This is a genomic window from Domibacillus aminovorans (assembly GCF_001643235.1).
In the GTDB taxonomy this organism is placed as follows: domain Bacteria; phylum Bacillota; class Bacilli; order Bacillales; family Domibacillaceae; genus Domibacillus; species Domibacillus aminovorans.
The window spans coordinates 353,538-411,208 of the sequence record NZ_LQWY01000067.1; the positions used below are offsets into that span (position 1 = coordinate 353,538).

Sequence of the window (57,671 nt, forward strand, 5' to 3'; positions counted from 1 at the left end):
AGCAGGGCCGCAAGGACCTAAGGGGGCAGACGGAGCGGAAGGACTGCAAGGACCAGCGGGAGCCGATGGAGCAGCAGGGCCACAAGGACCAGCGGGGCCAATAGGACCGCAGGGAGCCGATGGAGCGGAGGGACCACAAGGACCACAAGGACCAAAGGGGCTAGAAGGTCCGCAGGGGCCTGTGGGTCCAGAAGGACCACAAGGACCTAAGGGGCCAGCAGGAGGACCGGAAGGTCCAGAAGGTCCGCAGGGACCAGTGGGTCCAGAAGGTCCGCAAGGACTTAGAGGTCCAGAAGGACCCCAGGGACCAGTGGGTCCAGAAGGTCCGCAGGGACTTGTGGGCCCAGAAGGACTTAGAGGTCCAGAAGGACCCCAGGGACCTGTAGGTCCAGAAGGTCCGCAGGGACTTGTGGGTCCAGAAGGTCCGCAGGGATCAGTGGGTCCAGAAGGACCACAAGGACCTAAAGGCGACCCGGGACCAGGGGGAGCGGCGAGTACGTTAGATGGGCTTGATTCTACTCAATTTCTGCGCTCGGACACATCAGGCACATTAAATGGTGAGTTAACAATTAGCCAAGATTTAACGGTAGATGGAACTTTTATTCGTTTACCATTAAGCACTGTGCCTCCTGTATCTCCTGCAACGGGCATGATTTTTTACAACACAAACACTGATAAACTGCAAATATTCACAGGTACGAGGTGGAAAACAATATTCACTACGTAAATCATTAGCAAATGACCGTGAAAAAATCTTTAAGCATTACAGAATTTCCAAATGGAAAGTTCCTCTTCTTGAGAAACACGATGAAAGTGAGGCCGAACTAGGCGTGTCTTCTAGCATGTTCATGGTTCGCCCTTTTTTTAAATGTGAAGAGCATAGCTTCCATATTAAGAAATAGTATACGAGAAGGGTCTAAAACGCTCAGGAAACAAAATAATCAATAAAATAAGGGGAAATGTGGTTTCCCCCTTATTGAATCTTGAATAGCTTATATGAAAAGGAGGAAGATGAATGAGTTATTATAAAAACCGCAGATGTGAAATATGTGGTCACGAGGAATGTTGTTGTGACTGCCCGCCAGGCCCACCAGGTCCACGGGGAAAACAAGGAGAAGACGGGGAGCGAGGAAGACAAGGACCGCCAGGGGCACCAGGAAGAGATGGAAGAGATGGAGCACCGGGAGCGCCGGGCACACCAGGAGCACCAGGAACACCAGGAACACCAGGAGCACCAGGAGCATCAGGATTACTGGCCGAATTTGAAGTATGTGAGAAATTTACAAATCCAAATAACGGCACGATTGAGTTAACTTTCCCTCCGGTCCCCGCTACTGGAGCGCCACTTTGTGAACTATCTACTGCAAATATGAATGCCATTACCATCAACAGCACAGGAAGCCGTGTATTCCTTACTGGAACGGTTGGATGGGAGTCGGATGCATCGACTCCAGTGGAATTTATTATTTACAAAGGAAGTATAGCGGCTGCTAATGTGATCTACAGAATAACAGATGACTCACAGGGAAATCAGCGGATAGCGACAGGTTTTACCTTTGTTGACTTGGGGCCGTTTACTGTCGGACAGACGGTTCAATACTTCCTTACGGCTACACAGAAAAAAGCTGGAAATTCCCCTCAAATCGTTGGACCAATTGTATTTACAGGATCGGAAATCTTACCGAACCCGTAATCATTCAAGCAGGCCTTTATGGAACGGGGCCTGCTTTTTTACTTCTGGAAAAATAAGAATCCCATTTTACTTACGATCAAACACGTTTTCAATTTGTTCACATAACATGATAGCATCCCTCAGAAAAGTTTGAGGAAATGTCAGTTTATTAAGAAGGAGGACGTATGAAGAAGCCTGCAATTGTTCTTTGTGATGATCCTTTTATCGCCTGTTATGAGCAAGTGGTGACGGAGATAGAGTGTCTCCAATTGAGGGAATTAGCGCGGAATCAGCTTAAACCTGCAACAATCATTGGGCCATCAGGACTGCAAGTTTCTAATTTCCGTATTTCAGATAGTACCTGGTTTTCTCATGATTCATATGAAATCGTTCGCCAAGTATCCGAACGAATGGCGTCCATCATTGGAAAACCGCTTCATCATGCTGAGAAGCTCCAAATAGCCAGATATAAAGTGGGCGGGAAATTCGGTGAGCATCTGGATTGTTATGATCCCCTCTCTAAAGCAGGAAAACATTATATCGATCAAAACGGACAACGTTTGTATACAGCCCTTCTTTATTTGAATACAGTGAAGGAAGGCGGAGAAACTTTTTTTTCGGAGCTTAATGTTCACGTTACCCCGTCTGAAGGTACTTTATTAATTTTTGAGAATTGCAAAAAGAACACAAACGAATCAAATCCCCTTTCGCGGCATGGGGCAAGGCCGGTGAATGAGGGAGAAAAATGGATCGCCACTTTATGGTTTTGTGAAAAACCTCAATATTGAAGTGAAATGACAACAACAAATGGGCTGTCATCGGGTTTTTTGTTATACGTATGAAAACCGATTATACACTTTAAAACATACAAATAGCTGGAAATAAAGGGTTCTTTCCCTTCATTTTCAGCTATTTTTCATGAAAATTAATTCTGATTATTTCTTCTTTTTTTATGCGAACGGTGGTATAATTCTTCAGATAAAGCGGCATATCCGCCTATAGTCAGCTAAGAATGCAAACAAGCAAGGAGTGGCAAATAAAATGATCGTATGTAAATTTGGTGGAACATCGGTTGCAAGCGCCGAACAAATTAAAAAAGTGGCTGCCATCGTTAAAGATGAACCGAAACGGAAAGCGGTTGTCGTATCGGCACCGGGTAAGCGCTTCGGTGATGATATAAAAGTAACAGATTTATTAATTGCCCTTGCTCATGCTTCATTGCGTGATCGAGATGCAGAAAACGAATTGAAGGCTGTTGTCGATCGGTATGCAGATATTGCGCAAGGTCTCGGTCTTGACGATACCATTGTAAACATTATTGAAACAGATTTACGTGGACGTCTGCAAGAAAATCGTGACAATCCGCCGCTATTTATGGATCAGTTCAAAGCGAGCGGTGAAGATAATAACGCGAAATTAATCGCAGCCTATTTCACAAGCATCGGACTTGAAGCTGAATATGTGAATCCGAAAGAAGCAGGACTTATTGTAAGCGATGAGCCGGGCCGTGCCCGCGCGCTTCCAGAAGCATATGAAAATTTAGCGAAGCTTCGTGAAAATAGCAAAATCGTTGTTTTCCCTGGCTTTTTTGGGTATACAGAAGAGGGTGTCATGATGACATTTGCCCGCGGGGGATCGGATATTACCGGCTCGATTCTAGCATCTGCGGTGAAAGCAGAGCTGTATGAAAACTTTACAGATGTGGATTCCGTATTCGCAGCAAATCCGAATGTCGTCGACAACCCGGCTGAAATTAAACGGATGACATACCGTGAAATGCGTGAATTGTCGTATGCAGGCTTCTCTGTTTTTCACGACGAAGCATTAATGCCAGCATTTCAGCATTCTGTTCCAGTTTGTATTAAAAATACGAACAATCCGTCTGCACCGGGCACAATGATTGTAGCAGAACGTGAATATACGAAAAGTCCGGTCATTGGCATTGCAGCGGATAAAGGCTTTTCAACACTCTATGTTAGTAAATATTTGATGAACCGTGAGCTCGGTTTCGGCCGTAAATTGCTGCAAATTTTGGAAGATGAAGAAGTGTCTTACGAGCACACACCATCAGGCATTGATGATTTGTCTATTATTGTGCGCAGCCATCAATTAACACCGGAAAAAGAAGAACGCATTTTAGAGCGTTGCCGTGAGGAATTACAAGTAGACAAAGCACACATTGAACATGGGTTTGCGATGATCGTTCTTGTTGGCGAAGGTATGCATAATACACTTGGTCTTTCTGCACGTGCAACAGCCGCCATTTCCCGTGTCGGTGCGAATATTGAAATGATCAATCAAGGCTCATCGGAAGTCAGTCTTGTGTTCGGCATTCAAGAAAAAGATACAGACAACGTATTGCGTGAATTATACGAAGAGTTCTTCAGCAAAAGCGCTGTTCTTCAATAAAAGGTGAATGGCCTCCGATGCAGATGCACGGAGGCCTCATTTTTTGCCGGGAAACGGACACAGCTTTAAAATAAAAAGCCTCTGATTTTCATCAGAGACCTGTCAAAATCATTTTAATTTTTCAAGAATACTTTTTCCAGACATGCGCGTTCTATGCGAATCACTATATGTCTTACGTAAGTTGCGTGTCCCCATGCGGTCTTTTACTTTCGGGTAAACGATTGGAGCGATAATAGCACCGTACTTGATTAATTTCTTCAAATTCATCTTTTGTCATCTCCGTTCTAAAAATGTTCATCTACATTAATGTACCCTTTTTAAGCCAGTTCAAACCTTATGTTTATTATAACATATATTTCTTTTTTTCTGTAAAGTTGAAACAAATTGTGGGTTATACATGGTAATATAAAGGAAGTATGAAATGAAACAGGGGGTATCCATTTGAAAAAGATCTTTTCGGTATTTTTAGCATCATTGCTTTTTATTGCAGCCTTTCTGACTCCGTCTGCGGGGGCAGCCACTGCAAAAGAGGATTATGTTGCACTTGGTGATTCGATTGCCGCAGGGCAAACGCCAAACAAAACAATTGGCACGGGCTATACGGATATGATTAAAGCCGGGCTTTCTGAACAAGATGCACTTGGCTCATACACGAAAGAATATGCAACGTCCGGTGATGTAAGCGGAACATTAGTTGAGAAGTTAAAGCGGGCAGATGTGAAAGCCGCTGTTCAGCAGGCTGAACTTGTTACAATTTCCATAGGTGCTAACGATCTTTTAAACCTTGTCAAATCTGGAAACTTAAATCTAGGAACTGCCTCAGCGACGTTGGATCAGATAAAAACAAACCTTGCCAGTAGTATTCGGACGATCCAATCATTGAATCCGAATGCGAAAGTATATGTTTTTGGATATTATTTTCCTTATCCGCATATGGAAGAAGGAGAGCAAAAGTCAAACTATCAGCTAGCCTTTTCCGTATTTAATGGGGGATTAAAAACAACGACTGAGTCCACAGGTGCTGTTTTTGTTGAAGTCGATTCTTATTTTAAACCAGAGTATCTGCCAAATAAAGCCGACGTTCATCCGGATGAAGCTGGTTACAAAGTATTTGCGGACCAATTTTTCAAAGTATGGAAGAATAGCACAATACCAGATCCAGAACAAGAAAAAGCCCCATTTACTGATATTAGTAAACTAGGGTCACAGGCGCGCATTGCGATTATGAAACTAGCAGAAGCAGGCGTCATTAACGGAAACATTGATGGTACATTTGCACCGAAAAGTAACATTACCCGCGCAGAAACAGCGATTATTTTATCGCGTGCGCTTGGTGAAACAGGCACAGCTCCGAATCCAGGATTCTCTGACGTCTCTTCAAAAATGAAGTCGTATGCAGCGATCGCTAAACTTACGGAAGCGGGTGTTTTTGCCAAAGCGCCGAAGTTTAATCCGGATAAGCCGTTAACCCGGGCTCAGATGGCTCGTGTCTTGACGCAGTCACTTAATCTTCAAGCAGGGGCGTCTTCAATTTTCAATGATGTACCAGTAAAACATTGGGCGAACGAAGAAATTAATGCTGTTTATTCTCACGGTATTATGAGCGGTGGAGCAAACGCTATGTTTTATCCTGAAAATAACATCACGCGTGAACAATTTGCCATAACGATGTACAACGTGTGGAGCCATTCTTTTATAGGCACTCCTTAATAATGAAATCCGCAAAGAGCACTCTTTGCGGATTTTTGTTCTGTACATTACAAACACAATATGTTAGTATTTTAAAAGTATAAAAACACAATATATAGTATGCAATGAAAAGCAGGTACCAGTAATGGTTTAAAAGGGAATCCGGTTAAATGCCGGAGCTGTCCCCGCAACTGTAAGTGCAGACGAATGCCAAGCCACTGTGAAAACGGGAAGGCGGCAGGAGGACGACGCACGAGCCAGGAGACCTGCCTGTTTTTCTGAAAGCGACACTTTCTTCGGGGGTTGAGAGGTGGAAGCGGCGGATTCCGTTTGTTTCCTCATTTTACCCATTCAGAGCGATAGCTCAGCCGAAGAGGCTGCATCTATCGCTCTTTTTATTTTTTGCAAAACAGGAGGAATAACATGACAATCACAATCATTCCAGAAATCGAACAGATGCTGAACCATTTAACAGACGAATTTGGCCAGGAAAAAATCGGTCCGCTTCTCCGAGTTAGCGAACGATGGACAGCCAAGCATCCGGGATATAGTGCTTCGGCCTGGTCAAAAGCAATGGTACTCGAATCACTCAGCTTTTTGGATGAAGAAGAGCCATACTGGACATTCGTTGCTGCACGCATCCATCTGGAGGAATCGTATCGCGAGCAAGCGGCCAAGCGTAAGACTTCGGCTGAAGGAGTTTACAAAGATTTCGCATCTCACGTTCAAATTCTAACGGAGAAAGGCTTATACGATCCCCGTTTAACGATCGTTTACACAACAAATGAACTTGAAAAAATAGGACAATTATTGCAGCCAAAACGCGATCAATTATTTACATATATCGGATTAAAAATGCTGATGGACCGCTATGTTGCACGTGATTTTGACAAAACGCCGGCCGAACTTCCGCAGGAGCGCTGGCTCATTATTGCAATGACACTTATGCAAAATGAAACTGAAAACCGTTTAGAAAAAATTGCTGAATCGTACTGGGCGATGAGCAACTTATATATGACAGTCGCAACACCGACATTATCTAATGCCGGTAAGCCGTACGGACAGCTGTCGAGCTGCTTTATCGATACAGTCGACGACAGTTTGCAAGGCATTTACGACAGCAATACGGATGTAGCAACATTATCGAAATACGGCGGCGGCATCGGTGTGTACATGGGTAAAGTACGGAGCCGCGGTTCTTCTATCCGTGGGTTTAAAGGCGCGTCAAGCGGCGTCATGCCTTGGATTAAACAGCTGAATAACACAGCGGTCAGCGTTGATCAGCTCGGCCAGCGCCAAGGAGCGGTTGCGGTCTATTTGGACGTTTGGCATAAAGATATTTTTCCGTTTTTGGATTTGAAATTAAACAATGGCGACGAACGTCTCCGTGCACATGATATTTTCACAGGCATCTGCCTGCCGAATGTGTTTATGGAACAAGTTGACGCACGTGGCGAGTGGCATTTATTTGACCCGCATGAAGTGCGTACGGTGATGGGCTTTTCACTGGAAGATTATTATGATGAAAAACGCGGCCAAGGTTCGTTCCGTACGAAGTATGAGCAATGCGTAAATGACGATCGATTATCACGTGAAACCGTTCAGGCGATTGATATTATGAAGCGTATTATGCGCTCACAGCTTGAAACAGGCGTCCCCTTCATGTTTTACCGCGATGAAGTAAATCGCCGCAATGCAAACAAACATGAAGGCATGATTTATTCAAGTAATTTGTGTACCGAAATCGCTCAGAATATGAGTGCGACGGAATTTGAATCGATTCAGCTTGAAGACGATGTCATTGTGACACGCAAAAAGCCCGGTGATTTCGTCGTCTGTAATTTGTCGTCGATTAACCTTGGCAGAGCAGTGCCTGCGGATGTTTTGGATCGTTTGATCAAAATACAAGTTCGGATGCTTGATAACGTAATTGACTTAAATATGATTCCGGTTCCACAGGCGGAGCGGACAAACAGTCGTTATCGCGGTATCGGGCTCGGTACGTTCGGATGGCATCATCTATTGGCACTGAAAGGCGTTCGCTGGGAAGCAAATGAAGCGGTTGAATACGCGGATTCACTCTATGAAAACATTGCCCGCCTGACGATTGAGGCATCGATGGAACTAGCGAAAGAAAAAGGGGCTTATCCGTTATTTGCCGGATCTGATTGGGAAACAGGCGCTTATTTTGATGCGCGGGGCTATGAAGGTTTAGAATGGAAGGAACTTCGCGCGAATGTGCGTGAACATGGGATGCGAAACGGCTATTTAATGGCTGTTGCACCGAACTCATCGACATCGATTATTGCGGGAAGCACGGCGAGTATCGATCCAATTTTCCAGAAGAGTTATTCCGAAGAAAAGAAAGATTACAAAATTCCGGTGACGGTTCCAGATTTGAATTCCGAGACGACATGGTACTACAAGTCTGCGTACTTTATCGATCAGCAGTGGACGCTCCGTCAAAATGCAGCGCGTCAGCGTCATATCGATCAAGGTGTGTCATTGAATTTGTATGTTCAAAATACGATTAAAGCGAAAGAATTGCTTGATTTGCATTTAGCGGCATGGAAAAACGGGTTGAAGACGACGTATTACGTTCGTTCGACGTCGGTTGAGCTGCTCGAATGTGAATCGTGCTCGAGTTAAGGAGGATTTTATCATGACGATGATTGAAAAGCGTAAATTAATGGATAAAGACGCACCGAACCGTTCGACAGCGATTGTGAATGGTCGGTCGTCAAATGTGTTGAACTGGGATGATGTGAAATTTGACTGGGCGTATCCAAAATATAAGCGGATGCTCGGAAATTTCTGGACTCCGTTTGAGATTAACATGGGGACGGATGTGAAGCAGTTTCCGGGTTTGACAGATTGTGAGCGGGAAGCATTTTTAAAAACGATTGGACTGCTTGCACTGCTTGATAGTATACAGACGGATTATGCGGGGAAAGTAGCGGATTATTTAACAGATTCGAGCTTGCAGGCATTGATGATTATTTTGGCGCAGCAAGAAGTGATTCATAATCATAGCTATTCGTATGTTTTGTCGAGCTTGGTGCCGAAATCGGAGCAAGATCGCGTGTTTGATTACTGGAGAAGTGAGCCTGTGCTTGAGAAGCGCAACGATTTTGTCATGAAAGGATACGAATCGTTCGTGGAACAGCCGACTGTGGAAAATATGCTTGAGTCGATTGTGTATGATGTGATTTTGGAAGGATTATTCTTTTATTCAGGCTTTGCGTTCTTTTATCATTTGGCACGCCACCAGAAAATGGTAGCGACGAGTACGATGATCAATTACATTAACCGCGACGAGCAGCTTCATGTTGATTTATTCGTGAAAATTTATCGTGAATTGCTGACGGAATATCCCGAGCTTGATACAGAGGAACGTGCAGCTGACGTGGAGGCGATTTTCCGAGAAGCAGCGGCGCTTGAAGTGGAATGGGCGCGCGAAGTGATCGGGGACAAGATTGATGGCCTCGATGTGGAAGATGTGGAGGCGTACATTTATTTTTACGCGAACGTGCGCTGTCAGCAGCTCGGATATGAAAAGCCATTCCCGGACTACCGGAAGAATCCATTAAAATGGATTAAAGCATACGAAGATGTAGACCTTGGCAAAACCGATTTCTTTGAACAGCGCTCACGTCAGTACGTAAAAGTTAATGTGCAGGATAATGGGTTTGACGAATTATAATAATTTTGACCGGTTTCCATTATGGAAGCCGTTTTTTTTGTGAGTAAACAGCGCATAATATCCCGATATAATCCTTAAATTTGACGTTGGAATAAGGATGAATTTAGCCGGAGTAAAAATAATTATTTTTTCTTTATTCATAAAAATTTTCCATATTATTCATGTTGGTTCGATATTTAATTCTTACACTGGCTAAAGATGCTATTTTAAAGGAGGAATTTTTATTTATGCGCAAGGAGCATTTTTATTTACTTATTTTAGCCAGCAGTTTATTTGTCTCTACCCTCGTTTCCCCCACTTCACCTGCTCTGACAGTAGAAACGCCAGTATCAGTAGAGTCTATGACCGCTTCGTCTATTATGATTACAGAAATTTTGCCGAAAAGCAAAAATGCGACCGGTACTTCAACTGATGCTTTTGAGTTCATTGAGCTTTACAACAACAGCAGTCAGCCGATTGAGTTGAAAAACTACAAATTAATTTACGGATATCCGAACGGGCGTACGACGGATTGGACATTTAAAGAAGAAAAGCAAATTGCACCGGGTAAAACAATGGTTGTCTGGGTAAAAAATGCTGCGAATCCTTCCTTGACATTGAATGAATTTAATACTGAATTCGGCACAACTCTTACGGAAAATCAATTTACATATATCGAATCAGATGGAATAGAGAACTCCGCTGAACACACGCTTTCTGTATCAGATTTATCCAATAATGTTTTTTCAACTGCTGCATATATCAAAGACAATGTATCCGAAAATAAAGGCATTCAATACAAGCCAGGTGATGACGGCGAGAAGATGGTTATTTTAACCGCAGCAGAACCAGCAACCCCTGGAAAAGTAATTAAAGGCCAGATTCCTTCTAAATACGTTGAGAAAGACGCAGTTGCCCCAATTATTACCCATACACCGGTTGAAAATACCTCCTCAGGAAACGATATTGTGATTCGAGCTGCGGTCAAGGATGAAACAAAGATTGACAATGTGAAAGTATTTTACAAAGGAACAGAAAGCAAAAACTGGCTGAAGAAAGAGATGACCAAAGGGGAAGGTGATCAATTTGAAGCTGTGATCGGAAAGGAAGAACTTTTATCTGAAGAAGTCAAGTACCGTGTGGAAGCGTTTGACGGTCAAAATACGGCAAAAACAAAAGAATATACAGTCACGGTGGAAGGAATGGATTATGATCCGCAGCAAGTGCCATCCCTTCTTGTAACCGAGCTGGTTCCGGATTCGGATGATGTAAACAGCCTCGATGGATATGAGTTTATTGAGGTGTACAATAACACGAACGAAAATGTGAATTTAAAGGATTATAAAATTCGTTATCGCTACCCTGCAGAAGGTTCGGAAGCGGATTTAATCTGGAAATCCGATAAAGAAGATGTTGTTTTACGGGCGGGTGAAACTATGGTGTACTGGATTATCAATGCGGGCAACCAAGATAAAACGGTTGAAGACTTTAATAAAGCATACGGCGTTAGTTTAACGGAAAATGTAAATATTGTGAAAGTACATTCGGACGGAATGGCGAACTCCAGCCACCGTGGCGTAGCCATTGTAATGAATACAGGGGAAGATATTTCGGCTGCATATTATTATGATGAACCAAATGTGGATGATACAGATGCAAACAAAGGAATTTTCTACACATTCCCTCGCATGGCGGGTGAAAAAGAAATGAAGAAATACAGCAGTGCAACCGAAGATGCTACACCGGGAACAGTCGCATACGTACAGGTACCGTCTGTGAAGAGATCAGGGGTGTTTGATTCGATGGGGCCAATCGTAGAAGACTTAACCGAGACAGCCCCTATTTCTGCACGCCAAAATGTCACAATAACATTTGATGTTACTGACGACCAGTCAGTCAAAACTGTCCGTCTTTTATACAAAACAGGAGAGGGAACTGAGTATACATCTGTTGATTTAACAAGAGATGAAGTAACCGGTTTGTTTTTTCATACGGTGTATTCACCTGATTTGCTTGGCAAAAAGAATCTGGACTATTATGTTCAAGTTTCCGACGGAACAAATGTGGTTGAAACGGATCCAACAGGCATCCCTATTTTAAATGACAATATAGAAAAAACTGGATTAAATGTGGAGGATGGCTCGGTTTTAAGTAAAACCGCAACGATTAAAGCATTTGGAACCGATTCGCAGCTTTCAATTGACAATAAAGATGTGACAAGTAAAACGGAGCCAGCATTGTCGGCGCAGGTATACTTTGCGTTCGATGTCAAGAAAGTCAATTTGTATTTTAAAAATGGCATTACAATCGGTGACGAAACATTGCACATTTTCGATGACACGATCAATCAATATAAGACGATGACCGTGCCGGTAGACACCAATCAGTTTTCAATGGGGGAAGAAACAAAAATTTCGATTCGTGCGGGCACGAAAGTATCACCATTTGATACAAACTCAGAGGAAAACCGGGACGATTTTTACGTAAAAAATGTTCGCCTTGTCCTTGAAGATGGAACGACTTTATATGATCCCACATACAGCAATGCTGCCCAGGAAATAAGCATTGGCGACAGCGGCAGTGCAAAGCCGGTGGTCGATTTTAGCTTTACATTGCCAGATCAATCATTTACGGCGAAAGCGTATAAATGGGATACCCTGCAGACTTCAGAAGGGAAGCATGTGATTAAAGCGGATGCTGTTGTTCATACGGAGGCCGATGTCATTGTCGATAACAGTGCGCCGGTCATTACATCGTCGGTTGAAGAAGGAAAGGAATATAAAGGGGACTTTACAATTCAAGCAGAAGTCAAAGACGCTCATTATGATGTTGAAAACGTCACCGCTTCATTGGATGGAAAGGAAATAATACTGCCGCTGGAAACCTCTTCGGCTAAAATGGCTGCCGGCGCCCATACCGTTGAGTTTACAGCAGTAGACCGTGCTGGAAATAAAGCGGGAAAATCCATTTCGTTTGCGGTTGTAGAAGAAAAGCCGTATGAACCTAAAATAACGTCACCGGCGAACGGATTGGAAAATGTTAATCCGAATAACGCAAAGCTTCAGGTAAAGGTAACCGATCCGACAAAAGACAGCCTGAATGTTGATTTTTACCGTGGTTTTGAGTACGGGGCAGCTGATGCAGAAGTCAATGTTTATGAAAATAGTGCCGACCGTGAGCCGCCAGCACAAATTTCGCCAGCAGATGAAACAGCCGTAACGGAAAAAGTGAAACTGGCAAAAGCAGATGGAGAATATATTGAAACCTCTTCAATGGAAAAATTTCCGTACCATCGCTTTGAAGTAGCCATTGATCAAAAAGTCGATGCGAATGATGAAATTAAAATGAATTGGGAAGGAAAATCACTCATCGGCCGGAGAGTATCGATGTATGTATGGAATTATATAACAGCGAAGTGGGAGAGGCAGGAATGGAAAATCGCAAAGGACAGTCAAAACTTTACCCTCTCCGGCAGCGTGAAGGGCACCGATTATGTAAAGGACGGAAAAGTGCAGGTAATGGTACAGGATGAAATTTCCTCAACAACCGAGTTTGATTACTCCTTTATCTGGATGTCCGACACACAGTATTATTCAGAAAGCTATCCCCATATTTTTGACCGAATGACAAAATGGGTAGCGGAAAAAAAAGAAACGATGAAATTAAAGTACGTATTCCATACAGGCGATCTTGTAGATGAAACAGATCAGCCGGTTCAATGGGAGCGTGCGGATACATTTATGCGGACGCTTGACAATGCATCGATCCCTTATGGCGTACTGGCGGGCAACCACGATGTAGGGCATAAAACAGGTGACTATAATGAATACAGCAAATATTTTGGCGAACACCGTTTTATGGGGAAAGAGTATTACGGAGAGTCGTATAAAAACAACCGCGGCCATTACGACTTAATTAGTTCAAATGGAAATGACTTTATCATGCTGTACATGGGCTGGGGTATAAACGATGAAGACATTGCTTGGCTGAATAAAGTGCTTGCTGAGCATCCAGACCGCAAAGCGATTCTCAACTTTCATGAATATTTGCTTGTTTCTGGGAACCGCAGCCCGATTGGCGACAAAGTATTCAATGAAGTCGTGAAGAAAAACTTAAATGTCATAGCTGTCTTGTCAGGGCATTACCATGACAGTGAAACGCTCGTTGATAAAATTGATGATAATCAGGATGGCACACCGGACCGAAAAGTGTATCAAATGCTTGCTGATTACCAGGGCGGGCCTGAAGGAGGACAAGGTTTCCTTCGTTTAATGAAAGTAAATCCGATTGAAAACAAAATTTACATACAGACGTATTCGCCGTATTTGGACCAATACAATTATTACAATCCCGTGGATTATCCGGGCAAGGATGAGTTTACGATTGAAACCGATTTAACGCCGAAGGAAAAAGTCGTGGCGACAGATCTGTTTAATGTGGAAGTGTTCACGGATGAAAAAATCGGTTCACAAGCGAACATAAAAGACGGAGGCACAGCGAAAGCAAAATGGAAAAACCTTGAGCGGTCCACGCAGCACGGCTGGTATGTAGAAGTGAAGGATTCTTATGGAGGCGAGGTACGTTCAGACGTCTGGTCCTTTAAAACCGGCTCTCAAGGAATCGGCGAAAGTAATAATGCTGGCAATGGGAATGGCAAAAGTGAAACGCCATCTCTTGTTGACAATGGTCCTGTTATTGATGGGACAGAAGACAGGATTAAAAAGGAGAAAATGCATGAACGGTGACGACGGGACAGGAGGGAAGCAGACAGTGGACGCTTCCCAAAACGCTTATCGACACGATGGCTGGGTCTGCTAAACCACTTGAATTGCAAACGTTTGAAGGGCATCGTGTTACGCTCCCTAAAGAAGTAATCGTGCAATTGCAGAAGGGAGGACAAGAGAGTGTCACTGTCAAGATGAATGTACTGGATAAGAAAGAAGCGTCTCTTTCACCGGGCCTGGTATACAGCGATATACTCGATGTCACGATGAAAGCAGACGCTTATGAAGAAAATGGGGGAATAAATAATAAAAACAGACCTAGGCGGAGCCTTCGTCTGTTTTTATCTTGATCTATATGCTTTTGCTGCTTTTCGTTTGTTCAAATATTTTTTAATGAACGGATAAATAATCGGTCCATATTTAACGCCCATTTTCACGAGGTTTTTCAATGATCCAGTTGAACGTGCCATACTGTTTCTCACCTTTCAGTTTATAGTGTTACTTCAAGTGTGCCCGACACGATGAATTGTTAAACATCACCGTGGGAAAGCTGATATAATGAAGAACAATGAGAACTTTTAGGAAGGGTGTGCATGTATGACGCTTGAAGCGGGAACAATGGTTACATTAACAGTGAAAAATGAACAGGAGTACGGCTGGTTCTTAATGGACGAAGAGGAAAATGCCGTTCTTTTACATCATAGTGAAGTGAGAGAGGGATTTGATCCAGACGAGCCGGTTGACGTGTTTCTTTATCAAGATCATAGTGGGCGCCTGGCGGCAACGATGGATAAACCGCTGATGACACTCGGCGAGTATGCGTGGACGGAAGTCGTTGGAGAGGAAGTCAATAACCTTGGTGTGTTCGTTTCAATCGGCATTTCAAAAGACGCGCTCGTGTCAGAAGATGATTTGCCATATAAATATGAAGTACGGCCGATCGAAGGCGACAAACTATATTGCACACTGAAGCTTGATAAAAATGGACGGCTGTTTGCGAAACCGGCGACAGAAGAAACGATTTGGGATATCGCCAAACGGGCAAACAAAACAGACTTAAATAAAGACTTTACCGGCATCGTGTATCGGACCGGAAAAGCAGGTTCGTGGATTATAACAGATGAACAACACCGAGCCTTTCTACATCCGACACAGCGTGAAGACGAGCCACGCGTTGGACAGGCGGTAGCAGGCCGTATTATTGATGTGCATGATGACGGTTCCATAAACGTATCACTGCTTGGCCGCCGTCACGAACGGCAACTGGACGATTCAGAGAAAGTGTACGAATACTTAATGAGCCGCAGTGGAAAAATGCCGTATTCCGATAAAAGTCTGCCGGAAGAAATTGAGAAGCGTTTCGGTTTGAGCAAAGGCGCATTTAAACGCGCGCTTGGCAAGCTGATGAAAGAAGGCAAGGCCTATCAGGAAGATGGCTGGACATACGAGGGAACGAGGCCGACAATCGAATCGTAGGCAAATAAAACAAAAAGTATCCGGATACTCCGGATACTTTTTGTTTTATTCATGATCGTTTGACAGCTTTAATTTATGAATGAGCGCAAAGAAAAGGCTCAATAAAATGGCAATAACTGTAGCGAGTGCCATACCTTTTAGCTGCAAGTATCCCCAAGTAAATGTTGCACCAGACAAACCGATTACAAGCACAATGGTTGTTAAAATCATATTTGTTGTTTTCGAATAATCGACTTTTGATTCAACGAGCATCCGTAAGCCAGAAACGGCGATAATGCCGAAAAGAAGTAATGAAATGCCACCCATCACGGCCGTTGGAATCGTTGAAATGAGTGCGGCTAGTTTGCCGAAAAACGATAAGAAAACCGCCATCACGGCTGCACCGCCGATGACCCACGTTGAATACACTTTCGTCAAAGCTAGAACACCGATATTTTCGCCGTATGTCGTATTCGGTGTTGACCCGACAAAACCGGATAACACGGTTGAAATACCATTCCCGAACAAAGAAACACCGAGACCTGGTTTTTTCATTAAATCACGATCGACAATGTTTTGTGTGACGACAAGATGTCCAATGTGTTCAGCGATGACGACGAGTGCAGCGGGCGCAATGATGACAATGCTCGTCCAGTCAAATTCAGGCTGGTAAAAGTCAGGTAAAGCGAACCACTTGGCATCTCGTACTGGCTGCAAGTCCACCATGCCAAATAATGCTGCAATCACATAACCAGAGATAATCCCAATTAAGATAGGGATGATTTTCAAAAATCCGCGGAACATAACGTTGCCAATAATCGTAATCGCAAGCGTCAGCATCGAGACAATAATCGTATTGCGGTCTGGTGACCAGTCTGCTGCGCCATCTGATGAGATGATACCGGCCATTCCCGCCGCAACCGGAACGAGCTCAAGCCCAATAACAGCTACGATTGCGCCCATTGCAGCGGGTGGAAAGACGACATCAATCCAGCCGCTGCCGGCCACTTTAATAATGCCAGCAACAACGATAAAGATGACTCCGACGATGATAAAACCGCCGAGCGCCTGATTGTAGCTTCCATTCGCCATGACTAAAAAGACCGGTGATAAAAAAGCAAAGCTGGAACCGAGGTACGCCGGAATTTGCCCCCTGCAAAGGAAAATGTAAATGAGCGTACCGATTCCGTTCATTAATAAAATTGTGGCAGGATTCACACCGAACAAAATCGGTACGAGAACTGTTGACCCAAACATCGCGAATAAATGCTGAAGACTGAGCGGGATCAATGCCGGGATCGACGGCCGTTCATCAATTTGATAAGTACGCAAAAAAATACCTCCTATAAATAACATATAAAACGTAGCCATTATACTTCAAAAAGTGATCATCTGACTATCGATTCCGGAAAAAGACAGAATGAAGTAGTGTCGTGTGACATCATCTTGCTTTCTACAATAAAATGCATTTTTGGTCAAAAAAAGTGGCTTATATTTAAAAAGCGAATGAATAAATGAAAAATTAACAAAATGTTCGTAAATAAAAACAGCGTTTGAAACAGGCAATGTAAGCGGAAACAACGATGGTTTCATTGAAAAGATAGATGAACTGCCCTTGATATGTGCGCCGTGTTATTTTATAATTCGGATATCAATAAAGTACAAAAAAGTACAAATTTTTTAAATTCCTAAAAATAACACGAATAAAGGAGAAAAACGATGACACGAGTGTATAATTTCTCAGCCGGCCCTTCTATGCTGCCTCTTGAAGTATTGGAAAAAGCGCAATCAGAACTTACAAATTACGCAGGTTCAGGTATGTCAGTTATGGAACTGAGCCACCGTTCAAAATGGTTTACAGATATCATTGAAACAGCGGAAGCGGTTCTTCGCAAGTTGATGAACATTCCGGATAACTACAAAGTGTTATTTCTTCAAGGTGGTGCGTCCCAGCAGTTCGCGATGATCCCAATGAATTTGTTTGCAGGCAGTAAAAAAGCAGATTACGTCAATACAGGATCATGGTCGGAAAAAGCGATTGAAGAAGCGCGAAAGTACGGGGAAGTTCGCGTCATTGCCTCTTCAAAAGACAAAAATTTCAGTTATATACCAGAAATTACAGCGGATATGATTGACGCAGAAGCAGATTATGTACATATTACGACGAATAACACAATTGAAGGAACAGTTTTCAATAATATTCCAGACACAGGAAATGTACCACTCGTAGCAGACATGTCATCAAATATTTTGTCAGAAGAAATTGATGTGTCGAAATTTGCTCTTATTTATGCCGGTGCGCAAAAAAATATCGGTCCTGCCGGTTTAACGCTCGTCATTATTCGTGAAGATTTAATCGGTAAAGCAGGAGAATCCGTTCCGGTTATGCTTGATTACAAAACGCATTCAGAAAGCGGATCACTTTACAACACACCGCCGACATTTGGTGTTTATGTGGCGAAGCTTGTTTTTGAATGGTTGGAAGAGCGCGGCGGTATTGCAGCGATGGAAAAAATCAATCGTGATAAAGCGGCTCTTTTATACGATTACTTAGAAACATCTACATTCTTTCGTTCACCTGTACAAAAAGAAGACCGTTCACTCATGAACATTCCATTCGTATCTCCGAGCGATGAACTCGATGCGTTATTTGTGAAAGAAGCAAAAGCGGCAGGTCTTGAAACATTAAAAGGGCACCGTTCTGTCGGTGGTATGCGTGCAAGTGTGTACAATGCGCTGCCAGTTGCTGGTGTAGAGACGCTCGTTGCATTTATGAAAGAATTCGAACAGACTCATTCAACAGAAGAAGGGAAGTAAAAACGTGTATACGATTAAAACATTGAACAATATTGCCGATGTCGGTCTAAACGTGTTTGAAAATGCGAACAACTTTCAAGTAAACGATGAAACGAACAGCCCAGATGGTATTTTGCTTCGCAGTGCGAACTTGCATGATACAGTGCTTGATCACAATGTAAAAGCAATTGCTCGTGCCGGTGCTGGTGTGAACAACATTCCGGTTCAAGAATATACAGAGCGAGGCATCGTCGTGTTCAATACGCCAGGTGCGAATGCAAATGCCGTGAAAGAATTAATTTTGACAACGATCATGGCTGTTTCTCGTAATTTATTTGACGGTGTAAACTGGACGAGAGAATTAAAAGGACAAGGCGATGAGATCCCGAAACTTGTGGAAGCAGGCAAAAAGCAATTCGTCGGCCGCGAAGTGAAAGGAAAAACACTCGGTGTTATCGGACTCGGTCATATCGGCGCACTCGTTGCGAACAATGCGCTTGACCTTGATATGGATGTGATTGGGTTTGATCCGTTCATTTCTGTTGATACAGCATGGAACTTATCACGCAAAGTACAGCGTGCTTTAACGATTGAGCAGCTATTTGCAGCGAGTGATTACATTACTGTTCACGTGCCACTTACAGACGATACACGCGGAATGTTCAATAAAGAAGCATGTAAAACAATGAAAAACGGCGCATGTATTTTGAATTTCTCACGCGGTGAACTCGTCAATGAGGAAGATTTGCGTGCAGCGCTTGAAAGCGGAAAAGTGGGCAAATACATTACAGACTTCCCGAATGAAAATGTATTGGGCATGAAGAATGTAATTCCTACACCGCATCTTGGTGCATCAACAGCTGAATCAGAAGAAAACTGTGCATTGATGGCTGCCCTTCAGATGAAAGATTATCTAGAAACCGGCAACATTAAAAACTCAGTCAACTTCGGTAACATTGAAATTCCGTTCACAGGAAACCGCCGTGTATCCGTTGCACACAAAAACGTGCCGAATATGGTTGGTCAAATTACAGGTGCATTGTCTGATTACAGCTTGAACATTGCGGACATGGTCAACCGCAGTAAAGGTAATTACGCGTATACATTGATTGATATCGATAATCAAGTAAACGGTGAAGTGATCCCGAGTTTAACGGAAAAATTATTAAGTATTCCAGATGTTGTTTTAGCCCGTATTATTTAATAAAACGAACGGTCCTGAATTCATTTTCAGGGCTGTTTTTTTATGCGTAAAATAAGAAGAAAAATATTGAAAATGTTGAAAAAAAGTGAAACCAATTTTCTTGTTTAGAGGTATGATAGAAAGAAGACTAAGAGAATGGGGGAGTCATCGTGAACAATTGGAAAAAGATGATGGCAGCAGCCGTCAGTGCCGCGCTCGTCATACCGGGGGCCGCACTTGCTGAAACACCGGCTGAACAAAAAGAGGCGCAGTATAAAGCGGCACAGCAAGATCAGAAAATGACTGATTCGCGGACACTTGTCATTAAATATTCAAAAGCGCTGCCAAAAAGTGTACATAAAAAAGCAGGTGTCGCAATTATCAAACGTCTGCCTTCCCTTGGGTATGATGTCGTTCAAATTCCGAAATCAAAGAAATTAAGTGACGTACTCAGCGTTTATAAAACGCGTTCCGAAATTGTCGCGATTACGCCTAGTGTGCAATATAAACGATTGGCTGCTATACCGGATCCGAAAAAAAGCAAAATGAATCACCTAGCACTTTTAAATATGGACAAGGCACTTCTATATGCCGGTAAAAATGATGTAACGATAGCCGTTGTGGATGGTGGCGTTGATTATAAGCACCCTGATTTAAAAGCAAATTTACTTGCGCCATACAATGCGGCCGAGCCAGCTCGAAACCCGGTTCGTGATTTGCATGGGACGCACGTTGCCGGCATTATTGCGTCTGTAAAAGATAACGGGATCGGAGGCTATGGTGTATTCCCGAATGCGAAAATCTTGCCAGTTGATGTCTTCAATGGCAGTATGGGTGCATATGATTACACGATTGCAGAGGGCATCGTCTACTCTGTTGATAAAGGAGCCGACGTCATTAATTTAAGTCTTGGCGGCTTTATGCCATCACCGCTCATCGAGGAAGCGGTTCAATATGCGGTTGATTCGGGTGCCGTTGTCGTTGCAGCAGCGGGGAATGAATCAACAGATGAATACGCGTATCCGGCAGCATATCCTGGCGTGATCAGCGTCGGCAATGTTGATGGAGGCAAAAAGCTGTCTGACAGTTCCAACTACGGCGCATCGGTTGATGTGGTGGCACCAGGTGAAAATATTTACAGCACAGCTTATGGCTCAGAATCAGGGTCTAAATTTGCCCGGTTGACGGGTACGTCAATGGCTTCACCAGTTGTAGCCGCAGCAGCCGGTTTATTAAAATCGAAATACCCCGATTTAACGGCTTTTGAGATTGAATATATTTTAGAACAGACGGCGACTGATCTTGGCGAAAAAGGTTATGATTTAACGTACGGTAACGGGTTAATTAATCCGCTCAATGCGTTGAAATTTGATATAAGGAAACTGCCAGATCGTCCTAATGAATCGGGAGAAGAATTGCTTCAAACAGCGAAAGAAGTGACATCGAGTAAACAGACATTTACAGGTGCGTTTACATCACCCGGTACAATGCATTGGTATAAAGCGGATCTGGCAGAAGGCGAGCATGTCCAGACGGTGCTGAACGGAAGTGACAGCTACGATTATGCGATGGAATTGTATTTTGTGCCGGAAGATGGGGAGCCGGAATATGTACGTGATGTAAATGCAACGCGCGCAGGTAAACAGGAAGGTAACTTATTTACAGCAGTAGAATCAGGTACATTGTTAATAGGTGTAAAAGATTCAAACGGCAATTACAGTGCATCAGGTAAGTCATCGTTCACATTGACGGCGGAAAAAGTAGAGCCAATTACACCGGACGAGACATCAGAAGAAAATCCAATTGCGATTACGTCACTTCCATTTGTGAAAAATGATTTCACGCTGTATACCAATGTAGAAGAAGCACCGGATACAGATTATTTTACGCTGTCTGTTGATGAGCCAAAATTGTTGTCTGTCTCGATTTCAGGACTGCCAGGTATTGATTCTGCGGTCTCGGCTTCCATAGCTGAAGAAAGTGAAGATGAGACAGGCTATTACGATGTTGCATACGCGAACAACGGCGCCACTAATGAAGGTGAGACATTGTCATTCCAGGCTATACCCGGAGTCGATTACCATATTAATGTGACGAATGCTACATTTGGTAACGATTTACTTGGAGGATCAATACTTGATTTACTATCGATGGATATTGATGAGGTGAGTGAAGGTTCGTATAGTTCATCTGCTTATCCGTATACGATGAAAGTGGAAGAACGTGAAATACCGGCAGACGAAGATGGATTGCCGATAGAAGCCACACTTGAAGATGAGCTATTAAATAAAGAGATTTCGCCAAGTGAATATGGTGAAATGAAAGAAGATTCATTGATTAACGAAGAAGAAGGCGAAGAAGAAGACAATTATGATACAGTCATTATGGAAAAAGCTATACCTTATACAATCGGTCAGGATAAAAAAGGCTATTTTCAGATGGAGTATGATGAAGATTATTACCGTTTAACGCCTTCAGAGGATGGCATTTACCAATTTTCGATCAATGAAGGCAACAGCCAGCTTGCATCGATGACGTTCATGGAATATGACGAAGAGACAGAGTCACTTGTACCTGTGTACGGCAGCGGCGGCGAAATGGACTTACTGATGGGCTTACTTGGTGGAATGGATAGTTCACCGAAACTAAATATTGCCTTGAAAAAAGGAACGACATACGTTGTACAATTGACGAATAATTTATATAATATTTCAGCAGATCCATATACGCTTAATTCAAAGAAAGTCGCAAACGTACCGGCAGAGACGGATAACGATCAAAACGTACCGGAAGAAGGGCTCGATATTACGGCTGGAAAATCGTATGAAAACTACTTCATACAAGCTGGTGATACCGATTATTACTATTTCGAGAATGACGGAAAAGCAGGTATTTATACGCTTGATATTCTATCATCTGCGCTTACAACTGCTCAAAAAGCAGATATTCCATATGAACTGCGTCAGGAACACATTTTCAGCGGCGCAATTGTGGAAGATACGAATGGGGATAAGGTGATGGATCCAGATGAAATGGAACGGGCTGCTACATTTGGTCCTGATCTGTTATCATTTATTATTGAACCGGAAGTGAATACGTCATTTGCGGCGAAAGAAGAGACGGGATATTTTATAGAAGTTAATTCATTCCTGGCAACGGGTCCAAGCCTGCAACCGTATGAAATAAAAGTCGGCGCGACATATAATCAGTTTGCAGACGGCGATGCGAAAGTCGTCAATCATGTACCGACGAAGCCACTTGCGCTGAAAACAGTAAATGGCCAATATGGGGCGCATGGTTACTTTAACGCGGGCGTTCCATTCGGCGACACAGACCATTTCTTGCTGAACATAACGAAAGAAGGAACGATCTCGCTTTCCTTCACAGCCGGACAAAACTTGGATGGTATTGTGGAAGTGTATGATGAGAAAGGAAAACTCGTCGCCACGTTTGATCGCTACGGCCAGAACGACGAAGAAATTGGTACACTGAAGCTCGGGAAAGGGAAGTATTTTATCGAACTGAGCGAAGCAAACGGTACAGCTTCTACTGCGCCGTATGAATTAATTGTGAAAAAATAAAAAGCAGCCGCTGATCACACGTTGATCGGCGGCTTTTTTGTTGTTGTGAGCGTGATGGAATTGTGCGCGAATCTAAAAAACGAACTGCAGCAGCAGTTCGTTTCATTCTATTTATTACTTAATATTTTCGTTGGCGAGCAGCAGTCCGATCGAGTTGTTTTGTTTCCAGATAGAAGAGAAGTAGACGAGTGGGACAGGGTGATTGCCAACGTAAGGTGAGACTTCAATTGTTAACCCAGGCTTTTGCTCAGACTGGATAAACCAATCGGTGTAGCCGCCACCACTCGGATTCGACTGTGGTGCGACGAGGCTGTAGCCGGTTTTACTGCTCACTTTTTTTGCGATCGCATAATCTCGTGTTTTCTGAGCCCCGGACTGGTGAAAGTGCCAGTAAATAATTTGACCCGAGCTGTGATACGCTGCGCTTGCTTTGAAAGAATGAGCAAGTGTAAAGTCATACATTGCTTTTGCTTCGGGCTCACTTAATGCTTTCGGTCCTTTATAATTTTGTGATGATGGTTTGCCCGGATCACAGCAAATCGTCGACCATGCCGCTGGATATTGACGATTCAAATCAACGCCGCGTACATTGGCTTTCCATGCGGAAAAATTTGTTTTACCGCCATTCATTTTCACAACGGATGCTTCGTTTATCGCACTGCCTGCACCGAGCTGAACGAGTGAGACGCCGTCTGGATTTACCATCGGTACGAAATAAATAGACGATTTTTTTAAGATATTCTGAACAGGATAGCCATTCATTTCTCCGTTTGTTTTAAACAGGTACGCGTATTGGTCAGCCATCTCCATGATGACATTCGTTGTAATATGTTCACGTGCATGATGAGAAGCATTCACCATTACTTCTTCTTTTCCTGTACCGAGTTTTAATGCGTACAAATCACGGCCGTCTACCGACTTGCCGATCGTCTCCAGTGATGCGATGTCAGGGTGCCATAGTACGAGCTCTTTTAAATCTTTCTCCATCTGACTATACGTGATCGTCTTAAATGGATTCACGTAGTTACCTGTATACAACGTAACATCCGATTTACGTACATAAGCGGTGCGGCCGCCAATATCGATAATGTAATAATCTCGGTAGGCAGCAAGCGTTTCAAATAGGACACCTGATTGGAGGCGGGCCATCGATGTTAATATCCCGTTTTTCGAATAAAGTAAATCCGTCGTTTTTCGTGTCATCACACGGTTTTTATACGTTCCGCCTGGCTGGACACCGCCGGCAAGTACCGCCTCATTTAAAAATGTAACGTCTGTTTCTTTTACATAGCCGGTCGTGTTGCCAAACGTAAATGCAACGTAGCCATTTTCAGTGCTGTTCTTTTCCCATACCTCACCTGTTAAAAGACGACCTATTTTCACCAATTCTCCGTTTTGCTTTTTAAATAATTCGGCGTCAACCGCTAACTGAAAATAGTCACCAGAGGCAGGTGTTTCGGGACGTACGACAGAAACGTCACCCCCAGATAAAAATTCACGGGCGATAAATCCATTCACGCCTTGCCAAGTAATCCGAATCCGCTTTTCTTCTATACTGACAACACGGACATTCGTGTTAGCTGGGATGGGCGTTAATATGGCATCTTGTCCACCAGATGGTGGCGTATAAATGTTCGTGTCAGCAATTGTCAGCATGTAAGAAGCGGCACGGGGCATAAGTGGGAGTACAGAAACAGTGATCAAAACAGCGCTCAGTAGCAAAAAAGTCCACTTTTTCATGTTTTCCTCCAATGGTATGTTATTTGTTACCATTTTAACAGAATGATAGATAAGAAGGGGAAAACATGTAAAAAAATACGCGTTCTGCTAGTAATGAAAGCAGAATGCGTATGGATTATGATAAAACGCCTATTAATATATATTTCATTTTATCTGTACGGGATAAATCATTAAACGTCTTCTTTTTTACATGATCCGCATTAATAGGTGTAATAAACGGTCCGCGTTTCATTACTAATTCATGTGGATTAATGACGATTGCTTCGCCTGATTCAACGCCGTCGGTGACTTGAAAAACACCATCGACGGTTAAGTCTGTTTCAATGAGACGGCGTTCTAGTTTCCCTTGTGTGTTCATGATGACCGCATATGTTTTTTGATTGCTTTTTAAAATGGATGTGCCAGGAATCGTGACCGCTTCAAGTGCTTCTGCTGTGACAACATTCACATTAGCTTTCAAACCAGGATACAGGTCAGAAGATTCAATGCCGCTTAGCTGTGCTGAAAACGGATATAAACTTTGGCGTTTTACAGATGGTTCTTCTTCAGGGTATTGACTGACGATGGCAAGCGATCCATCAAATTGTTCGGCTGTTGTATCAACAGTTACCTCAACGCGCTGACTCGTTGCTGCTTTTTGTACTTGCTTTTCATCAAATACACCTTCTACAGCCGGAACAGAAGAGTTAATGATCAGAAGCGGATTGTTCAAGCTCGAATCCACTTTTTTTACATAGCCTTCATTCGTACTTTTGACAATCAAATTACTTTTCTTTGCTTCTTGCGAGGAGATTAATTTGTCATATTTCTTCGTTTCTTCCCGCAGCTTTTGTTTCTCTGTTTCCTGCTGCAGAATTTCATTTTCAATCGTTGTGCTAGCGTCACCCGAGCTGATTATGGTCGTGTTGCTATCGCGATCGATTGTACTATTTGTATTCGTTGAAGTCTGCCTGTTGCTTTCTTTCCTCTCGGCTTGTGACAATAACACGCGCAGCTGGCTTAATTGATTGTCGATGAGTGAAATTTGCTGCTGCGTCTGTTCTTTTTCTACCGTTAAACGGTCGATTTCTTCATCGATGTCTGTTGATGAATATTCAAACAATGAAGTACCCGGTTGAATGGCATCGCCTTCTTTTACGAGCACTTGTTTGAGTGAACCAATACTTTCATCAAAGTAGATTGGATATTCATCGGACGGTACGACAACGCCTTCTGTTGAAAATGATTGGACAACATCACCTGTTGATACCCGGTCCCACTCATGGAGCCATTCTGTACGGTCTGCTTTGCTGTCTTCTTTAAATGTTAAGTATAAGTTTCCTGCAATAACGACAGCACTCGCTGCGAGCCATACTTGTTTTCTTATTTTTTTCAATGTGTTCACCTCTTTCAATTAAAACAAATTCTCGACATGAATGGATGTGAATAATGTCGATAAAATCCAGAATGCGAGCCCCATTAAGAAGACCATGAGAAAAACGAAGGGGGCTCCTTTCGCTTCAGAGGTACGAAGAAAGCGATACTGGATTACGAGAATCCATACTTGGAAAATCGTAATAAAGCTGAAGAAGCGGATGACAATGACATTCTCCGTTGCATACTGGGCGACAACACCAAGTGAGAAAGGAGAGGAATCACGTGGGATCGAGAAAAACACGTTCCACGCAATTAAAAGCGCATATTCAATTAAATAAATGGTTAAGACGATACATTGCAAGCCGACTAATTTTTTAAAGTCAATTTCAAGAAATGTCCAGAATAACAACGCCGGAATGAAAATGAAAAACAATGGAAATAACAGCCCCCATAAACCTGAGCCCGCTGCAAAAAGCACTTTTAGCCATTCATATGTAGACGTATCTGATTCGGCCATATAAGTGGAGACACTCTCACCTTGTATGCCGAGATAACCGGCAAGCAGCGATAAGAGAACACTGCCTAAAAGTAACAGTGAAAATTTTGTCCATAAACCGCGAATTTTCTCGGCTTGAGATAGCTGATAAAGTTGATCAGTAGAGCGAAACAGCCCTTTAAAAAGCTGAAGCCGGTAAGCCATCTTAAAATCTCCCATCAAATAGAATAAACAAAACAAATATCATTCTATATTATATACAACTATGAACACATGAACCAATATAAATCATGATAACTGGTACATTTTAAATTATCTGAATTATTAATCAATTGAAATATGAATGTAACAAAACGAACATCCTAGTGTAATAGTCTTGAAATAGTAGAATGCTACAATCGATCCAGTGTTACAACTATTAGGGGGTAATGTATTCGTGAAAAAAATGGCAATGTCAATTTTAGCTGCATTGATGATCTTCTCAGCTTCTGCGGCTCAAGCAATGGCCGCTACTCACACAGTCCAAAAGGGAGAAACATTGTATAAAATTTCAAATCAATATAAAACGACAGTGGATCAATTGAAAGAATGGAATAACTTATCTTCTAATCTCATTAAAGTTGGTCAGAAGCTGACAATTGGTGAAACAGCGGCAGCAACAAGTACGCCAGCTCCAGCCGAAGAAAATAAAACAACAAATGCAGTAAAAGAAATTACCGTTAAAGCGACAGCCTATACAGCTTATTGCAACGGATGCTCAGGCATTACTGCAACAGGCATTAACTTAAAGAAAAACCCGAACGCGAAAGTAATCGCTGTTGATCCAAACATCATTCCACTCGGTACGAAAGTGTATGTAGAAGGATACGGGGAAGCCGTTGCCGGTGACAAAGGCGGCGCGATTAAAGGAAACAAAATTGATGTTCATATGCCAACGTCTCAAAAGGCAAGAAACTGGGGCGTTCGTACAGTGAAAGTACAAATTTTAAAATAAATTTTTTAAAGGAGGCTGAATAAAAGTCTTCTTTTTCTTTTGCTAATATCCGGTATATTTCAATTATATGACAAATTCGAGATAAATACTTACTTGTAACAGTTATGTCATATTTACACATCTAACCGTAACCTCCTTTTAAAATCATTACGCTCCTAGGCGTGTTACAATGAATCTCGTTAGCGGAAAACGCAGCAGAGCGTTAAGCGCTTTTACATATAGAAAGATCAAGGGCTAAAAGAGCGACGTCCTGTCGTATCCAACTAATGCCTTTATGACCCACACATGTGAGTCTTGCAGTTGTCCCTACAGTCACGGAGAGGTACTAACCAAATTCTTGCGTACGCATGCCCGACATGTCGGCAGGAACAATCCAGGAGGTTTTCCTATGATGAAGAAACAAATGATGGCACTTGCAGCAACGACAGTAATTGGTGGGAGCCTATTCGGCACCGCTGCATCAGCTAGCACATATACAATACAGCCAGGCGATACACTCTGGGGCATTTCACAAAAGAATGGTACGACAGTTGATCAATTAAAAGCAGCAAACGGTCTCTCGTCCGATATGATCTATGCAGGCGATACCATTTCAACAACAGGCTCAAGCAATTCAACATCAGCTTCTTCTAACAACGGTACATACACAGTTAAAGCAGGCGATACATTATTTAGAATTGCATCAGCACACGGCATTTCAGTGAATTCATTGAAATCAATCAATGGTCTCTCATCGGATAGAATTTACCCAGGTGACGTTCTTTCAACGAATGGAAGTGCAGCACCGACAGCCGCAGCTTCAGCACCAGTGGCACAAACGCAGCAGGCGGCTAAACCTGCTCAAACAACATCTGCACCACAAGGCAATACAATCGCAATGACAGCAACAGCCTATACAGCTGATTGCGCAGGCTGCTCAGGGGTTACAGCGACAGGGATCGATCTTCGCAATGACCGCAGCAAAAAAGTCGTCGCCGTTGACCCGAATGTGATTCCATTAGGTTCACGCGTATACGTTGAGGGATATGGTGAAGCGATTGCTGGCGATACTGGCGGCGCGATCAAAGGAAATAGAATTGACCTTCACGTAGCAACAACAGATGCAGCAACCAGCTGGGGTGTACGTACTGTAAACGTCACAATTTTGGACTAACAAATAAATACATGGTGAAAGATGCCTTCCCTCGTTGGGAAGGCGTTTTTTGTTATGCACATTCATCGATTTTTAAGCAAGTGCTGTATATAATAATAGAAAGAAGAAATGAGGAATGACATTGAAACGCTATAAACAACTGGCGGAAAGTGTACGGTTTCGGAGGAAAAGCGGGATATGGGAGCCAATTATACATGATGGGCAGCTGCTGTATGGAGGAGAAGGACGAAGTGCTGTTGTGTACCGTATTCAAGGAACGGATAAAGCATTAAAAGTCTTCTATCCGGATAAAGTGTATATTGCAAAAGAAGAAGCTGAGATTTATCGACTGTTATCTGGCTTGCCAAACTATCCAGAGCTTCATGAATCGGGCGACACGTATATTGTCATTGACTGGATCGATGGGAAAACATTATTTCAATGTTTGGAAGAAGGGATTGATATTTCAGGAGAACTTGTCCAGGAAGCAGATCTGGCACTGCAAGCTGCGCGAAAAAGAGGATTGAATCCATCTGATGTTCATTTGCGAAATATTATGATCACAGAAGAGGGGAGAATCGCGCTTATTGATGTCGCTAGGTTCCGGCAGACGAAAGATTGCATGAACTGGGAAGATATTAAAAATGCGTATACTCATTTTTATACGAAGCCGTTTTTTCCAAAGCGAATGCCGAAGTGGCTGCTGAATATGATCGGTATCATGTATAAAAAACGGCTTCTGCCTGTTCACCGGAAAAAAAACGAAATCATTCAACACCTTTAAAAAACCGCAGAGACGAGTGTGTCACTGCGGTTTGTCGTTACGAACTATTATCGTCTTCGAGTGCGTATTTCACGCTGGCTGCCAGTACATCAGCACCGATTTTAATAACGCGCCGGTCAAATGTCATATTCGGATGATGAAGACCTGGAACGAGATCCGAGCCAAGGCCCATCATGGCTGCTTTAATATGAGGACGTTTAATGGTATAAAAGTGGAAATCATCACTTCCCGGTGTGATGAGCGGTTCAGCAAGCGCTTCGCTTCCGGCTACTTTGATAATCCCTTTGCGCAAAAATGCTTCCGCATCTTTTGATACTTCTGCTGCCGGCGTGAAATCCATCCATTCATAATCAATCTTCACTTCATAAAGCAAGCTAATTTGTTCAATTTTATGTTCAATGGCTTTTTGGAGTTCCAGCAAAATCTTATTTCTCTGTGCGCGTACATCTAGACCAAACTTACCTGATCCAGGAATGATATTTAAACTTTGTCCGCCCGCTTCCAGACGCGTCATTTTCGCCGAATACGGTTCAAAAGGTGAAAAGTTGATTGTATGCAATTGACGGCTGAGTGAAGACATGACTTCAATGGCATTCACACCTTGATATGGCCGGGCACCATGAGCATCATCGCCGATTACTTTTCCGTTTAAAAACGCAACCGCCCCGTGATAAACAGATGGCGCGATTTTCCCGAATGGAACTTCTTCAATCGGCCGGAGATGCATACCGAATAAATAATCGACATCATCGACGACACCTTTGCTAACCATTTTTAAGGCGCCGGTGCCTGTCTCTTCAGCAGGTTGGAAAATAAACCGGACTGTTCCCTGTGTGATTTCTTCTTTTAATTTCAACAACGATCCAATAACAATCGACATATGTGCATCGTGTCCACACGAATGATTGGCGCGGAACTCTCCATTCACTTGTTGCCAGAGCGCATCAATATCTGCGCGTACAGCGACAACAGGAGATCCGGTGCCAATTTCGGCAATGAGTCCGGTGCAGTCATCAAATGTGTACGAGCGGACACCTTCACTTTGTAACAATCGCGAAATATAAGCTGTCGTTTTTGTTTCCTTCCAGCTTATTTCTGGATGTGCATGCAAATGTTCGAAAATCTCAAGCAGTCTATTTTCAAATATTATGTCCGTTTGAGCCATCGCAAGCCCTCCCCCGGTAATTCTTTCTCTATAGTATAAGCCAAAACAATGCGTTTGGCTTGGGAAATGACTGAAAATCCTTATCTTTTTCCTTTTAATAAGAAAAAACTAATAAAAACAGCTGGTAAAGCGATGATTGCCATTCCTAAAAATGACAGATGCGGAGAAATTTCATATAAATATCCGGCCCCAAATGTTAAGATGGCAACGCTTAGTCCCATGCCAAGAGAGGAATATACACCTTGGGCAGCTGGAATTTCTGATGAATCGAACTCTTCATATAATAATCGGATAAAAGCGTAATGGGCGAGCCCGAATGTTAACGCATGAAATAATTGAGCGAACATGTAAACCGCAACGGATGGAAATAAAAACATAATCGTCCACCTAAGGACAGCGGCGATCGCCGCACCGAAAAACATCGCGGGAACACTCGTATGACGTAAAAAGCGATCGGCTACATTAAAAAAGAGAATTTCAGCTGCAACAGCAATATTTAAAATGACCCCGATCCAGATACTGTCTACATCGAGATGCTGCAAGTATAGAACACCATAATTGTAATAAGCGGCATGAGCACCTTGGATTAAGACGCAAATGATGAGTGCTGTCACAAATCGTTTTGAACGAAATAGACGCCGAAATGGAAGGCGCCGCAGGTCATCGTGTTCACGGAGCGCAGGCGGCGTATAATAAAACGCTGTAGCAATCATAAACAGCGTACTAGCAATCAAAACATATAAAATGGCCGAATCGGTAAAAATAGCGGTTGCGATACCGATGAATAGTACGGCGGCTATGTAGCCGATCGACCCCCATGAACGGCTTTTTCCGTAATGAATGCGGTCTGTTTTCATTAACAATGCACCCATGCTGTCCGCCATTGGCATGATAATCGGATAAATAAAGTTAAATAAAATCATGACAATGAAGAGCGCTATATAGCCAGAAGCTGGAATGAATAGCATGGCCGTTAAGGCGGTAATGATGGTAAACCATTTTAATAGGGTACCTGCTGGATATTTTGCACTGAGTGCCGGATAGGCAAAAAAAGTGGAAACGGCTCTGACAAGAAATCCGACTGCAATGAGCGAAGAGGCCGCTTCAACGGTCATCTCTTTTTCAGAAATAAGCCAAGCGTTCCAATAGGGCAGGAAAACACCCCATGAAAAGTAAAAAGCGAAATATGTGATTGAGAGCCAAAACTGTGCTTTATAAATCATGTCATCTTCCTTTTTTATCGCAGAGTAACGGGCAGTAAAACCTCATCGATGAAAGTTTCACTACTTGCCATTATAGCGAAAAATAATCAATACGCGGGCACAAAATGAAAAAACAGCCCTGACATTCATCGTCAGAACTGTTCCTAATTGAACAGATAAATGGGCTTTAATCATCGAGGCGATCGCTTTTACATGCTTGTTACGCTCTTTTTGGTTCATGTTTGATAAGCGGTACAATTTGCTTATTGTTGGGACACGCCTAGGATTTGTTTTCGGTAATGTCTCAATAATTCATTCAATGGCATATATGGAACCCCTTCAAAAAGTTTGTTCATTTTAACCATAACGGTATTTCAAGTTAGAGAGCGTTGAATGTTCCGAATAGGAATAAAATAAACTATGCCGAAAAGAGATAAAAAAACGAAGGAAGTTGGAGGAATTTGTCGAAATGGTAGATGTTACGTATTATGTGAGCATGGAGGACTAGAGATGGATGGGTCTAAGGATTGTAGAGATGAATTACTTGTTTTCTCAACGAAAGAAAATGCAGAATGCTGTATTCGATTAATGACATTGTTTCAAGAAAACGTCGTTATTGATGCAGAATTTGTGAAACCCTCTTATGACATGGAACGTGAATGGTTGCTTGGGGAAAAAGGTACAATTAAAATTACAGCATCCGAAAGTGGTAATTGGAAAGAATTATTGATCCATTATTGCCTGAAGGAAGGAATTATTACAGTTACTGCTATCAAACCATCTTATTTATCTGTTAGAACAATATCTTCTATTGCCAGCCAGTTTTTTATTCGAAAAGGGAATATGCTTCAGTTTTTATCTGTTCGGTCTATTGGCGAAAGTATCCTATTTAAAAATAAGACTGCTCGTACTGTTTCAATTTATACAAAATAATCAAAGGCAGCCGGCTTTTTTTAGGGGCTGCTTTTTCATTTTGTTATAATGAAAAGAAGATAGTAAAGGGGTGGATAAAATGAAAAGAATTCCCGTTATTTTTTCACTGTTCGCGGTATTATGGTTGAGTGGCTGCTCGGGCCTAGCATCGCCTGCAGAACGGCTTGCGGAATATACGGCTGCCTGGAAGACAGGTGATTTAGACAACATGTACACGTATTTTTCAGCGGAAACGAAAAAAAACATGGATAAAGAAGAGTTTGTAGAACGGTATGAAAAATTGACGAACGACTTAGAAATCAAGCCATCAGATATCGAATTGCCTGATGAAGAAGACGTTCAAAAAGATAATGAACAAACGGCACGGCTTTCTTTTTCAGCAAAAATCAGCACGATCGCAGGCGATATCCCCTTTGAAAAAGAAGTGGTTATGAAGCTGGAAGAAACGGAAGAAGGGAAAGCTTGGGTGATCGACTGGGATCCGTCCTACTTTTTGCCTAAGCTTGAAGAAGGTGATAAAGTACGGATTCAAACATTGAATGGGGAGCGTGGCCGCATTTTTGACCGGAATGGAAGCTCACTCGCTGTAAATGGAACAGCGGTACAAATTGGTGCGACAGCGGGAGAAATGGATGACAAAGGGAAACAGCAGCTCGCTCAATTGCTTTCGCTTTCGGTGGAAGAAATCAATAAACAGTTGACGGAAAGCTGGGTGCAGGACGGTTATTTTGTTCCGCTAAAAACGGTAGCAGAAAAAGAAGAAGCACTCATTGAAAAAGCAACAGCTATCCAAGGAGCAACGGCATCAGCTAAAGCGGTACGTGTTTATCCGTACGGAGCAGCGGCTGCCCATTTGACGGGTTATGTGGGCGATGTGAATGCGGAAGAGATGAAAGAAAATAAAGGCGAGTATAAAGAGGGCGACCAAATAGGCAAACGCGGTCTTGAACAGCTTTTTGAAAAAAAACTTCGTGAAACAGACGGTGTACAAATTTTTATTGAAAAAGAAAAACAAGAACCAATCGTTATCGCAAAAGCAGAGCCGCAAAATGGCCAGGACATGCAGGTGACGGTCCATGCAGAACTGCAAAAGCTGCTATACTCCGAAATGGCAGGAGCGGCAGGGACAGCATCAGCAGTCGATCCAAAAACGGGAGAAGTACTTGCGATCTTGTCATCTCCATCATTTGATCCGAATGAATTTGCGCGCGGTATTGCCGGTGATCGGTATACAGAGCTGCAGGATGATCCGCTTCAGCCCTTGTTAAATCGGTTTGTAGGAGCCTATTCTCCAGGTTCAACCATTAAACCGATTACAGCCGCTGTAGCTATGAAAGCAGGTAAGCTTGATCCAGCGGCGGGTAAAGTAATTGAAGGGCTTCAGTGGCAAAAGGATTCATCATGGGGCCAATACCGCGTCACACGAGTCAGTACATCGACAGCACCTGTTACGTTAGAGTCAGCACTCGTCGCATCGGATAATATTTATTTTGCGATGGCAGCCCTTGATACAGGTGCTGAGCAGATGAAAAGCGGACTGCAAGCATTCGGATTCGGTGAAGAGTTTCCATTTGAGTATCCCCTGCGAGATTCACAGCTTTCCAACAGTGGTGAATTTGATAGTGACATCATACTTGCGGATACCGGATATGGACAAGGTGAAGTATTAACAAGTATGACTCATCTCGCATCAGCATATGGTCCGTTTTTAAACGGGGGCACGATGATGAAACCTGTATTGCTTATGGGTGAAGAACCGTCTGTCTGGAAGAAAGAAGTTGTCACAGAAGAACAGGCAGCGCTCATTCAAAAAGGACTTCGCGGTGTTGTCGAAAAAGGAACAGCGAAAGCGGCAAACATAGAGGGAATGTTGATTTCCGGAAAAACAGGTACAGCTGAAATAAAAGCAGAACAAGGTACGACTGGCAAAGAAAATGGTCTATTTGTTGCTTATGATGCGAATCGGCCCGATTTCGTTCTTGCGATACACGTAGAGGATGCAGCCGAACAGGGCGGCAGTAAATTAGCTGTCGATAAAGCGACCGGTTTGTTTTTAAAATGGAAAGATCATCAATAATTATGAAAATAAAGGGTAATTAATGAAACTTTGTTCCTTATTTCGGCAAATTAAGAAGGAATTATATGAAAAAAAATGAAATTGTGTCGATAAATAGATAGAAATGTATGTAGAAAGCGGGGAGCGATTGAATGAATAAAACGGTTGTTTCGTTAACGACTGCGGCCTTTATTTCGACAGGGGCGGCAGCCGTTGCGGAAGCTTCAGAACTGTACACAGTAAAAGAAGGAGACACGCTATTCAGCATCGCCAATCAGTATAAAATCACCGTCGTTCAATTGATGGAAATGAATGAATTATCGTCTGATCGTCTTTCAATTAATGATGAACTGATTGTGTCAGAAGAAAAACAGGGGGAAGAGACGTCTGCGGCAATTGAAACAGAACGAGCAGTAGAAGAACAGGAAGCGGTAACGAATGAACAGATAGAAGAATCAACGATCGTATCAGCAGCAGCTGTTTCTGCGTATACGGTCAAAAGTGGTGATTCACTCGGCTTGATCGCCTCCCGTTATAAAACAACGGTTGCCTCATTGAAGCAGCTGAACGGTTTAAAGTCGGATGCGATTTATGTCGGTCAAAAACTGAAAGTGAGCGGCACAGCACTAAAACCGGCGACGAGTAAACCGTCTACAACGACAACATCGACCAGCATGTATATAGTGAAAAGCGGTGATTCACTCGGTGTGATTGCGTCTCGCTATAAAACAACGGTTGCCTCATTGAAACAGCTAAACGGCTTAACATCAGGTATGATTTATGTCGGCCAGAAGCTGAAAGTGAGTGGAGAAGGGGCAACGACAAGCCCGCCGACAAGCAAACCATCAACAACCACGACGACAACGGGCACATATGTGGTCAAAAGCGGTGATTCACTCGGCTTGATCGCGTCCAGCTATAAAACAACAGTTGCCTCATTGAAGCAACTGAACGGCTTAACATCGGATGTGATTTATGTCGGCCAAAAGCTGAAAGTAAACGGAAAATCAACACCGTCGACAAGTAAACCATCAACGACTGTTCCTTCTACAACAGGCGGCACGTACATAGTGAAAAGCGGAGACTCCCTCAGTATTATTGCTTCTCGAAATGGAATGACCGTGTCGGCGTTAAAACAAATGAACGGCTTGAAGTCAGACGTTATTTTTGTTGGTCAAAAGTTAAAAGTCGCAGCTGGTTCAAAAGGTGGAACAACAACGGAACCGGTAAACGTTGGCAATCCGTCTTCTTCCGGTTCTTATTCGAGTTCGGGTCTGCTTCGTATAGCCAATTCAATGCTCGGTGTTCCGTACGTATGGGGCGGTTCATCATCGTCAGGCTTTGACTGCAGTGGATTCATTTATTATGCTTACAAACAGGCAGGGAAAAGCGTGACTCGAACGAACACCGAAGGATTTTACAGCCGTTCATACGAAATTTCGAGCCCGAAAGCAGGCGACCTCGTTTTCTTCAGTAACACTTATAAGAAAGGTATTTCCCATATGGGTATATACATAGGCGGAAATCAATTCATTCATGCAAGTTCTTCGCAAGGGGTTACGGTGTCAAGCCTGGACAATTCTTATTTCGCTTCCAAGTTTGATAGTTTTAAACGATTCTATTAAAAAAACGGCCTATCATCTCGATGGGCCGTTTTTTCATCGTTTCATCATCTCTATCTTTTTATGAATCTCTGCCAGATGACTGTCGATATTTTCTTTCGTGATATAAATGCCAAATGAAGATTGAGCATTAGGTCCTTCATTGATACGTTCAGCTATTTTGTCACCGACTTCTGGATAAAAATGATGACCGTCAAAATAATTCGTTAAATCATTGGTAATCTCGTTCGGATACATAAAGTTATAGACGCCGCCGAACACGTCGACAACATCGTGCAGCCACTGTTCGTAATCGTCCAACTGGCCTTCTTCGACGAGCGTTTGAAAAAGAGCCATTGAAATCGGTGTTGTGTATACGATCGTATCTACATCTGGATGACGATCTGTGAAAATCGTTAAATACTCTTTATAGCGCGGGTTATACACGTAATTCGAACCGTAAAACTCTTCTTTGAAGCGCTCGATTTTTTCGGCAGTATTCGCGTTCCGTTCTTCGTCTGAAATGTAACGGGCAAACGCAACGTTGTCATGATTGTAGGCACGTTCTGTCAGCACTTTATTTGCGAGCGACATCCGGAGGTTTTTAATAGAGTACCGGAATGAATCGATCGAGAACACAGTTTTTACCCGATAAAGCGGGTCGTCGAGTTTTTTTTCATAGTTTACGAGTGAAACAGGGCGTTCGCTTTCTTGTACGGATGATTTAAAGAAATCGAGACCGATGATGACCCGTTTAATCGGCTGGTCGCTCTGTCGTTTGGCAAATGCGAGAAACGTGTCGTATTCACGAATAGACAGGTTATTTACCGAAAAATTGTAGACGTTCATATTCGTAAACTTGTTTTGATTAATATAGGTGGAGCGGCTCGATCCTAGTAAAATTGTATCGTATGAAAAAGGTTGGAAAAACATGCGACCTGTTTTTTGCTGGCGTTCGTCAATGACACTTTGATAATCATTAAACTTATGTTTTTGATTAAACGTCCAGAGTGGGTCCATCACGTAATTAAATGACACGATCGTTGTCAATACAAGGCAGACGATCGTGAAGAAAATCAGGATGAATTGTCTCGACTGGTTCAAGCTCATCACACCTTAAAAGTTGAAATAGAGAAACTCGGACACTTGCTGAAGGCGTGTGGCCGAATAGATAAATAGACAGGCCGTCGTAACAGCAATCCATCGCTTCGGTGTAAAATCATCACGCAGCTGAATTGAATTTTTGGCAAATAAGACGATGAACAGCGTAATGATCGTCCAGATGGCGATTTCAATAAAGGGCGCGCCAAGTTCGAAGCGGAAAAGAAGCACACTGCCGATCGGCAAATCGAGGAATTCGATGAACTCTTTTGGCAAAAGTACACCGTTGAATCCAGCCATACTGCGGAGAACCAAGACGGCTGTCTGCAAGTCCGGCGACCGAAAAAATACCCAGGATAGATGGACGAACAAAAACGTTAACAGCCAGGCGATAGGTTTAGATAATGCTCGTCCTGAAGATGCCCAAGCCCGGTTCACCATGCTTGCGACCCCGTGCATTACTCCCCATATAATAAACGTCCATCCGGCACCGTGCCAGAAGCCACTGACGAGAAAGACGATGAAAATATTGAGATATGTGCGTGTGCGTCCTTTCCGGTTGCCGCCAAGCGGAATGTAAATGTACTTAGTTAAGAAGTTGGATAGTGTCATATGCCAGCGCCGCCAGAAATCTTGAATGCTTGTCGCTTTATATGGTGAAAAAAAGTTCCGGGGCAAGCGAATGTTAAAGAGTAGACCCAAACCAATTGCCATATCCGAATAACCGCTGAAATCAAAGTATAGCTGGAATGTATACGCGAGTGTCGTTAGCCAGCTGTCGACGAATGTGAGTGATTCTGACATGGCATAGCCTTTATTTGCCCACGCGGCAAATGTGTCGGCAATGACGACTTTTTTAAATAAGCCGATGCTGAAGACGAATAGCCCGAGTGCAACGTTTTTCGATTGAAAGCGCCGATTATCAGGCGATTGAAACTGGTCCATTACTTGACTGTGATGGATGATAGGTCCAGCGATCAGTTGCGGAAAAAATGTAACAAACAGCGAATAATCTAAAAAGTTATACTCACTCGTTTCTTTCTGATATGAGTCGACAAGATAGGCAATTTGTTGGAATGTGTAAAAACTGATCGCCAGCGGCAGCAGTAAATTTTTTAATTCAATATTTGCATCAAAAAGAAAATTTATATTTTCTGCAAAAAAGTCGTAATATTTAAAGTAGCCGAGCAATACGACATTAAAAAGAATACCAAGTGTTAATATGGTTTTGCGATGTGAATTTGGATGATCTTTGCTAATATAATGGCCGGTCAAAAAGTTAACAGCAAGCGACAGTAAAATAAGCGGCAAGTAAGCGGGGTTCCAGTAGCCGTAAAAAAAGAATGAGCTGATAAGAAGCCAACTTTTCGCTAGAGTAAAATTCCATTTGTTTAACAGAAAATAAATAATGAGAACGATAGGTAAAAAGAGAAAAATAAATTCAAAAGAATTAAAAATCATTGGATCTCCTCCAGAGAGAAACGATTGACGACAGCGTTAATAATACTATATTTTATTTTTTTCGACAATAAGGCAGTAGATGTGAAAAATTCAGTAAATAATAGTTGTAAGTCGATAAAAATATGGTAAAATAAACATGTAGTTTCCGTTTTGTATGTAAAATAACTCGTTTGCAAGAATATGGTTGGTAAAAAGCTGTGAGCATCTGTCCATATGACGGATGCTTTTTCTAGTTTTAAATAAAAAATCCGGCGAAAACTCGCCGGATTTTTTATATTTGTGTTACGTGTACACTCCATTTTGATAAATCAGGTTTTTCTTTCTTAATAAGAGAAGCAGGGAATATAAATGTCCATGGTTTTGTCGTATTGGCGCGCACTTCAAGATTGCCGACATTAAACTGACCTTCAGCTACAGTATCGCGGGCCGCATCGATAAGTTTCAGCGGCAGCTTTTCAATGTTCACATTCCGCTCGTATCCGTTACGGATCAACAATGAAATATTGAGGTTACCATCTTCAAGAAAACGAGCGTTTAAACCGGTGAAATTCAATTCATCTTTTTGTGGAGCACCTAGTTTTTCGACCAATTCTTCAAGTTTTTCTTTTTCAGAAGTTGGGAGAGACTCCTCCCATTTTGGATCTAGGTCCAGCTTATGTTTCCGTGACATTAAATCAAACGCGATCAACCAGTTTTCTTTGCCGAGTGCCACCTGTTCATTAACTGAAGCGGAAGGGAACACAAACGTCCACGGACGGCTTGAATCAGCCGGCAGTGCGCCAAGCTCGTTTAACTGAAAGGTATGGCGTGCTTTTAATTCGTTTTTTTCATTCAATAAAAGCAATGAGACGTCTTCCAGCGAGATCTCTTTTTCGACCGTGTTGCGGACAAATGCGGATACGGCCAGCCCAGTCGACTGTTTTGTCCATTCGATTCCAGACAGTGACAATTGATTCCGTTTTAACGCCGGCAGCTCATTGTTTAAAAATTGGAGCACATACATTTGTTCTTTTGGCACAGTAATGGATGGATGAAGTGAAAGAGCCGTCGTTACTTCTTCTTCACTAGACGCTGCTGCATCACCGGTAATTTCACCGGCGGATATCGCATTTTCACGTCCATCATTTTTCAGATCGGTATCGGGCTTTTCTTTTCGTTTAAAAAAAGACAGCATAGCGGTTATTTCTCCTTTTTCGTCAATTCGTTTAACAGTGCAGCGGTTTTGACAGAAATATCACGAAGCAGATCGCGGTACGTATTTTGGAATAACTGCAATCCTTCACGTGAATAAATACGAATTGGATCTTCTTGTTGATACTGTCGGAGGCCGATACCTTCTTTCAAGCGTGTCATCTGTTCAAGATGCTGAACCCAAAGATGATCAATGCTGGAAATCATAATTCGCCTCACAAAATCATCCCATTTTGGATCGTACTGTTCTTGCAGCCATTCAATATGCGGCTCAGTCACAGATTCGACAGCTGAAACAATTTCTTTTACATGAGAGGGCTCTTCGGGAAGAGGTACGGCACGTCCGCCAAACATCGCCTGCAAATGACCGGATAAAAGATCAATTTTCCATTCTTCAGAAGACACGTCATCAGTGCAATGAAAGTCAATTTCTTCACGGATAGCCCGTTTAATGATATCGATAAGACGCTCCTGTTGCGTATCATCCTCAATAATAGCGTTTCGAAGACCGAAAATAACGCCCCGCTGTTCATTAATCACATCATCGAGTTTTAAGTTGTACTCACGCATCGCAAAGTTGGAACCTTCAACGATACGCTGCACACGGTCCACGAATTCAAGCATCTTTTTATATAATACAAGTCCATCTTCATTCGTTTGCAGTTTTTTCTCAAGCTTCACGAGGTCGTCTTTTGCAAAACGACGGAACATATCATCTTCAAGTGAAATAAGAAATTCACTTACTCCAGGATCTCCCTGGCGACCAGATCGGCCTTTTAGCTGATTGTCAATTCGGCGGCTTTCATGTCGTTCTGTTCCGAGCACATACAGCCCGCCAAGTTCAGGAACTCCCGTGCCGAGTAAAACATCGGTCCCGCGGCCGGCCATATTCGTGGCAATGGTGATGTGACCACGTTGTCCAGAGCGGGAAATGAGCTCGACTTCCTGTTCAACGCTTTTTGCATTTAACAGTTCAAATGAAAGACCAGCTTTTGTGAAGTAATCGGCGATTTTTTCTGACTGTAAAATGGATGTTGTCCCGACGAGAACAGGTTGTCCTGTTTGGTGACGTGATATGACTTCAGCCGTCACCGCTGCATATTTCTCTTCTTTTGTCCGATAAATACGGTCCGGCATATCTACGCGCTGAATAGGGCGGTTTGTTGGCACTTTAAATACTTGCATATTGTATACTTCAAGCAATTCTTTTTCTTCTGTTTTCGCCGTTCCCGTCATACCAGATAAAAATGGATACATACGGAAATAGTTTTGAATGGTAATTGATGCCTGTGTTTTATTTTCATCTGTAATTTCCAGATTTTCTTTTGCTTCAATTGCTTGATGAAGACCGTCACTTAGCGTGCGTCCTTCCATTGTCCGGCCCGTAAACATATCGACGAGCAAAATAGCACCGTCTTTCACGATATAATCAACGTCGCGCTCAAACATGACATGGGCGCGGACGGCTTGAATCATGTAGTGATACAGTGTTTGATGTTCAATTTCATATAGGTTATCAACGCCGAACGCTTTTTCTACTTTTTCAATCCCTTTATCGATCAGGCTGACTGCTTTCGTTTCATCATCGAGTTGATAATCTTCATCACGGATGAATCGTTTTGCGACACGAGCGCCAATATAATGAAGATCGGCTGCCGGGGGCATTTTGCCGGCAATGATGAGCGGCGTTTTCGCTTCATCAATTAATACGCTGTCCACTTCATCAATGATGGCGAAATGATAGGGACGCTGTACACGCTGTGAAGGGTGCCAAACCATATTGTCGCGCAAATAATCGAAGCCGAATTCCGTTCCGACACCGTACGTAATATCTGCTCGGTATGCGGCCTGTTTTTCAGAAGGATCCATCATCGGCAAATTCAAGCCGACAGAGAGACCAAGAAATTCATGAAGAGGCCCAATCGTATCATGGTCGCGTTTGGCTAAATATTCATTGACCGTAATAATATGAACGCCTTTTCCTTCGAGTGCGCGCAAATAACTCGGCAATGATGCGACAAGTGTTTTCCCTTCACCGGTCGCCATTTCGGCAATATTTGCATCTGTCAGCACAAGTCCGCCGATTAGTTGTACGTCGTAATGTCGCATGCCGAGAACACGTCTGGCAGCTTCACGGACTACAGCAAATGCTTCTACTTTAATGTCATCAACGGATGCGCCGCCTGCCAGCTTTTCTTTAAACTCGGCTGTTTTTCCGCGCAGCTGCTCATCGGTCAGTCCAGCTATTGTTGATTCGAGTTCATTAATGAGGTCGACTGTTTTTGTATATGATTTAATCTGCCGGTCTCCGGCACTTTTTTTTCGAAATAACGAGACCATTTTCTTATTCACTCCTCGGAGAACTTTCGATCACCTTATCTTATCAAAAGACGAACTAAAAGAAAATATAAGGTTCTTTTTCTTCATTTTGATGGATATAAAATGCTTTTACCTTTATAATTATTGAAGTTAAGATGAAATTGTAAAAAAATCGTTTTACAAAATATATATAAAGATGCTTCTGAATGAACAGAGGGAGGAAAATATGGTTTTACTTGCCTTTATCATTTGCGTGCTGGCATCGATTGCGATCACGCCACTCGTAAAAAAGTTTGCCGTTGCCATTGGAGCTGTTGATAAGCCAAACTACCGGAAAGTGCATCAGCGGATTATGCCGCGCATGGGAGGCTTGGCCATCTTTATCAGCTTCTTAATTGGCATGGTTGTACTGCGCCCAACTGCACCATTTGAACAGCCGCTGATCAATCCAGCCATTATTATCGGGAGCATTGTTATTATTTTAACAGGTGTTCTTGATGATCGGTTTGAGCTTTCAGCGAAAGTGAAGCTGGCGGGACAGCTGCTTGCGGCACTCGTTGTCGTTGTGTATGGCGGTGTACAAATTAATTTCGTCAACTTGCCATTCGGCGGAACGATTGAATTTGGTTACTTGAGTATTCCACTGACCATTTTATGGATTGTGGCAATTACGAACGCGATTAACTTAATTGACGGTCTCGATGGGTTAGCTGCAGGTGTTTCCACAATTGCGCTGTTAACAATTAGCTTGATGGCCTTTATGAAAGGCGATCTGTACGTGATGAGCGTGGCGTTAATTGTCGCAGGAAGTGCGATTGGCTTTTTGAAATATAACTTTCATCCAGCAAAGATCTTTATGGGAGATACCGGAGCACTGTTTCTTGGCTTCATCATCAGTGTTCTGTCGTTGCTCGGATTTAAAAACATCACGTTCGTCTCGTTGATCATTCCGATTATCATTCTGGGCGTACCGATTTCAGACACCATTTTTGCGATTATCCGCCGGAAGCTGAACAATCAGCCAATTTCCGCACCGGATAAGTCTCATTTACATCATTGCCTGCTTCGGACAGGCTATACACATAAACAAACGGTGTTAATTATTTATGCGATTGCGATGATGTTCGGGCTCGCAGCGATTATCTTCTCCATGGCGAAAGTATGGGGAGCTATTATCCTGATCGGAGTCATTACACTAGCGATTGAACTGTTCGTTGAAAGTGTTGGCTTAATTGGCAACGATTATAAACCGCTTTTGAATTTTGTTAAGGGCGGTACGAAAAAGAATTTATGAATAAAAAAATCCCGCTGACCAGAATTGGTTCAGCGGGATTTTTTTATTCATATGTTGATTCTTTGTCTGTGCTGTATGTGCCGGCTTCTTCTTCTAAGCTGCTTTCATCGGAGGCAACAGAAGAATCCGTATCAAGATGGCGCTGCAGTTTTCCTTTTATGACGTCAAGTTCTGTTTCATCTAGGCGGTAAATGTAGGCACCGGAGCTTGTGAAATCATCTGTACCGGCAAGTGTGAGTGAGTCATAATTGATATGACCGTTTTTACCATATTCAATCAGTGATTTCATTTCACTGAATGTCATATTTGTCCGCATGTTTGCTCCAATGGCTTCTAAAATTTCATCGTATTTGGTGATGGAATTCAACGATAACGCTTTTTTGACGGTCGCCTGTAAAATATCTTGTTGGCGTTTCCCGCGCTCAATATCGTTATCGTATTTACGCGTACGCGCCAGAGCAAGAGCCTCTTCTCCATCTAATGTTTGAACGCCAGGCTCTAATTTAATTTCTCCGTGAATATCGTTGGAATTCTTTTCTTCAATTTCAAATGGAACGTCCATTTTAATACCGTCTAAAGCATCGACAACATCAACGAATGCATAAAAGTTCATGCGTACGTAGTAATCGACCGGAACGTCAAGCAGTTCTTCAACCGTTTCCATTGTTGAAAGAGGTCCACCTGTTGCATGTGCATGGTTGATTTTATAGTAATCACCAAGGTCTGGAACATACGCATAAGTATCACGTGGAATGCTTAACATTTTAATCGACTTATCTTCTATATTCAAAGTGGCTAAAACGAGTGCATCGGTTCGCGTGTTCTTACCGTAGTCACGATTAACGTTATCATCAATCCCCATGAAAAGAATAGAAATATTGTCTTCAAGCGGGTGAACGTCTGCATCGCGTAAGTCTGATTTAGTACGCCCTTCATCCGAATAAGAATCAGTAAAAACCGTCTCGGCTTTCTTATGCAAGTTTGCCGTATATCCTGCCGCCGTAAATCCAACAAGTAAAACAGGGATAAAAAAGGCGAAAAAGAAAATGCGTCGCTTTTGCGTTTTCCGGCGCCGTCGTCCGGATCGTTGATTAGTTGAAGCCATATATTTTCTCCTTTTAATGGTTATTTCTTTTTCGAATTTGAAAACAAAGCTATTCTATATTCTACTATGAAACGACAATTCCGTAAAATTTTTTATTTATTTATGTTTATTTCTGTATATAAAACGTCACCTTCTGTGAAAATAGCTTGTCCATTCGTCAATTCTGTCATTTTTTCACAAAAAACAGTAACATCTTGCTCTTCAACAAAAACATCTACATTTACATTCTCTGCATAATGTATTTCTTTTATTCGATAAATAGAGGTATGCAGCTCATTTTCAATTTTCCCAAGCCATGTGTAGTCAATCGATACGGTCATAATTTTCATAAGGCGGCGCTCGACAATACCGATCGCATTCAGCCCTTCGGACGCTGTTTTTCCGTACGCACGAATTAAACCACCAGCACCAAGTTTAATGCCGCCAAAGTAACGGGTGACTACAATCACGGTGTCTTTGAGTCCACGCTTTTTAATGACTTCTAGAATAGGTACACCAGCTGTACCAGACGGCTCTCCGTCGTCGTTTGCCTTTTGAATTTGATCGTGTTCACCGATCATGTAAGCAGAACAGTTATGCGTCGCATTCCAGTGTTGTTTTTTTATACGATCAATAAATGTTAAGGCTTCTTCAACTGTTTCCGCCCGGCCTACATGAGCAATGAACCGTGACTTTTGAATATCCATTTCAAATTCACCGTAGCCTTTTACTGTTTTATAGGTAGATAGCAATTTATTTTCCTCCAATTTGTTTTATTTATAAAGAAATAGGGTATTAACTATTGTTCATTATCGTAAAGGAAAATAGTCTGGATGAAAAGCATCCTGCCCGGAAATACTTTTAAACAAATCGTAAATAAACTTTAATGTTCGACATTTAATCTAATGATATAATGATAGTATCCTTCCCTGTGAGGTTTTCACCGGGTCTTTTTATCAGTGAATTAAAAAGAACTGCGTATTTTTTCCGCCTTCAAAAGATACAGTACTAAGGAAAATAGGCTGTGTCTTTTGAATAGGTATTTAAAAACCGGAGAAGGGATCATTTATGTCGATAAAAAATGCGGATACGAAACTGCTTGATACGATACTGGATAAAATGGTTGAAACGGTTGATGAAAGTAAAGACCAGATCTTTTCGATTGCTGAACAAAGCAGACGTGATTATGAAACGCTGATGACCGAGCTTGAACTCGTCAAAAGTCATATTCAATTTGCCCTTATTGAGCATGAAGAACTGGAAAGAAAAGTGAAAATGGCCCGTCATCGATTGTCTGAAGTAAGTCGGGATTTCTCTATTTATTCTGAGGACGTCGTGCGGGAAGCGTATGAAAAAGCGCATGATTTACAAATGCAGCTCATTGTGCTGCGTCAAAATGAAAAGCAGTTGTTGAACCGGCGCAATGACCTTGATCGTCGTTTACTATCTGTCCATACGACGATTGAACGGGCAGAACACCTCGTCTCACAAACGGCTGTTGTCCTGAATTATTTAACGCAGGACATGAAGCAATTTGGAAAGGCGCTTGAACAAGCTCAGTCGAAACAGGCATTTGGTCTGCAGGTAATGGAAGCACAGGAAGAAGAGCGGAGGCGGCTTTCACGTGAAATCCATGATGGGCCAGCGCAAATGATGGCGAATCTCCTCGTACGTTCCGATTTAATTGAAAAAATATATCGAGAGTACGGAGTGGAAGAAGCGTTTAAAGAAATACGCGACTTAAAAAAAATGGTTCGATCTGCCTTATATGAAGTAAGACGGATTATTTATGACCTCCGTCCGATGGCACTTGATGATTTAGGGTTAATACCTACCTTGAAAAAGTATTTAGCGACGGTTAATGAGTATAACCGCTCTGAATCTGCTAAGCCTGACATTCAATTCGTTAATATGGGGATGGATAAACGGCTTCCGACAAAACTCGAGGTAGCATTGTTCCGGCTTATTCAAGAATCTGTTCAAAATGCATTAAAACATGCCGATGCGTCGGTTATTCAAGTGAAATTAGAAATCAACAAAGAACATGTACTCGCTGTCGTGAAAGACAACGGCAAAGGATTTGTTGTAAGTGAAAAAAAATCAGGTTCATTTGGTATTATGGGGATGAAGGAGCGGGTTGAGCTTTTGGAAGGGGATATTACCTTTCATTCCAAACCGTCCGAGGGCACAGCTGTTTTAATTAGCGTGCCAGTGCTGAAGCAGACAACGATTTATAGGGGGAAAAGAGAATGACGACGAACATTATTATTATTGATGACCACCAATTATTCCGCGAAGGAGTAAAGCGTATTCTTGATTTTGAAGAAACGTTTGCTGTACTGGCTGAAGGAGACGACGGTGCTGAAGCACTTACACTCGTTGAAGAATATAAACCGGACGTTGTCATCATGGATATTAACATGCCGGAAGTAAACGGTGTAGAAGCCACACGTAAGCTGGTTGATAAATATCCGGACACGAAAGTCATCATTTTATCGATACATGACGATGAAAACTACGTGATGCATGCACTCCAATCAGGTGCGCTTGGCTATTTATTAAAAGAAATGGATGCGGAAGAGCTTGTCGAGGCAGTGAAAGTAGTCGCAGCAGGCGGATCGTATTTACACCCGCGTGTAACGCATAACTTGATTGTTGACTATCGCCGTTTATCAAATGACGATGGAAAAGGAAAAGGGTTCCAACAATCAGAGGTTGTTCGTCCGCTCCACTTATTGACGCGCCGCGAATGCGAAGTGCTTCAATTACTCGCAGACGGCAAAAGCAACCGTGGTATCGGTGAATCACTCTATATTAGTGAAAAAACCGTCAAAAACCATGTCAGCAATATCTTACAAAAAATGAACGTTAACGACCGCACACAAGCCGTCGTCACAGCCATCAAAAAAGGATGGGTTGAAGTACGCTAAGAAAAACCGTCCGCCGGGGCTAGACGTCCGGACCGTTTTTTTACGGTTGTTCATGAAAAATGGCTAGCTCACCTAGGTTCGTTCAGCTGCATAAGATGGAAGGACGAAACTTAAAGGGGGAAATTGAGTAGTGAGTCCATATTACAACCATCCGTTTCGAGGGCCGTACCCATATTATGGCCGGCCACCGTATTATAACCGTCCGCCGTATTATGGCGGTTATGGTGTTTTTCAAAGTCCATTTATTGGCGGACTTTTCGGCGGCTTAGCCGGCAGTCTGCTCACACCAATCATTTACGGACGCCCGCCATACTATCCTTATTACTGAAAAAACGGTTCGCGCCGGTTGAGCGCGGACTGTTTTTCTTTTACAATACATTATAGACAAAGAAAGGACGTGCAATGACGTTGACGTATAAATGGATAACAGCGCTGCTTCTGACCGGCACTCTACTTGCAGGCTGTAGTGACGACGAACAAGATGGAGCTGCCAACTCAGCAAGTGATGGTGAATCAGCAAACACGACTACACAGGAAACCCATACGGCTTCAGATGAACGAAAGAATGCAACGACTGCTGATGAAGAGTCAAATTCAATGGAAGAATCAAATACAAAAACGGAGAAAGTCCCGATTGAAGAAGCAGGAAACGTTCCAGCAGAAGAGAAAACCGCTATTTTAACCATGCTGGACAAGCAAGTCGAATCGTTTAATAATAAAGATATCGACGGCTACATGTCGACGATTTCTGAAACACCTGAATCATTTGATTACACAGAAGAAAAACTATACGTTCAAAAAGTATTCGAGACATTTAATGCGTCGATGACACCACTCAATCCGATGATCATTAAATACGACGAAGAAACGAAAACGGCTAACGTATTTATGAATATGAAATCCAAATCAAAAGATGTCAGCACTGGGAAAGAAGTGAGCCAGACGACGCGCCAGATTATGGTGTTTCAAAAAGAAGAAGCCGGATGGAAACAGATTTCGCTCTTCGCCATGGAATGATGCTATAATGAAAAGAAAAGAGGGTTTTTAAATATGACGAAAGAAATGAATGTAGAAAGTTTTAACCTTGATCATACGAAAGTAAAAGCACCGTACGTCCGCCTTGCGGGTGTAAAAGAAGGAACGAACGGCGACAAAATTTTAAAGTATGACATCCGTTTTTGCCAGCCGAATAAAGAGCATATGGACATGCCAGCGCTTCATTCACTGGAACATATGATGGCGGAATTCAGCCGCAATCACTCGGACAAAATCGTCGATATTAGTCCAATGGGCTGCCAGACTGGCTACTATATTGCCGTCATCAATCATGATGATTACGAAGACATTTTAACGATTATTGAGAAAACATTAAAAGACGTATTAGAAGCGACTGAAGTACCTGCTTGCAACGAAGTACAATGCGGCTGGGCGGCGAGTCACAGCCTTGAAGGTGCGAAAGACATTGCACGTAACATGCTTGCAAAACGAAATGAATGGACAGAAGTATTTGCTTAAGAGAAAAATGGACAAGTTGTCCATTTTTTTTTATAAAATCGACCGGTATAAATTGTACATATAACACAATCCTTACGCAAAGAATCTAAGCATTTCTCACGAAGCGGCACTGGCTCACAAACAATATTGTTTTCAAGAAATCCATCTTCATGTCCATCATAACGAAAAAGGGATGCAAAAAAATAGATATTCAGATAAAATGAGGAAGTATAAACTGAAACATTATTCCGTTATTTCGTTAAAGCGGGACAAATAAAAATAAGGCAGGTACAGAAGATGAAGACGGCAATTTTGACCGACAGTACGGCTTATCTTCCGAAAGAGCTTCGCGATGAATTGAATATATATATGATCCCCCTCAGCGTGATTTTTGGCGATGATGCTTACCGCGAAGAGTTTGATATAACGACAGAAGAATTTTATGAAAAAGTACGTAAAGGCGGCAAATTGCCAATGACATCACAGCCAGTCATCGGTCACTTTGTCGAAATATATGAGGAGATTGCTCGTGAATACGATGCAGTTGTTGGTATTTATTTATCAAGTGGTATAAGTGGAACGTATCAGTCATCGATGGTTGCGGCCAATATGGTGCAAGGACTTGACATACACTCATTTGACTCTGAAATTAGCTGTGCACCACAAGGTTTTTACGTTTTGCGTGCTGTTGAAATGGCTAAGCAGGGGAAAACACCAGAAGAAATTATAGCAAAACTGAATGAAATGAAGCGCTGTACAAGAACGTATTTCATGGTCGACGATTTAAACCACTTGAAGCGAGGTGGTAGACTGACTGGCACACAGGCATTGATTGGCGGCTTGCTACAAGTGAAACCCATTCTTCATTTTGAAAATAAAGTGATCGTTCCATTTGAAAAAATACGAACAAGCAAAAAAGCGCTGAAACGAATCGGCGACTTATTTGAAGAAGACTATAACAAAGGTGATAAACTGCAGGCGGTCATCATCCACGCTAACCGTGAAGCCGACGCCCGCAACTGGATGATTGATCTGAAAAAACGATTTCCGAACGCTGAATTTGGCATTAGCCATTTCGGTCCCGTCATTGGCACACATCTCGGCGAAAGTGCTCTTGCGATGGGCTGGACAAAAAAATGCATGTAGCATGAGAAGCCCCTCCGGGCGGCCTTTTTGTGTTTGCAAAGACTTGACTAAAATAAAACAGTGTCCCGGCGACCGGGACACTGTTACGTTTATTCAGCTAATAAATCAAGCGTATCTTTTGGCAGGTTATCGTCATCAAGTTTCGATGAAGAGTAGTCTGCTGCTGATGCACTACTTTTGACGAGGTCGCCAAAGCCTTGTTCTTGCAGCAACAAAATAATTTGTCCCTTGATCGCTATATTATGATCGACTAAATACTTCGTTTTGGAACGAATCATCGCATCAAAAATCGTGCTTCGTTCAATCCCGTTTTCGGCAAATGCATTTTGACTTAACAGCAAATCCATCAATGTCAGCCAATCATAGTCATTACCGGAGAATACGAGCGACCCGTTAATTTGGTACCAGAGATCACCATTCGAGCGAATCCATTTCGGATGCAAGTTTTCGATACCTGCTTTTAATTCGCGCGCTGTTTTTAAATAGTCAGCGTTGCCTGTCTGCTTATATGTTTCTAGCAAAAATCTCATTTCACCGAGTGCGTGATTAAGAGATACGTGCGTTTTCTTGCTGCCGATTGCGTAATAATCGGAAATTAAATAACTTGTTGGGGTTACTGCAATCGTGTTGCCAAGACTTTTTTGACTTACTAGAAAGTCTGCATAGCGCAAATTCGCATCTGCAAGCTTTGGTACTGCAAGTGCTTCCGCTGTGTTTTTCAAAAACAAGGCCGCATTTTCGTTATGACGCGTATCAATATAAGGAGCCGTTGTGCCATACGTATTTTTTAGCCACGTACTTGTATATTCAGTTTTGAAAATCGGGCTTTTTCCGGCTGTAATGGCACCATCTGAAAATACATCCAGATCGGCTACTGCATTTACAACTAAGTCACGGAAATAGCGTTCTTTATTTCCATTATACGCTGTTAAATAAATACCGCCTTGCAAACGGCCAATATTTCGGCCATAGCCCATTTTGTATCCCGGTTCGATCGACCAAGGCAGCTTCGTGTATGCGCCATCAGCCGTCAGCCAATTATTAATTTGACTGTATTCGAGAATGGTCCGTTTAAACCAGTCATTTCGGTTTGTCGTACTTGCAAACAATGGTTTTTCAGACACAAGTGCCCACGTTTCTGAGATTGCTTTTGACTGAACAGATACATTTTGATGAGCGGTAACAAGCTTGCGCGCTTTATCTGTGTACAAATTATAGCTTTCTCGTTCACTCGAAAGTTCGCGAATAATAGAGCGCTGTCCATTTGCATAATTTGTTTGACGCTGAACAGAAATATAGTTTTTGCCCATCATCACTTCATTTGTCACAGTCGATCCATTTTTCACCGATAAAATACCGGTCGGGTGTGACGTTTTATCAACACCGAACGTTGAATCATGAGATTGATCAACTGTTCCATGCGACGCGTATTTTGCCAATGAGTAATTGTCAGATTGCGAGAATGGCATAATGACGGAGGCAGAATACGTATTGTTACCATTATGAAGGAACTTCGTGAAAATAAAGGTATCTCCATTATCGAGTTTGCGAAGTGTGACTTGCAATGATCCTAATGGCTTGGACGCATTCCCCATATGGTAGTAGTAATGTGTATCAGTTGATAAAATATGTGAATCAGTCGTCTGTTTATTGTATGTAAGCGGAACACCGCGCGTATTCATGCGCACTTTTACATATTGAGAATTAGTAACAGGAATGACGACTTCCTGATTATCGACAGGCTTCGGAATTTCAACGGGATCCTTTGGGTTGCCCAGTAAATCAAGTATTGACATGAGACGATGAACGAACACGGCTGATTCACCGCGCGTCGCAATTTTTGCCGGCTCAAATTTGTTATCGGCTGTTCCACGAATCAAGCCATAAAACGTCATCCGTTCTACTGCACCATAGGCATACAGTCCGATTTTAGCAGCATCTGTAAAGGTAAGCGGCGCACGTTTCATATAGTCGCCTTTTAGCTGCATTGCCCGGTCGAGCATGGCTGCAACATCTGATCGAGTTACAGGTTCATTTGCCTTAGCCAGGCCATTTGCATTCCCGAGAATAAGCCCAGCTTTTTTTGCGGCGGCGATATCATGATAAAGGCGGCTGCTCGTAGGGACGTCTGGAAACGCTGAAGTGCCTGCTGGTAAATCAAGTGCGCGCACAAGATACGCCAAAAATTGGCCTCTCGTGACCTGTTCATACGGGCGGAATGTTCCGTCCTCATATCCTAAAATGACACCCTCGTCCGTTAATGATTCGATTTCTGATTTTGCCCAGTGGTTTGAAACATCACTGAAAGTCTGTGCCGATACTTGTAAAGTAAACGTAAATACAAGTAGGAAAACGACGAGACTTCCTCCAATTTTTCGCATAGTTTCCCCTTTCTTTCTTATAAATATGACAAATTAAATTATAACATACGTAAAATTAGCCTCTATGTTAAATTAAGATGACAATATGACGATCGTTGTCATAAAACCGCAAAATAAGTATACTAATAGCGAAAGGACGTGACATATGACACATGCTTCATTTTTTGCTGGAAGAGAACTCATTGATGAAGAATTCAAGACTCTCCCGGACGAACACATCGCTACCCGTCCCGCTATTCACTTTGATGGCGGACAGCCACGCTGCAATCGCTGCAACAATACGACGAACTTCGCCTCTCATCCTTGTGCCCGGTGCGGCAACATATGCACATATTGCCGCAATTGCATCGAAATGGGCAAAATCTCATCATGCACAACCCTCTATACGTGGATCGGTCCACCGCCTGAACATCACGAAAACGCAGGAACGTTGCATTGGACGGGCACTCTTTCTGCCGGTCAAAAGACTGCATCTAGTAACGTCGAACGTGCCATATGCCATTCGAGCGAACATCTCGTATGGGCGGTAGCGGGGGCCGGCAAAACAGAAGTATTATTTCAAGGAATCGCATCAGCCCTCTTTGCCGGCAAACGCGTTTGCATTGCTGCGCCGAGATCCGACGTCGTGCGCGAACTCGCACCGCGTCTCACGACTGTTTTCCCAGATACACCGCCTGCCGTCTTGTATGGTGGCAGCCCCGACCGCAACACATATAGCCCGCTCGTCATTGCGACTACCCATCAACTATACCGCTTTTATCATGCATTCGACGTCTTAATTGTCGATGAAGTCGATGCCTATCCGTACACATTTGATCGATCGTTGCAATTTGCTGTTCAAAAAGCAAGAAAACCTGAATCGGCCCTTATTTATTTAACAGCAACCCCACATGCAGAATGGCAGTCCGAAGTAAAAAAGGGCAAACGCGAGGCGACGCTCATTCCAGCCCGCTATCATCGTCATCCGCTCCCGGTGCCAAAAACAGAATGGTGCGGCAACTGGAAAAAAACCAATGTACCGAAGAACGTTCTTTTATGGGTAAAAACGAAAGTAGAAGAGGGACAGCGCCTGCTTATTTTTTATTCGCATATTGACACGATGGAGAAAGCATTGCCGCTTTTTAAAGAAATCGATTTGCGCATTGAAAGTGTCCACGCGGCTGATCCGCTTCGAAAAGAAAAAGTCGCAGCGATGCGCCGACAGGAAATTCCGGTCTTGCTGTCGACAACGATTCTTGAGCGCGGCGTAACATTTCCAGGTATTGATGTCGCCGTGATTGGTGCAGAAGATGCGGTCTTTACTGAAAGTGCGCTCGTTCAACTTGCAGGGCGAGCCGGACGCAGCGCTGATTATCCAACGGGTGAGATCCTCTTTTTTCATTACGGAAAAACGGATGCGATGATGAAAGCGATCCGGCAGATCAATGAGATGAACAGACTTGGAATCGAAAGGGGACTCATTGATAGATGAAGTTGTGTCTACTTTGCGAAAATGAGACGGAAATTGAATCTTGGCTCCCTTTTTTCGGAGCAAAAGCCCCTCGCCTTTGCCCGAAGTGTTTGGAGAAACTTGTGAAAATAACCGGTCCGTCATGTCGTCTATGTTCCCGGCCAATGGAGGAGAGCGGCATTTGTTCGGATTGTGAAGGGTGGGGAGAGAGTGTATTTGTGAGCAATCAATCACTTTATGTATACAATGAAGCGATGCAGTCAATCATTGCTCGGTTTAAGTATCGCGGTGATTATGTGCTTGCGTCTATTTTTGCGGATGATGTGCGGCGGATGACATTAGCGGCGGCGTGTGATCTGATCTGCGCGGTTCCTTTACCACCGACGAGACTTGCGGAACGCCGGTTTAATCAATCAGAAGCGCTCATTGAAGCGGCTGGTCTTGCGCACGTTTCGCTCATTAGCCGATCAGAATCGGATAAGCAGTCAAAAAAGTCGCGGATGGAGCGGGTGAATGCGACTCAGACGTTTTATCCGATTGGCGATGCGGCTGGGAAATCGGTGCTCGTTATTGATGATATTTATACGACAGGCGCGACGATCCGGCTTGTTGCAAAAGCACTGATGGAAGCGGGGGCATCGTCGGTCAAATCGATTACGATCGCTCGAAGCGGTTCTTGACAATTTCGTCTTTCCCCATGAAAATAGAACTAATTGACAGGAACAAGAGGTGAATGGCATGAATGAGGTCATTGATTGCCCCAGGTGCGGAGATTTATATATAAAAAATGCATTTCGTGAAGTATGTCCGAAATGCTCGCGCGCAGAAGAAGAATTGTACCAGGAAGTATATGCGTTTTTACGAAAAAGAGAAAACCGTGCCGCGACGATAGAACGGATTGTAGAAGTGTCTGGTGCAACGGAAGAAATGATTTACCGGTGGGTCAAAAAAGGTCGTCTTCAAGCTGCTCAATTTCCAAACCTAGGTTACCCGTGCGACCGCTGCGGCGCGATTATTCAAAAAGGCAAGCTATGCGCAAAATGCATCACCGAAATTGATCAAGAACTGAAACTCCACGACCGGGAACAAGAGTTTAGCCGTACGAAACAAGAACTGCAACAGCAAATGTATCAGCAAACGTACCATACGAAAAAAGACTAAAACCCGCCAGACAGCGGGTTTTTGCTGTTGGCAGGAGATGGTTGTACGTAGATGTGGTGAAATAGGTACGTTACTCCGTGAATGTGTGCGATTATGCCGAAACAGGTTCGACATTCTATGATTGTGAGCGAATCTATAAAAGATAGGTGTGAATCTTTATCTTAGATGGAAGCGATAGAAACGGTCATGCATCCAGTCGGTTAAGAGCCGTATCTGCCTTCGTAACTGCAAGATAGCATCTGGAAAAATGGTTTCTTTTCCCTCAAAGCCATCTGCCAAATGTCCTTCTGCAAAACCACGAAAAATTCCTCATTAAACAATTACACGGTATTGCCGATATAAAGAGCACCATATACAAATTGGAAAGCGGGGATACGAGATGAAAATTAATCAAACACCCGGCATTCATGGGATTAATCCGTATCAGAAGCAGCTGAAAAAAGCGGACGAGGCGAAAACCGTCAGCGCAGCAGCGAGAGACAAACTAGAAATTTCAAAAGCAGCCAAAGAGATGCAAGGCTCCACACGAATACTAGCTGAACGCCGGGAAAAAATCGCGTTTCTGAAAGAGCAAGTCGCAAATGGCACATATAAAACGGATGCCCAAGAGACCGCAAAAGCGATGCTCAACTTTTACGGAAAACAGTAACCGGATCGCCCAGGATACCATTCCGGGCGATCTTTCTTTATGTACACCAATAAGAAAGGAGATATGGATATGAAAATTCAGTCTGACCGCGCCGCTTTGCCGCAAGTGCCGTCTCCAACTACTTCGGTTCAAGGAGAAAGCGCCGCACCGACAGCAGAGATAGCCCATTCAAATAGAACAAATACACCGAATACAACAAAGCAGCCCCCAGAAGTAGCCGCATTCTCAGAACGGGGCATGACGCTCACGAAAGAAGCGATGCAAGCTGTCAACACGTTTATGGAAACGGCACCCGGTACCGAGACGGAAAAATTGGCGACTGTTAAAGCGCTCGCTGAAAAAGGGATCGTGCCTAATGAATCGAAGCTAAAAGCGGTTCACGCCGCACTCACTGGCGTTCCGTTCGGAAAAGAAGCAGCGGAATGGCTGAAAGAGTCCGGTATTCCTTTCCCTGAAAATACACGCGCCACGATCGAAAAAGCACTCCAGCTTGGCCGGACGCAGGAAGCGGTCAAAATGATCAAATCGGCCGAACTGCCGGCTGAAGTCGTCAAGCAAATAGAAGCCATTTTAAAACAAAAAGGTATACCGGCTGAAACGGCCGCCGCGCTGAAAAAAGTGGCTGAGGCGAACAACATTCCGGTCGCCAAGCTGATTGAGCGGGCCGCTGCCACTCAATCGGAAGTACTGAATAATGCCGCGAAACAAAAGCTGATGGAAGCCGTTCAAATATTGTTAAAACAGCAGCCGAACAATACACTTTTAATGGAGCTTGCTCGAAAAGTAGAAAAAAATGCGCCTGTTCAGGACATTGTAAAAGCACTCCGAACATTGTTTATTAGCGACCGGGCTGCGGCGATGAAACCACTCGCAGAAGCGATACAGCTTGCTGACATGGCGTTGTCAAAAATGTCCACGGCACTGCCTGAATCCTGCATCGTGATACCGAAAACGGATCAAATTGAACCAGGACCTGCTCAAAAATCAGCACAAATGATTCAAAAAGAGCCGTCATTTGAACGTGTTCTATCCTATATAAAAGAGACGATGCCAGAATTGAAGCGATCGCTTGAAAAAGCAGAAGTCCTTTTTGCTTCGGGCAAAGAAATGGCTGCACGGGGCGAGCTCATGAAAGCGATCGAACCGCTTATCCCGCTGCCAGCCAAACAGACAGCACCGGTTGTTCCAGATGAATTATTCGCGCACGTACCACCCGCAGCCAAAGATGTGCTCGTCACGCGAATTACCGAAAAAATGTCACAGTCCGCGATCGATTTCAAACAGTTCAAGCGGGACATTACACGCAATTTGCAGACGACGGAGCTGTTAATGGCACAAAAAGCATCACAGCAGGCAAAGC

General features: G+C 43.0%; 45 protein-coding genes, 2 pseudogenes and 1 riboswitch (1 of these 48 only partly in view). Of the genes and pseudogenes, 32 read left to right on the forward strand and 15 right to left on the reverse strand.

Annotated elements, in window-relative coordinates:
- From AWH49_RS17530 to AWH49_RS17545, 4 genes and pseudogenes are all read left to right on the forward strand, one after another.
- A pseudogene (locus AWH49_RS17530) lies at window positions 1-727 on the forward strand (hypothetical protein); the annotation flags it as partial.
- A 288-nt stretch (window positions 728-1,015) separates the two neighbouring features.
- Complete coding sequence (locus AWH49_RS17535; protein ID WP_063966748.1) at window positions 1,016-1,693, forward strand: collagen-like triple helix repeat-containing protein; 678 nt, start codon at window positions 1,016-1,018, stop codon at window positions 1,691-1,693.
- Between the two features lie 164 nt (window positions 1,694-1,857).
- Window positions 1,858-2,460 (forward strand): prolyl hydroxylase family protein, encoded by a 603-nt coding sequence (locus AWH49_RS17540; RefSeq protein ID WP_063966749.1) that lies wholly within the window; start codon window positions 1,858-1,860, stop codon window positions 2,458-2,460.
- A gap of 253 nt (window positions 2,461-2,713) precedes the next feature.
- Window positions 2,714-4,081 carry an aspartate kinase gene (locus AWH49_RS17545; RefSeq protein WP_063966750.1) on the forward strand — a complete coding sequence of 456 codons (1,368 nt, stop codon included), beginning with the start codon at window positions 2,714-2,716 and terminating at the stop codon, window positions 4,079-4,081.
- A 108-nt stretch (window positions 4,082-4,189) separates the two neighbouring features.
- Here AWH49_RS17545 and AWH49_RS20200 read toward each other — a convergent pair whose 3' ends face one another.
- Entirely contained in the window at window positions 4,190-4,348 is a 159-nt protein-coding gene (locus AWH49_RS20200) for a hypothetical protein (protein ID WP_018394700.1), read from the reverse strand.
- A 174-nt stretch (window positions 4,349-4,522) separates the two neighbouring features.
- On the opposite strand from AWH49_RS20200, the gene AWH49_RS17550 reads away from it, so the two are divergent.
- From AWH49_RS17550 to AWH49_RS17570, 5 genes are all read left to right on the forward strand, one after another.
- Window positions 4,523-5,791 carry an S-layer homology domain-containing protein gene (locus AWH49_RS17550; RefSeq protein WP_063966751.1) on the forward strand — a complete coding sequence of 423 codons (1,269 nt, stop codon included), beginning with the start codon at window positions 4,523-4,525 and terminating at the stop codon, window positions 5,789-5,791.
- Between the two features lie 96 nt (window positions 5,792-5,887).
- A riboswitch (cobalamin riboswitch) is annotated at window positions 5,888-6,058 on the forward strand.
- Window positions 6,059-6,226: 168 nt separating this feature from the next.
- Window positions 6,227-8,419 (forward strand): ribonucleoside-diphosphate reductase subunit alpha, encoded by a 2,193-nt coding sequence (locus tag AWH49_RS17555; protein ID WP_425305722.1) that lies wholly within the window; start codon window positions 6,227-6,229, stop codon window positions 8,417-8,419.
- A gap of 13 nt (window positions 8,420-8,432) precedes the next feature.
- Window positions 8,433-9,473, forward strand: a complete 1,041-nt coding sequence (locus tag AWH49_RS17560; protein WP_018394696.1) for a ribonucleotide-diphosphate reductase subunit beta — start codon at window positions 8,433-8,435, stop codon at window positions 9,471-9,473.
- A 227-nt stretch (window positions 9,474-9,700) separates the two neighbouring features.
- Entirely contained in the window at window positions 9,701-14,197 is a 4,497-nt protein-coding gene (locus tag AWH49_RS17565) for a lamin tail domain-containing protein (RefSeq protein WP_063966753.1), read from the forward strand.
- Window positions 14,194-14,526, forward strand: coding sequence for a hypothetical protein (locus AWH49_RS17570; protein WP_063966754.1), 333 nt, complete (start codon window positions 14,194-14,196; stop codon window positions 14,524-14,526). Before AWH49_RS17565 ends, AWH49_RS17570 begins: the two co-directional genes overlap by 4 nt.
- Here AWH49_RS17570 and AWH49_RS21070 read toward each other — a convergent pair.
- Complete coding sequence (locus AWH49_RS21070; RefSeq protein ID WP_280512844.1) at window positions 14,518-14,646, reverse strand: hypothetical protein; 129 nt, start codon at window positions 14,644-14,646, stop codon at window positions 14,518-14,520. The two genes, AWH49_RS17570 and AWH49_RS21070, sit on opposite strands and share 9 nt — an antisense overlap.
- Before the next feature lie 127 nt (window positions 14,647-14,773).
- Between AWH49_RS21070 and AWH49_RS17575 the strand changes: the two genes are divergently transcribed.
- Window positions 14,774-15,652, forward strand: a complete 879-nt coding sequence (locus AWH49_RS17575) for a CvfB family protein (RefSeq protein WP_063966755.1) — start codon at window positions 14,774-14,776, stop codon at window positions 15,650-15,652.
- Between the two features lie 45 nt (window positions 15,653-15,697).
- Here AWH49_RS17575 and uraA read toward each other — a convergent pair whose 3' ends face one another.
- Window positions 15,698-16,987 carry a uracil permease gene (uraA, locus tag AWH49_RS17580; protein WP_063966815.1) on the reverse strand — a complete coding sequence of 430 codons (1,290 nt, stop codon included), beginning with the start codon at window positions 16,985-16,987 and terminating at the stop codon, window positions 15,698-15,700.
- Between the two features lie 363 nt (window positions 16,988-17,350).
- Here uraA and serC point away from each other — a divergent pair, with 363 nt between their 5' ends.
- From serC to AWH49_RS17595, 3 genes are all read left to right on the forward strand, one after another.
- Window positions 17,351-18,448, forward strand: a complete 1,098-nt coding sequence (serC, locus tag AWH49_RS17585; RefSeq protein ID WP_063966756.1) for a 3-phosphoserine/phosphohydroxythreonine transaminase — start codon at window positions 17,351-17,353, stop codon at window positions 18,446-18,448.
- 4 nt (window positions 18,449-18,452) lie between these two features.
- Window positions 18,453-19,631: a phosphoglycerate dehydrogenase gene (locus AWH49_RS17590; RefSeq protein WP_211268415.1), complete on the forward strand. Its 1,179-nt coding sequence runs from the start codon at window positions 18,453-18,455 to the stop codon at window positions 19,629-19,631.
- Window positions 19,632-19,780: 149 nt separating this feature from the next.
- A complete protein-coding gene (locus AWH49_RS17595; RefSeq protein WP_082862933.1) occupies window positions 19,781-23,191 on the forward strand; it encodes a S8 family peptidase in 3,411 nt (1,136 codons plus the stop codon).
- Between the two features lie 114 nt (window positions 23,192-23,305).
- Here the strand turns inward: AWH49_RS17595 and AWH49_RS17600 are convergent, their stop codons facing one another.
- From AWH49_RS17600 to AWH49_RS17610, 3 genes are all read right to left on the reverse strand, one after another.
- Window positions 23,306-24,931 carry a M14 family metallopeptidase gene (locus tag AWH49_RS17600; RefSeq protein WP_063966758.1) on the reverse strand — a complete coding sequence of 542 codons (1,626 nt, stop codon included), beginning with the start codon at window positions 24,929-24,931 and terminating at the stop codon, window positions 23,306-23,308.
- A 115-nt stretch (window positions 24,932-25,046) separates the two neighbouring features.
- Complete coding sequence (locus tag AWH49_RS17605) at window positions 25,047-26,306, reverse strand: efflux RND transporter periplasmic adaptor subunit (RefSeq protein ID WP_063966759.1); 1,260 nt, start codon at window positions 26,304-26,306, stop codon at window positions 25,047-25,049.
- 18 nt (window positions 26,307-26,324) lie between these two features.
- Window positions 26,325-26,987 (reverse strand): hypothetical protein, encoded by a 663-nt coding sequence (locus tag AWH49_RS17610; RefSeq protein WP_063966760.1) that lies wholly within the window; start codon window positions 26,985-26,987, stop codon window positions 26,325-26,327.
- A gap of 232 nt (window positions 26,988-27,219) precedes the next feature.
- On the opposite strand from AWH49_RS17610, the gene AWH49_RS17615 reads away from it, so the two are divergent.
- The 3 genes from AWH49_RS17615 (at window position 27,220) to AWH49_RS17625 (ending at window position 29,693) form a co-directional block, all read left to right on the forward strand.
- The gene (locus AWH49_RS17615; RefSeq protein ID WP_063966761.1) at window positions 27,220-27,777 is read left to right on the forward strand and encodes a 3D domain-containing protein; all 558 of its coding nucleotides are present in this window, start codon (window positions 27,220-27,222) and stop codon (window positions 27,775-27,777) included.
- Between the two features lie 391 nt (window positions 27,778-28,168).
- Window positions 28,169-28,930: a LysM peptidoglycan-binding and 3D domain-containing protein gene (locus tag AWH49_RS17620; protein WP_034286932.1), complete on the forward strand. Its 762-nt coding sequence runs from the start codon at window positions 28,169-28,171 to the stop codon at window positions 28,928-28,930.
- Window positions 28,931-29,045: 115 nt separating this feature from the next.
- Window positions 29,046-29,693 carry a serine/threonine protein kinase gene (locus AWH49_RS17625; RefSeq protein WP_081898011.1) on the forward strand — a complete coding sequence of 216 codons (648 nt, stop codon included), beginning with the start codon at window positions 29,046-29,048 and terminating at the stop codon, window positions 29,691-29,693.
- Between the two features lie 37 nt (window positions 29,694-29,730).
- Here AWH49_RS17625 and AWH49_RS17630 read toward each other — a convergent pair whose 3' ends face one another.
- Complete coding sequence (locus tag AWH49_RS17630) at window positions 29,731-30,858, reverse strand: M20 peptidase aminoacylase family protein (RefSeq protein WP_063966762.1); 1,128 nt, start codon at window positions 30,856-30,858, stop codon at window positions 29,731-29,733.
- A gap of 80 nt (window positions 30,859-30,938) precedes the next feature.
- Window positions 30,939-32,081 carry an MFS transporter gene (locus AWH49_RS17635; RefSeq protein ID WP_063966763.1) on the reverse strand — a complete coding sequence of 381 codons (1,143 nt, stop codon included), beginning with the start codon at window positions 32,079-32,081 and terminating at the stop codon, window positions 30,939-30,941.
- 489 nt (window positions 32,082-32,570) lie between these two features.
- Between AWH49_RS17635 and AWH49_RS17640 the strand changes: the two genes are divergently transcribed.
- The 3 genes from AWH49_RS17640 (at window position 32,571) to AWH49_RS17650 (ending at window position 36,674) form a co-directional block, all read left to right on the forward strand.
- Window positions 32,571-32,993, forward strand: coding sequence for a hypothetical protein (locus tag AWH49_RS17640; protein WP_034286659.1), 423 nt, complete (start codon window positions 32,571-32,573; stop codon window positions 32,991-32,993).
- A gap of 79 nt (window positions 32,994-33,072) precedes the next feature.
- A complete protein-coding gene (locus AWH49_RS17645; RefSeq protein WP_063966764.1) occupies window positions 33,073-35,070 on the forward strand; it encodes a penicillin-binding transpeptidase domain-containing protein in 1,998 nt (665 codons plus the stop codon).
- A gap of 131 nt (window positions 35,071-35,201) precedes the next feature.
- Window positions 35,202-36,674 carry a peptidoglycan endopeptidase gene (locus AWH49_RS17650; protein ID WP_063966765.1) on the forward strand — a complete coding sequence of 491 codons (1,473 nt, stop codon included), beginning with the start codon at window positions 35,202-35,204 and terminating at the stop codon, window positions 36,672-36,674.
- Between the two features lie 33 nt (window positions 36,675-36,707).
- On the opposite strand, the gene AWH49_RS17655 is transcribed toward AWH49_RS17650, so the two are convergent.
- The 4 genes from AWH49_RS17655 to secA2 all read right to left on the reverse strand — a co-directional run bounded on the left by AWH49_RS17655 (window position 36,708) and on the right by secA2 (window position 42,743).
- Complete coding sequence (locus AWH49_RS17655) at window positions 36,708-37,754, reverse strand: hypothetical protein (RefSeq protein WP_063966766.1); 1,047 nt, start codon at window positions 37,752-37,754, stop codon at window positions 36,708-36,710.
- Window positions 37,755-37,766: 12 nt separating this feature from the next.
- Window positions 37,767-39,212, reverse strand: coding sequence for an MBOAT family O-acyltransferase (locus AWH49_RS17660; protein WP_063966767.1), 1,446 nt, complete (start codon window positions 39,210-39,212; stop codon window positions 37,767-37,769).
- A 271-nt stretch (window positions 39,213-39,483) separates the two neighbouring features.
- Window positions 39,484-40,386 carry an accessory Sec system S-layer assembly protein gene (locus AWH49_RS17665; RefSeq protein ID WP_034286655.1) on the reverse strand — a complete coding sequence of 301 codons (903 nt, stop codon included), beginning with the start codon at window positions 40,384-40,386 and terminating at the stop codon, window positions 39,484-39,486.
- A gap of 5 nt (window positions 40,387-40,391) precedes the next feature.
- Entirely contained in the window at window positions 40,392-42,743 is a 2,352-nt protein-coding gene (gene secA2, locus AWH49_RS17670) for an accessory Sec system translocase SecA2 (RefSeq protein ID WP_063966768.1), read from the reverse strand.
- A 205-nt stretch (window positions 42,744-42,948) separates the two neighbouring features.
- Here secA2 and AWH49_RS17675 point away from each other — a divergent pair, with 205 nt between their 5' ends.
- Window positions 42,949-44,016: a glycosyltransferase family 4 protein gene (locus AWH49_RS17675; protein WP_018394670.1), complete on the forward strand. Its 1,068-nt coding sequence runs from the start codon at window positions 42,949-42,951 to the stop codon at window positions 44,014-44,016.
- Between the two features lie 43 nt (window positions 44,017-44,059).
- Here AWH49_RS17675 and AWH49_RS17680 read toward each other — a convergent pair whose 3' ends face one another.
- Window positions 44,060-45,121: an LCP family protein gene (locus AWH49_RS17680; protein WP_034286653.1), complete on the reverse strand. Its 1,062-nt coding sequence runs from the start codon at window positions 45,119-45,121 to the stop codon at window positions 44,060-44,062.
- Window positions 45,122-45,213: 92 nt separating this feature from the next.
- Window positions 45,214-45,852, reverse strand: coding sequence for a YigZ family protein (locus AWH49_RS17685; RefSeq protein ID WP_063966769.1), 639 nt, complete (start codon window positions 45,850-45,852; stop codon window positions 45,214-45,216).
- Between the two features lie 316 nt (window positions 45,853-46,168).
- On the opposite strand from AWH49_RS17685, the gene AWH49_RS17690 reads away from it, so the two are divergent.
- The 6 genes from AWH49_RS17690 to AWH49_RS17715 all read left to right on the forward strand — a co-directional run bounded on the left by AWH49_RS17690 (window position 46,169) and on the right by AWH49_RS17715 (window position 50,670).
- Entirely contained in the window at window positions 46,169-47,353 is a 1,185-nt protein-coding gene (locus AWH49_RS17690) for a sensor histidine kinase (RefSeq protein ID WP_063966770.1), read from the forward strand.
- Window positions 47,350-48,030, forward strand: a complete 681-nt coding sequence (locus tag AWH49_RS17695; RefSeq protein WP_018394666.1) for a response regulator — start codon at window positions 47,350-47,352, stop codon at window positions 48,028-48,030. Before AWH49_RS17690 ends, AWH49_RS17695 begins: the two co-directional genes overlap by 4 nt.
- A 130-nt stretch (window positions 48,031-48,160) precedes the next feature.
- Complete coding sequence (locus tag AWH49_RS17700; protein WP_018394665.1) at window positions 48,161-48,358, forward strand: hypothetical protein; 198 nt, start codon at window positions 48,161-48,163, stop codon at window positions 48,356-48,358.
- A gap of 74 nt (window positions 48,359-48,432) precedes the next feature.
- Window positions 48,433-49,047 (forward strand): hypothetical protein, encoded by a 615-nt coding sequence (locus AWH49_RS17705; protein WP_082862935.1) that lies wholly within the window; start codon window positions 48,433-48,435, stop codon window positions 49,045-49,047.
- Window positions 49,048-49,080: 33 nt separating this feature from the next.
- On the forward strand, window positions 49,081-49,545 hold the full coding sequence (locus AWH49_RS17710) for an S-ribosylhomocysteine lyase (protein WP_018394663.1): 465 nt from the start codon (window positions 49,081-49,083) through the stop codon (window positions 49,543-49,545).
- Between the two features lie 276 nt (window positions 49,546-49,821).
- Window positions 49,822-50,670 carry a DegV family protein gene (locus AWH49_RS17715; protein ID WP_063966771.1) on the forward strand — a complete coding sequence of 283 codons (849 nt, stop codon included), beginning with the start codon at window positions 49,822-49,824 and terminating at the stop codon, window positions 50,668-50,670.
- 89 nt (window positions 50,671-50,759) lie between these two features.
- Here the strand turns inward: AWH49_RS17715 and AWH49_RS17720 are convergent, their stop codons facing one another.
- Window positions 50,760-53,051 carry an S-layer homology domain-containing protein gene (locus AWH49_RS17720; protein WP_063966772.1) on the reverse strand — a complete coding sequence of 764 codons (2,292 nt, stop codon included), beginning with the start codon at window positions 53,049-53,051 and terminating at the stop codon, window positions 50,760-50,762.
- A 145-nt stretch (window positions 53,052-53,196) separates the two neighbouring features.
- Here AWH49_RS17720 and AWH49_RS17725 point away from each other — a divergent pair, with 145 nt between their 5' ends.
- The 6 genes and pseudogenes from AWH49_RS17725 to AWH49_RS17745 all read left to right on the forward strand — a co-directional run.
- Window positions 53,197-54,522: an ATP-dependent helicase ComFA gene (locus tag AWH49_RS17725; RefSeq protein ID WP_063966773.1), complete on the forward strand. Its 1,326-nt coding sequence runs from the start codon at window positions 53,197-53,199 to the stop codon at window positions 54,520-54,522.
- Window positions 54,519-54,683, forward strand: a pseudogene (locus tag AWH49_RS21415) (double zinc ribbon domain-containing protein); the annotation flags it as partial. The gene AWH49_RS17725 and the pseudogene AWH49_RS21415, both read left to right, overlap by 4 nt.
- 36 nt (window positions 54,684-54,719) lie before the next feature.
- Window positions 54,720-55,181, forward strand: coding sequence for a ComF family protein (locus AWH49_RS17730; protein WP_051927841.1), 462 nt, complete (start codon window positions 54,720-54,722; stop codon window positions 55,179-55,181).
- Window positions 55,182-55,239: 58 nt separating this feature from the next.
- Window positions 55,240-55,662, forward strand: coding sequence for a TIGR03826 family flagellar region protein (locus AWH49_RS17735; protein WP_063966775.1), 423 nt, complete (start codon window positions 55,240-55,242; stop codon window positions 55,660-55,662).
- A gap of 379 nt (window positions 55,663-56,041) precedes the next feature.
- Window positions 56,042-56,311 carry a flagellar biosynthesis anti-sigma factor FlgM gene (gene flgM / locus AWH49_RS17740; protein ID WP_063966776.1) on the forward strand — a complete coding sequence of 90 codons (270 nt, stop codon included), beginning with the start codon at window positions 56,042-56,044 and terminating at the stop codon, window positions 56,309-56,311.
- Between the two features lie 69 nt (window positions 56,312-56,380).
- A protein-coding gene (locus AWH49_RS17745; protein ID WP_063966777.1) for a hypothetical protein crosses the window boundary here: on the forward strand, window positions 56,381-57,671 show its 5' portion. It continues 911 nt past the right edge of the window; 1,291 of the gene's 2,202 nt are visible here — the first part of the coding sequence; the start codon lies at window positions 56,381-56,383; its stop codon lies off the right edge, out of view.

Coding starts and splice junctions, on each gene's coding strand:
- secA2 (WP_063966768.1), bottom strand. CDS start 42,743: ATGGTCTCGTTATTTCGAAAAAAAAGTGCCGGAGACCGGCAGATTAAA.
- AWH49_RS17620 (WP_034286932.1), top strand. CDS start 28,169: ATGAAGAAACAAATGATGGCACTTGCAGCAACGACAGTAATTGGTGGG.
- AWH49_RS20200 (WP_018394700.1), bottom strand. CDS start 4,348: ATGAATTTGAAGAAATTAATCAAGTACGGTGCTATTATCGCTCCAATC.
- AWH49_RS17625 (WP_081898011.1), top strand. CDS start 29,046: ATGACATTGAAACGCTATAAACAACTGGCGGAAAGTGTACGGTTTCGG.
- AWH49_RS17680 (WP_034286653.1), bottom strand. CDS start 45,121: ATGGCTTCAACTAATCAACGATCCGGACGACGGCGCCGGAAAACGCAA.
- AWH49_RS17630 (WP_063966762.1), bottom strand. CDS start 30,858: ATGGCTCAAACGGACATAATATTTGAAAATAGACTGCTTGAGATTTTC.
- AWH49_RS17715 (WP_063966771.1), top strand. CDS start 49,822: ATGAAGACGGCAATTTTGACCGACAGTACGGCTTATCTTCCGAAAGAG.
- AWH49_RS21070 (WP_280512844.1), bottom strand. CDS start 14,646: ATGGCACGTTCAACTGGATCATTGAAAAACCTCGTGAAAATGGGCGTT.
- serC (WP_063966756.1), top strand. CDS start 17,351: ATGACACGAGTGTATAATTTCTCAGCCGGCCCTTCTATGCTGCCTCTT.
- AWH49_RS17600 (WP_063966758.1), bottom strand. CDS start 24,931: ATGAAAAAGTGGACTTTTTTGCTACTGAGCGCTGTTTTGATCACTGTT.
- AWH49_RS17695 (WP_018394666.1), top strand. CDS start 47,350: ATGACGACGAACATTATTATTATTGATGACCACCAATTATTCCGCGAA.
- AWH49_RS17735 (WP_063966775.1), top strand. CDS start 55,240: ATGAATGAGGTCATTGATTGCCCCAGGTGCGGAGATTTATATATAAAA.
- AWH49_RS17565 (WP_063966753.1), top strand. CDS start 9,701: ATGCGCAAGGAGCATTTTTATTTACTTATTTTAGCCAGCAGTTTATTT.
- AWH49_RS17535 (WP_063966748.1), top strand. CDS start 1,016: ATGAGTTATTATAAAAACCGCAGATGTGAAATATGTGGTCACGAGGAA.
- AWH49_RS17665 (WP_034286655.1), bottom strand. CDS start 40,386: ATGCTGTCTTTTTTTAAACGAAAAGAAAAGCCCGATACCGATCTGAAA.
- AWH49_RS17650 (WP_063966765.1), top strand. CDS start 35,202: ATGAATAAAACGGTTGTTTCGTTAACGACTGCGGCCTTTATTTCGACA.
- AWH49_RS17725 (WP_063966773.1), top strand. CDS start 53,197: ATGACACATGCTTCATTTTTTGCTGGAAGAGAACTCATTGATGAAGAA.
- AWH49_RS17610 (WP_063966760.1), bottom strand. CDS start 26,987: ATGGCTTACCGGCTTCAGCTTTTTAAAGGGCTGTTTCGCTCTACTGAT.
- AWH49_RS17675 (WP_018394670.1), top strand. CDS start 42,949: ATGGTTTTACTTGCCTTTATCATTTGCGTGCTGGCATCGATTGCGATC.
- AWH49_RS17660 (WP_063966767.1), bottom strand. CDS start 39,212: ATGATTTTTAATTCTTTTGAATTTATTTTTCTCTTTTTACCTATCGTT.
- AWH49_RS17710 (WP_018394663.1), top strand. CDS start 49,081: ATGACGAAAGAAATGAATGTAGAAAGTTTTAACCTTGATCATACGAAA.
- AWH49_RS17645 (WP_063966764.1), top strand. CDS start 33,073: ATGAAAAGAATTCCCGTTATTTTTTCACTGTTCGCGGTATTATGGTTG.
- AWH49_RS17560 (WP_018394696.1), top strand. CDS start 8,433: ATGACGATGATTGAAAAGCGTAAATTAATGGATAAAGACGCACCGAAC.
- AWH49_RS17545 (WP_063966750.1), top strand. CDS start 2,714: ATGATCGTATGTAAATTTGGTGGAACATCGGTTGCAAGCGCCGAACAA.
- AWH49_RS17720 (WP_063966772.1), bottom strand. CDS start 53,051: ATGCGAAAAATTGGAGGAAGTCTCGTCGTTTTCCTACTTGTATTTACG.
- AWH49_RS17640 (WP_034286659.1), top strand. CDS start 32,571: ATGGATGGGTCTAAGGATTGTAGAGATGAATTACTTGTTTTCTCAACG.
- AWH49_RS17690 (WP_063966770.1), top strand. CDS start 46,169: ATGTCGATAAAAAATGCGGATACGAAACTGCTTGATACGATACTGGAT.
- uraA (WP_063966815.1), bottom strand. CDS start 16,987: ATGTTATTTATAGGAGGTATTTTTTTGCGTACTTATCAAATTGATGAA.
- AWH49_RS17540 (WP_063966749.1), top strand. CDS start 1,858: ATGAAGAAGCCTGCAATTGTTCTTTGTGATGATCCTTTTATCGCCTGT.
- AWH49_RS17575 (WP_063966755.1), top strand. CDS start 14,774: ATGACGCTTGAAGCGGGAACAATGGTTACATTAACAGTGAAAAATGAA.
- flgM (WP_063966776.1), top strand. CDS start 56,042: ATGAAAATTAATCAAACACCCGGCATTCATGGGATTAATCCGTATCAG.
- AWH49_RS17705 (WP_082862935.1), top strand. CDS start 48,433: ATGACGTTGACGTATAAATGGATAACAGCGCTGCTTCTGACCGGCACT.
- AWH49_RS17635 (WP_063966763.1), bottom strand. CDS start 32,081: ATGATTTATAAAGCACAGTTTTGGCTCTCAATCACATATTTCGCTTTT.
- AWH49_RS17555 (WP_425305722.1), top strand. CDS start 6,227: ATGCTGAACCATTTAACAGACGAATTTGGCCAGGAAAAAATCGGTCCG.